The 56,256-nt window shown below is 72.3% G+C and carries 54 protein-coding genes (1 of these 54 only partly in view); 40 read left to right on the top strand and 14 right to left on the bottom strand.

The annotated features are described in order from the left end of the window. Positions 1-71, bottom strand: partial view of a DUF72 domain-containing protein gene (locus VF746_09405; protein ID HEX8692623.1) — the 5' end (the start) only. 874 nt of this gene lie to the left of the window's left edge; only the first 71 of its 945 coding nucleotides appear in the window; the start codon lies at positions 69-71; its stop codon lies off the left edge, out of view. A gap of 297 nt (positions 72-368) precedes the next feature. Between VF746_09405 and VF746_09400 the strand changes: the two genes are divergently transcribed. Both VF746_09400 and VF746_09395 read left to right on the top strand, forming a co-directional pair. Further along, a complete protein-coding gene (locus VF746_09400) occupies positions 369-962 on the top strand; it encodes a sigma-70 family RNA polymerase sigma factor (protein ID HEX8692622.1) in 594 nt (197 codons plus the stop codon). Then, a complete protein-coding gene (locus VF746_09395) occupies positions 959-1,240 on the top strand; it encodes a zf-HC2 domain-containing protein (GenBank protein HEX8692621.1) in 282 nt (93 codons plus the stop codon). The genes VF746_09400 and VF746_09395 overlap by 4 nt, the downstream gene beginning before the upstream one ends. 252 nt (positions 1,241-1,492) lie before the next feature. Here the strand turns inward: VF746_09395 and VF746_09390 are convergent, their stop codons facing one another. Next, entirely contained in the window at positions 1,493-1,855 is a 363-nt protein-coding gene (locus tag VF746_09390) for a zinc ribbon domain-containing protein (GenBank protein HEX8692620.1), read from the bottom strand. After that, the gene (locus VF746_09385; GenBank protein HEX8692619.1) at positions 1,852-2,343 is read right to left on the bottom strand and encodes a sodium-independent anion transporter; all 492 of its coding nucleotides are present in this window, start codon (positions 2,341-2,343) and stop codon (positions 1,852-1,854) included. The genes VF746_09390 and VF746_09385 overlap by 4 nt, the downstream gene beginning before the upstream one ends. 268 nt (positions 2,344-2,611) lie before the next feature. Here VF746_09385 and VF746_09380 point away from each other — a divergent pair, with 268 nt between their 5' ends. The 6 genes from VF746_09380 to VF746_09355 all read left to right on the top strand — a co-directional run bounded on the left by VF746_09380 (position 2,612) and on the right by VF746_09355 (position 9,768). After that, the gene (locus VF746_09380) at positions 2,612-3,400 is read left to right on the top strand and encodes a c-type cytochrome (GenBank protein HEX8692618.1); all 789 of its coding nucleotides are present in this window, start codon (positions 2,612-2,614) and stop codon (positions 3,398-3,400) included. Positions 3,401-3,863: 463 nt separating this feature from the next. After that, positions 3,864-4,967, top strand: coding sequence for an SPFH domain-containing protein (locus VF746_09375; GenBank protein HEX8692617.1), 1,104 nt, complete (start codon positions 3,864-3,866; stop codon positions 4,965-4,967). Between the two features lie 157 nt (positions 4,968-5,124). Further along, complete coding sequence (locus VF746_09370) at positions 5,125-5,493, top strand: helix-turn-helix domain-containing protein (protein HEX8692616.1); 369 nt, start codon at positions 5,125-5,127, stop codon at positions 5,491-5,493. Next, positions 5,493-5,852 (top strand): ATP-dependent Clp protease adaptor ClpS, encoded by a 360-nt coding sequence (locus tag VF746_09365; protein ID HEX8692615.1) that lies wholly within the window; start codon positions 5,493-5,495, stop codon positions 5,850-5,852. The genes VF746_09370 and VF746_09365 overlap by 1 nt, the downstream gene beginning before the upstream one ends. A 59-nt stretch (positions 5,853-5,911) precedes the next feature. Next, positions 5,912-8,305: an AAA family ATPase gene (locus tag VF746_09360; protein ID HEX8692614.1), complete on the top strand. Its 2,394-nt coding sequence runs from the start codon at positions 5,912-5,914 to the stop codon at positions 8,303-8,305. Between the two features lie 176 nt (positions 8,306-8,481). Beyond that, the gene (locus VF746_09355; GenBank protein HEX8692613.1) at positions 8,482-9,768 is read left to right on the top strand and encodes a tetratricopeptide repeat protein; all 1,287 of its coding nucleotides are present in this window, start codon (positions 8,482-8,484) and stop codon (positions 9,766-9,768) included. Positions 9,769-9,836: 68 nt separating this feature from the next. On the opposite strand, the gene VF746_09350 is transcribed toward VF746_09355, so the two are convergent. Continuing rightward, positions 9,837-10,097, bottom strand: a complete 261-nt coding sequence (locus VF746_09350; GenBank protein ID HEX8692612.1) for a hypothetical protein — start codon at positions 10,095-10,097, stop codon at positions 9,837-9,839. 135 nt (positions 10,098-10,232) lie between these two features. Between VF746_09350 and VF746_09345 the strand changes: the two genes are divergently transcribed. Then, positions 10,233-11,105 carry a helix-turn-helix domain-containing protein gene (locus VF746_09345; GenBank protein ID HEX8692611.1) on the top strand — a complete coding sequence of 291 codons (873 nt, stop codon included), beginning with the start codon at positions 10,233-10,235 and terminating at the stop codon, positions 11,103-11,105. Positions 11,106-11,184: 79 nt separating this feature from the next. On the opposite strand, the gene VF746_09340 is transcribed toward VF746_09345, so the two are convergent. From VF746_09340 to VF746_09310, 7 genes are all read right to left on the bottom strand, one after another. Then, positions 11,185-11,955 (bottom strand): 4'-phosphopantetheinyl transferase superfamily protein, encoded by a 771-nt coding sequence (locus VF746_09340; protein HEX8692610.1) that lies wholly within the window; start codon positions 11,953-11,955, stop codon positions 11,185-11,187. After that, on the bottom strand, positions 11,948-12,739 hold the full coding sequence (locus VF746_09335; protein HEX8692609.1) for an alpha/beta fold hydrolase: 792 nt from the start codon (positions 12,737-12,739) through the stop codon (positions 11,948-11,950). Before VF746_09335 ends, VF746_09340 begins: the two co-directional genes overlap by 8 nt. 16 nt (positions 12,740-12,755) lie before the next feature. After that, positions 12,756-12,995: an MbtH family protein gene (locus tag VF746_09330; protein ID HEX8692608.1), complete on the bottom strand. Its 240-nt coding sequence runs from the start codon at positions 12,993-12,995 to the stop codon at positions 12,756-12,758. 98 nt (positions 12,996-13,093) lie between these two features. Next, positions 13,094-14,311: an acyl-CoA dehydrogenase family protein gene (locus tag VF746_09325; GenBank protein ID HEX8692607.1), complete on the bottom strand. Its 1,218-nt coding sequence runs from the start codon at positions 14,309-14,311 to the stop codon at positions 13,094-13,096. Positions 14,312-14,315: 4 nt separating this feature from the next. After that, entirely contained in the window at positions 14,316-14,567 is a 252-nt protein-coding gene (locus tag VF746_09320; GenBank protein ID HEX8692606.1) for a phosphopantetheine-binding protein, read from the bottom strand. Between the two features lie 40 nt (positions 14,568-14,607). Further along, positions 14,608-15,492 (bottom strand): 3-hydroxyacyl-CoA dehydrogenase family protein, encoded by an 885-nt coding sequence (locus VF746_09315; protein HEX8692605.1) that lies wholly within the window; start codon positions 15,490-15,492, stop codon positions 14,608-14,610. Between the two features lie 372 nt (positions 15,493-15,864). Then, positions 15,865-17,262, bottom strand: coding sequence for an MFS transporter (locus tag VF746_09310; protein HEX8692604.1), 1,398 nt, complete (start codon positions 17,260-17,262; stop codon positions 15,865-15,867). A 288-nt stretch (positions 17,263-17,550) separates the two neighbouring features. Here VF746_09310 and VF746_09305 point away from each other — a divergent pair, with 288 nt between their 5' ends. From VF746_09305 to VF746_09200, 22 genes are all read left to right on the top strand, one after another. Beyond that, complete coding sequence (locus tag VF746_09305; protein ID HEX8692603.1) at positions 17,551-18,390, top strand: SDR family oxidoreductase; 840 nt, start codon at positions 17,551-17,553, stop codon at positions 18,388-18,390. A gap of 21 nt (positions 18,391-18,411) precedes the next feature. Beyond that, the gene (locus tag VF746_09300) at positions 18,412-18,684 is read left to right on the top strand and encodes a DUF3303 family protein (GenBank protein HEX8692602.1); all 273 of its coding nucleotides are present in this window, start codon (positions 18,412-18,414) and stop codon (positions 18,682-18,684) included. Between the two features lie 176 nt (positions 18,685-18,860). Next, on the top strand, positions 18,861-19,526 hold the full coding sequence (locus VF746_09295) for an antitoxin Xre/MbcA/ParS toxin-binding domain-containing protein (GenBank protein ID HEX8692601.1): 666 nt from the start codon (positions 18,861-18,863) through the stop codon (positions 19,524-19,526). Beyond that, complete coding sequence (locus VF746_09290) at positions 19,523-20,116, top strand: RES family NAD+ phosphorylase (GenBank protein HEX8692600.1); 594 nt, start codon at positions 19,523-19,525, stop codon at positions 20,114-20,116. The genes VF746_09295 and VF746_09290 overlap by 4 nt, the downstream gene beginning before the upstream one ends. Positions 20,117-20,467: 351 nt before the next feature. After that, on the top strand, positions 20,468-21,610 hold the full coding sequence (metK, locus tag VF746_09285) for a methionine adenosyltransferase (GenBank protein HEX8692599.1): 1,143 nt from the start codon (positions 20,468-20,470) through the stop codon (positions 21,608-21,610). 291 nt (positions 21,611-21,901) lie between these two features. Further along, a complete protein-coding gene (locus VF746_09280; protein ID HEX8692598.1) occupies positions 21,902-23,641 on the top strand; it encodes an acyl-CoA dehydrogenase family protein in 1,740 nt (579 codons plus the stop codon). A gap of 415 nt (positions 23,642-24,056) precedes the next feature. Further along, entirely contained in the window at positions 24,057-25,103 is a 1,047-nt protein-coding gene (locus tag VF746_09275; protein ID HEX8692597.1) for a sigma 54-interacting transcriptional regulator, read from the top strand. A gap of 216 nt (positions 25,104-25,319) precedes the next feature. Beyond that, positions 25,320-25,997 carry a hypothetical protein gene (locus tag VF746_09270; protein ID HEX8692596.1) on the top strand — a complete coding sequence of 226 codons (678 nt, stop codon included), beginning with the start codon at positions 25,320-25,322 and terminating at the stop codon, positions 25,995-25,997. 112 nt (positions 25,998-26,109) lie between these two features. After that, entirely contained in the window at positions 26,110-27,720 is a 1,611-nt protein-coding gene (locus VF746_09265; protein ID HEX8692595.1) for an HD domain-containing phosphohydrolase, read from the top strand. Positions 27,721-27,991: 271 nt separating this feature from the next. Then, positions 27,992-29,284, top strand: a complete 1,293-nt coding sequence (locus tag VF746_09260; protein HEX8692594.1) for a tetratricopeptide repeat protein — start codon at positions 27,992-27,994, stop codon at positions 29,282-29,284. Positions 29,285-29,775: 491 nt separating this feature from the next. After that, positions 29,776-30,390 carry a hypothetical protein gene (locus VF746_09255; GenBank protein HEX8692593.1) on the top strand — a complete coding sequence of 205 codons (615 nt, stop codon included), beginning with the start codon at positions 29,776-29,778 and terminating at the stop codon, positions 30,388-30,390. Between the two features lie 91 nt (positions 30,391-30,481). Beyond that, positions 30,482-31,117, top strand: coding sequence for a hypothetical protein (locus VF746_09250; GenBank protein HEX8692592.1), 636 nt, complete (start codon positions 30,482-30,484; stop codon positions 31,115-31,117). 42 nt (positions 31,118-31,159) lie between these two features. Continuing rightward, on the top strand, positions 31,160-31,813 hold the full coding sequence (locus tag VF746_09245; protein ID HEX8692591.1) for a hypothetical protein: 654 nt from the start codon (positions 31,160-31,162) through the stop codon (positions 31,811-31,813). 67 nt (positions 31,814-31,880) lie between these two features. After that, entirely contained in the window at positions 31,881-32,900 is a 1,020-nt protein-coding gene (locus VF746_09240) for a tetratricopeptide repeat protein (protein ID HEX8692590.1), read from the top strand. Between the two features lie 151 nt (positions 32,901-33,051). Further along, a complete protein-coding gene (locus VF746_09235) occupies positions 33,052-34,674 on the top strand; it encodes an HD domain-containing phosphohydrolase (protein ID HEX8692589.1) in 1,623 nt (540 codons plus the stop codon). A gap of 518 nt (positions 34,675-35,192) precedes the next feature. Then, a complete protein-coding gene (gene lipA, locus VF746_09230) occupies positions 35,193-36,323 on the top strand; it encodes a lipoyl synthase (protein HEX8692588.1) in 1,131 nt (376 codons plus the stop codon). A 23-nt stretch (positions 36,324-36,346) separates the two neighbouring features. After that, positions 36,347-37,027 (top strand): Uma2 family endonuclease, encoded by a 681-nt coding sequence (locus VF746_09225; protein ID HEX8692587.1) that lies wholly within the window; start codon positions 36,347-36,349, stop codon positions 37,025-37,027. Beyond that, positions 37,020-38,252: a pyruvate dehydrogenase (acetyl-transferring) E1 component subunit alpha gene (pdhA, locus tag VF746_09220; GenBank protein ID HEX8692586.1), complete on the top strand. Its 1,233-nt coding sequence runs from the start codon at positions 37,020-37,022 to the stop codon at positions 38,250-38,252. Before VF746_09225 ends, pdhA begins: the two co-directional genes overlap by 8 nt. Positions 38,253-38,288: 36 nt before the next feature. Further along, positions 38,289-38,648 carry a four helix bundle protein gene (locus VF746_09215; GenBank protein ID HEX8692585.1) on the top strand — a complete coding sequence of 120 codons (360 nt, stop codon included), beginning with the start codon at positions 38,289-38,291 and terminating at the stop codon, positions 38,646-38,648. A 57-nt stretch (positions 38,649-38,705) separates the two neighbouring features. Beyond that, positions 38,706-39,686 carry a pyruvate dehydrogenase complex E1 component subunit beta gene (locus VF746_09210; GenBank protein ID HEX8692584.1) on the top strand — a complete coding sequence of 327 codons (981 nt, stop codon included), beginning with the start codon at positions 38,706-38,708 and terminating at the stop codon, positions 39,684-39,686. A 127-nt stretch (positions 39,687-39,813) separates the two neighbouring features. Then, positions 39,814-41,280, top strand: a complete 1,467-nt coding sequence (locus tag VF746_09205; protein HEX8692583.1) for a pyruvate dehydrogenase complex dihydrolipoamide acetyltransferase — start codon at positions 39,814-39,816, stop codon at positions 41,278-41,280. A 128-nt stretch (positions 41,281-41,408) separates the two neighbouring features. Continuing rightward, entirely contained in the window at positions 41,409-41,951 is a 543-nt protein-coding gene (locus VF746_09200) for a hypothetical protein (protein HEX8692582.1), read from the top strand. A 259-nt stretch (positions 41,952-42,210) separates the two neighbouring features. On the opposite strand, the gene VF746_09195 is transcribed toward VF746_09200, so the two are convergent. Further along, the gene (locus VF746_09195; GenBank protein HEX8692581.1) at positions 42,211-43,257 is read right to left on the bottom strand and encodes a hypothetical protein; all 1,047 of its coding nucleotides are present in this window, start codon (positions 43,255-43,257) and stop codon (positions 42,211-42,213) included. 490 nt (positions 43,258-43,747) lie between these two features. On the opposite strand from VF746_09195, the gene VF746_09190 reads away from it, so the two are divergent. After that, positions 43,748-45,844 (top strand): AAA family ATPase, encoded by a 2,097-nt coding sequence (locus VF746_09190; GenBank protein HEX8692580.1) that lies wholly within the window; start codon positions 43,748-43,750, stop codon positions 45,842-45,844. Between the two features lie 260 nt (positions 45,845-46,104). Next, positions 46,105-46,791 carry a hypothetical protein gene (locus tag VF746_09185; GenBank protein HEX8692579.1) on the top strand — a complete coding sequence of 229 codons (687 nt, stop codon included), beginning with the start codon at positions 46,105-46,107 and terminating at the stop codon, positions 46,789-46,791. 88 nt (positions 46,792-46,879) lie between these two features. On the opposite strand, the gene VF746_09180 is transcribed toward VF746_09185, so the two are convergent. After that, positions 46,880-47,458, bottom strand: coding sequence for an RDD family protein (locus VF746_09180; protein HEX8692578.1), 579 nt, complete (start codon positions 47,456-47,458; stop codon positions 46,880-46,882). A 534-nt stretch (positions 47,459-47,992) separates the two neighbouring features. Here VF746_09180 and VF746_09175 point away from each other — a divergent pair. Continuing rightward, entirely contained in the window at positions 47,993-48,493 is a 501-nt protein-coding gene (locus VF746_09175; protein HEX8692577.1) for a hypothetical protein, read from the top strand. Between the two features lie 314 nt (positions 48,494-48,807). On the opposite strand, the gene VF746_09170 is transcribed toward VF746_09175, so the two are convergent. Continuing rightward, positions 48,808-49,659: a patatin-like phospholipase family protein gene (locus tag VF746_09170; GenBank protein ID HEX8692576.1), complete on the bottom strand. Its 852-nt coding sequence runs from the start codon at positions 49,657-49,659 to the stop codon at positions 48,808-48,810. 299 nt (positions 49,660-49,958) lie between these two features. Between VF746_09170 and sufC the strand changes: the two genes are divergently transcribed. The 6 genes from sufC (at position 49,959) to VF746_09140 (ending at position 56,005) form a co-directional block, all read left to right on the top strand. After that, positions 49,959-50,723, top strand: coding sequence for a Fe-S cluster assembly ATPase SufC (gene sufC / locus VF746_09165; protein ID HEX8692575.1), 765 nt, complete (start codon positions 49,959-49,961; stop codon positions 50,721-50,723). A gap of 115 nt (positions 50,724-50,838) precedes the next feature. After that, positions 50,839-52,248: a Fe-S cluster assembly protein SufB gene (gene sufB / locus VF746_09160; protein HEX8692574.1), complete on the top strand. Its 1,410-nt coding sequence runs from the start codon at positions 50,839-50,841 to the stop codon at positions 52,246-52,248. A gap of 104 nt (positions 52,249-52,352) precedes the next feature. Further along, positions 52,353-53,708, top strand: coding sequence for a Fe-S cluster assembly protein SufD (gene sufD / locus VF746_09155; protein HEX8692573.1), 1,356 nt, complete (start codon positions 52,353-52,355; stop codon positions 53,706-53,708). Between the two features lie 10 nt (positions 53,709-53,718). Next, positions 53,719-54,033, top strand: coding sequence for a non-heme iron oxygenase ferredoxin subunit (locus VF746_09150; protein ID HEX8692572.1), 315 nt, complete (start codon positions 53,719-53,721; stop codon positions 54,031-54,033). Between the two features lie 166 nt (positions 54,034-54,199). Continuing rightward, positions 54,200-55,459, top strand: coding sequence for a cysteine desulfurase (locus VF746_09145; GenBank protein HEX8692571.1), 1,260 nt, complete (start codon positions 54,200-54,202; stop codon positions 55,457-55,459). A gap of 96 nt (positions 55,460-55,555) precedes the next feature. Beyond that, the gene (locus VF746_09140) at positions 55,556-56,005 is read left to right on the top strand and encodes an SUF system NifU family Fe-S cluster assembly protein (GenBank protein ID HEX8692570.1); all 450 of its coding nucleotides are present in this window, start codon (positions 55,556-55,558) and stop codon (positions 56,003-56,005) included. The last annotated feature ends 251 nt before the right edge of the window (positions 56,006-56,256 follow it).

Raw genomic sequence — 56,256 nt, 5'->3', positions numbered from 1 at the left:
GGCTTGGGGACGGGGTAGACGACCCCCTCCCAATCCTTGTACTGGAATCCCGCCGGCCCGAAGCGAATCATCCAACCTCAAAGTGCGAAGTGCGAAGTGCGAGGTGCGAAGTGCGAAGTGGACTTCGCTCTGGCACCCACGGGCGCGCGCAAGCATCAGGCCCGCCGCGACGTCCGTGTCGTCACTGCAGTTGAAGTTGCATTTGAAGCCTCACGCAGTTTGTGAGGCTTTCTGTGGTTGTTGCCGCGGATTCATCCGCCCTGGACCGAAGCCGGTCGCGATGCACCGCCTCCGCTCTTGCGGGATCGCCGTGCGCAGCGCTGATTGTGGAGCACACGCACAGGGAATCGAGGAGTGGAGGCCGAGAGATGGATGGCGCGCTGGCGCAGGATCTCGCCAAGCCGGGGTTCCTGGAAGAAGCGGTGCCGCACCTGGAGGCGGTGCACCGCTTCGCGCTGCGCCTGACCGGCGGCAACGAGGACGAGGCGGGCGACCTGGTGCAGGAGACCTTCCTGCGCGCCTACCGCTCGTGGGAGAGCTTCCAGCGGGGAACCAATTCCCGCGCCTGGCTCTTTACCATCTGTAGGAACGTCTTCCTGCGCGCACGGGAGAAGCGGGGCCGCACCCCCGAGGTGCCCGCCGACGCCGAGCCCGAGGTGGAGGCGCTGGCCGTCACCGCCGGCGTGTGGGAGGCCATGAACGCGGACCCCGAGCGCGCCTTCTTCGACTCGTTCGTCGACGAAGACGTGCTGCGCGAGGTCGACAGGCTCCCGGAGCCGTACCGCGAGGCCGTGGTGCTGGTGGACCTGGAGGGCTTCAACTACGCCGAAGCGAGCGAGATGCTGAACCTGCCGGTGGGAACGGTGAAGAGCCGCCTGTACCGCGGCCGCCGCCTCCTGCAGCAGTCCCTGTACGAATACGCGCTGGAGATGGGCTACGTGCGGCCGGAGAAACGCAGATGAGCGCGGCGGAGACGATCCCCTGCGACCACGTGATCGCCCAGCTCTGGGAGTACATCGACGGCGAGATCTCCGAGGAGCGCGCCCGGCTGATCCGCGCGCACCTCGACGTCTGCGCGCACTGCTTCCCCCAGTGGGACTTCCAGCGCGCCTTCCTGGGCTTCCTGCGCCTGCACGCCAGGACCCCGATCCCCTCCGCCGTGCGCCAGCGCGTGTTCGAGAGCCTGCTGCGCGAGGACGCGAACCCCGGCTCTTCCCCGGAGAGCGTCGCCGACGCGTGATACCACGTTTCGGAGCATCGTTCTGGTTCCAAACAGAACAGCAACAGCTTGGGATCACGCAGAGGAACAGAGAAAACCGAAGTCCTCTGTTTCTCTGTTTCTCTGTGTGAGGCCTTTCAGGACCTATTCCCGAACGATGCTCTGTAAGGTGGTATGAATCACGTAATTACCCTTACAAAGAAGAAGTAAAGAGCGGAAGCCGCCGCCGGCCTCCGCTCTTTTCGCACTTCGCACCTCGCACCTCGCACTTTTCTACCTGATCCACACCCCCGCGCAGATCGGACACATCAGCGCGCGCTTCTGCTGGCCGGGCTTCAGCACCTCGCGGCGCCTGCCGTCGACCGGGTGGAAGAAGAGCGAGTGCGAGCTGAGGCCGGTGAAGATGAAGTCGATCATCTTCTGGTTCAGCTCCACCGTGCCGCGCTCCATGTGCGCGCCGCAGTTGGGGCAGCGCGGGCCCCGGCGCCGCGGCCGGTCCTCTCCTTCCGCGACGGGCTCGGCTGCCGGCGGGGGAGCGGCAACGGCCAGTCCCTCGCCGCACCGCTCGCAGCGCGCGGCGTCGGGGGCGTTCGACGTCCCGCAGTTCGGGCAGATGCGGGCGGCGCTCGTCTTCATGGCGTCAGACACCGGCAGGGCTCCCGGTCAGGAGATTCGACGTTCGGGGCGGCGGGAGGGAGCAGGCCCAGGTGCCGCCGCGCGCGGTCCAGCGCGTCCGGGAGGCGGCCGCAGAGGTTCTCGTCGCCCACCTCGTCCAGCAGCTCGGCCTTCCCCAGCGCCACCATCGGCTGCGCGTGCACGCCGGCCAGGATCACCAGCGTCCCTTCCTTCTTCGCACGCCGTACGACGGAGCGCAGCGCGCGGATTCCGGTGGAGTCGATCGCCGGGACGCGCTCCATCACGATCACCAGCATCCGCTGCTTCCCCTCCACCGACACGATCGTCTCGCGGAACTTCTCGGCCGCCCCGAAGAAGAACGGGCCGTCGATCTCGTAGACCTCCACCCCTTCGGCACCGCCCCACCGCCCAGCTCCCGCCTTGAGGTCGGGGACGAGCCGCCTCCGGTCATACTCCCGGAGGACGGTGAACAGCTTGGGGACGAGCACGGCTTTGTCGTATGCGAGCGGGCCGCCGGAAGCGCGGCGGCCCGGGGAAGGGCGTGGAGCGGAGTAGAAGGTGTCGAATTCCGGAAGTTTTTGCAACCGGCAGGTTTATCGGATCGCTCGTCCGGGGCGGACCCTGGAAGATCGTCCCCCGGCACCTCGATCCGTCCCTCCCCGCCGCCGTTCGCGTCGAAGGCACTGGCGCGGCGGCGGGGTGGGACCGCATCCTTGTGCGGAGTCCCCGTTCCAACAACCTTCGCCCCCCGGACCGATGCGCCCGATCCGAGCCCTTCTCCTGGCGGCGCTCCCCGCCGCCCTGGCCGCCGGCGCGGCCCCGCTCCGTGCCCAGGTTCCCGAGCAGCGTCCCCAGAACCTGAAGGTGCTGCCCAGGGACATCCCGCGCGACTCGCTGATCCAGATCATGCGCGGGATCTCGATGTCGCTGGGGGTGCGCTGCCAGTACTGCCACGTGCAGCGCCAGCCGGGCCCCGACGGGCGGGAGAGCTTCGACTTCGCGTCGGACGACAAGCCCGAGAAGGAGAAGGCGCGCTTCATGATGCGGATGACGCGCGACCTGAACACGCAGACGCTGGCGCAGCTCCCCGACCGCCGCAACCCGCCCGTGCCCGTGGGGTGCGTGACCTGCCACCGCGGGCTGCCGGTGCCCACCACGCTGGACCGCGTGCTGATGACGGCCCTGGACAGCGGCGGCGCGCCGGCGGCGGTCGCCCGCTACCGCCAGCTCCGCCAGGAGCAGGCGCTCAGCGGGCGCTACGACTTCGGCGAGTGGACGGTGAACGAGCTGGCGCGGCGGCTGGCGGCCACGGGGAAGGCGGCCGAGGCGGCGGCGCTGCTGGAGATGAACTCCGAGTTCTACCCCAACTCGGCCTCCATCGACGTGCAGCTCGCCGAGGCGTACCGCGCGCTCGGCCAGCGCGACAGGGCGATCGCGCGCTACCGCATGGCGCTGGAGAAGCAGCCGAACAACCAGCAGGCCCGCCGCCGCCTCGACGAGCTGACCGGCGCCGCGCCGGCACCCGCGCCCGCGCCGCGCCCGTAGGTCCGCGTCCCGCGCGCCGTCCGTCCGCGGAACACCTCGCGGACGGACGGTGCGACCCTCTTCCGAACCGCGGGAGAGGGTTTCGTTTGCCTGCAAAAATATCGGGTCGTGGCGTTCTCACTCGCGTGAGGGATGCGCGCCCGGAGGGCCGGGACGCCGCCGCGACACGGGGGATCGTCGTGGCGGTGGCCCGGCGCGGTTGGGCACGGTCGTATCGTGCCCTACCGCGCGCGCAGCCCGGCCCGGAGCGCAGCGGAGGGACACGCCCAAACCCGCAGTTGCCGTTTCTCGGTCCAGTTCGATCCTCCCCCCCGAACGCATCTTTCGAAACCGCAACGACCTCCGCCGCGTACTCCTCGCCCGCGCCGGAACCGGAAAGCCCGCCGGAGGCTTGCGGTCCCGCCGCCGCGGTGCGTACATAAAGGGCGCCGCACACCCGTCTCCCCCTGAACGAGAAGCTGCGATGGGCCTCTGGGACTTCATCAAGACCGAGCTGATCGACATCGTCGAGTGGCTGGACGACACCGGCAACACGATGGTGCACCGGTTCGAGCGGCACGAGAACGAGATCAAGAACGGCGCGCAGCTCATCGTGCGCCCCGGGCAGGCCGCCGTCTTCGTGGACCAGGGGCAGATCGCCGACGTGTTCAGCCCCGGCCGCTACGAGCTCAGGACCGAGAACCTGCCGATCCTCTCCACGCTGCGCGGCTGGAAGTACGGCTTCGACTCGCCGTTCAAGGCCGAGGTCTACTTCGTCTCCACCCGCCAGTTCACCGACCAGAAGTGGGGGACCAAGAACCCCATCATGCTGCGCGACCCCGAGTTCGGCCCCGTGCGGCTGAAGGCGTTCGGCTCGTACGTGATCCGCGTCTCCGAGCCGGCGAAGTTCATCGCGCAGATCGTGGGGACCAACGCCCGCTTCACCACCGAGGGGATCAGTGAGCAGGTGCGCTCGCTGGTGGCCTCACGCTTCACCGACGCGCTGGGCGAGAGCAAGATCGCCGCGCTGGACCTGGCGGCCAACTACGACGAGATGGGCGACGTGGTGCGCGCCCGCATGGCCGCCGACTTGGCCGAGTACGGGCTGGAGCTCACCCGCTTCGTCATCGAGAACATCTCGCTGCCGGACGAGGTGGTGAAGGCGCTCGACAAGCGCAGCAGCATGGGGGTGATCGGCGACCTGGGGGCGTACACGCGCTACCAGACCGCCGAGGCCATCCGCGACGCCGCGCAGAACCCGGGCGGCCTGGCCGGCGCCGGGATGGGCGCGGGGCTGGGCTTCGGGCTGGCGCAGCAGATGGCGGGCGCGCTGGGCGGCCAGCAGCCGCAGGGCGGCGGCGCGGCGCCGCCCCCGCTGCCGGGACAGGCCCCGTTCTTCGTCGCGGTGGACGGCCAGCAGACGGGCCCCCACGGGATCGACGCGCTGCGCCAGCAGGCCGCTGGCGGCACCCTCACCCGCGAGACGCTGGTGTGGCGGCAGGGGATGGCCCAGTGGACGCCCGCCGGCGAGGTGAGCGAGCTGGCCTCCGTCTTCGCCGCCGTCCCGCCCCCGCTCCCGCCCCAGTAGCTTCGGCGAAGACGATGGAAGCGGCCCCGCCCGGGTACCGGACGGGGCCGCTTCGCGTGGGCGCGAGAGGACCCTTTCCTCCCCGTGCCGCCGGAGCTTATACTGACGAAGCCGGCGGGTAAGCGCCCGGATCGTCCATACCCACCTTTCGGTGACCATGACGGAGCGGGGAGACGTCTGCAGCGAGCGCTGCGGCTCGCGCCAGGTGCTGGACCTGGTGGCCGACAAGTGGGCGGTGATCGTGATCTACGTGCTGGCCCGGGGCACGCGCCGCTTCGGCGAGCTGCAGCGCGCGGTGGGCGGCGTGTCGCAGAAGATGCTCACGCAGACGCTGCGCGGGCTGGAGCGCGACGGGCTGGTGGAGCGCAAGGTCTACCCCGTGGTCCCCCCGCGGGTGGAGTACTCGCTCTCGCCGCTGGGCGAGACGCTGGTGGAGCCGCTCTCCGCGCTCTGCCGCTGGGCCGAGGACCACTTCTGGGAGGTCGAGCGCGCCCGCGAGGGGTTCGCGGCGGCCTCGGCGGTGTGATGCTCGTCCCCACGAGCCACCGGGCCCCTCCCCGCGCGCGCGACGACCGCGACGCCGATCCCGACCGCGAAGAGGGGGTCGCCGTCCGCGAGCGCCCGAAGACGCGCCGTCCGTCGCTGTACCGGGTGCTGCTGCACAACGACGACTACACCACCATGGAGTTCGTGGTGGACACGCTGGTGCGCTACTTCGAGAAGACGGCCACCGAGGCCACGCGCATCATGCTGCAGGTGCACCACCTGGGCGTGGGCGTGGCGGGCACCTACACCCGTGACGAAGCCGAGACCCGCATCGAGCGCGTCACCACCGCCGCCCAGTCCGAAGGCTACCCGCTGATGCTGACGATGGAGCCGGAGTAGCGGGAAGAACCCCGTACTTTCGCACTCACGCACTCACGCACTTTCGCACTTGCCGTTCGATGTCGAGCCCCGCGCTGCGCCCCGAGCTGGAGATCACCCTGCACCTGGCCGTCCTGGAGGCCGCCCGCCGCGGCCACGCCTACGCCGGGCTGGAGCACCTGCTGTTCGCGCTCCTGCACGACGAGGCCACCGCCGCGGCCGTGGCGGCGGCCGGGGGCGGCGTGGAGCGGCTCAAGCGCCGCCTGGACCGCTTCCTCTCCGACGAGGTCAAGGCCGCCTCCACCGCGCCGCTCGAGCAGGCGACGCCCACGCTCGCCTTCCGGCGCGTGGTGCAGGAGGCCGCCCTGCAGGTGCTGCGCTCGGGCCGCGAGGAGGTCACCGGCGCGCACGTGCTGGTGGCGCTCTGGGGCGAGCAGGACTCCTTCGCCGTGCACTTCCTGGAGGAAGAGAGGGTGAGCCGCCTGGCGCTGATGCGCGCCGCCAGCGATCCGCCGGAGAAGCCCTCCACCGGCGTCGCCCGCCGCGTCGAGGAGGTGGGCGCCGACGCCGAGGCGACGGACGAGGACGAAGAAGCGGCCGAGCCGGGCGAGGCGCTCCGGCGCTTCACGGTGAGCCTCAACCGCCTGGCCGCCGAGGGGCGCGTGGACCCGCTGATCGGGCGCGACCGCGAGATCACCCGCGCCGTCCACGTGCTGGCCCGGCGGCGCAAGAACAACCCGCTCTTCGTGGGCGACCCCGGCGTGGGGAAGACCGCGCTCGCCGAGGGGCTGGCGCTCAAGGTCCACCGCGGCGAGGTGCCGGCGGCGCTCAAGGGCGCCGAGATCTTCGCCCTCGACATGGGCGCGCTGCTGGCCGGCACCCGCTACCGCGGCGACTTCGAAGAGCGGCTCAAGGGAGTGCTGAAGGAGCTGGAGGCCCGCCCCGGCGCCATCCTCTTCATCGACGAGATCCACACCCTGGTGGGCGCCGGGAGCACCTCCGGCGGGAGCATGGACGCCTCCAACCTGCTCAAGCCCGCCCTGCAGGCGGGGCTGCGCTGCATCGGCTCCACCACCTGGGAGGAGCTGCGCACGCATTTCGAAAAGGACCGCGCCCTCGCCCGCCGCTTCCAGAAGATCGACGTCGCCGAGCCCAGCGCCGAGGAGACGGTGCGGATCCTGGAGGGGCTGCGTCCGCGCTACGAGGAGTTCCACCGCGTCCGCTACACGGGCGACGCCGTGCGCGCCGCCGCCGAGCTCTCCGCGCGCTACCTCCACGACCGGCGCCTCCCCGACAAGGCCATCGACGTCCTCGACGAGGCCGGCGCCGACGTGCGCCTCTCCGCGGGCGATGCGGGCGAAGACGGCGAGTGGCCGGCGGTCGACACCGAAGTGGTCGAGCGCATCCTGGCCTCCATGGCGCAGGTGCCGCCCCGCACCGTCGCGGCTTCCGACCGCGAGCGGCTGCGCACCCTCGAGTCCGAGCTCAAGCGGCGCGTCTACGGGCAGGACCGCGCCATCGAGCAGCTCGCCTCTGCCATCAGGCTCTCGCGCGCGGGCCTGCGCGACCCGCAGAAGCCGGTCGGCAGCTACCTGTTCACCGGGCCCACCGGCGTGGGGAAGACCGAGGTCGCCCGCAGCCTGGCCGAGGTGCTGGGGATCGAGCTGATCCGCTTCGACATGAGCGAGTACATGGAGCGGCACACCGTCTCCCGCCTGATCGGCGCGCCCCCCGGCTACGTGGGCTTCGACCAGGCGGGGCTGCTCACCGACGCCGTGACCCGCACCCCCCACGCCGTGCTCCTCCTGGACGAGATCGAGAAGGCGCACCCCGACGTATTCAACCTGCTGCTGCAGGTGATGGATTACGGTCGGCTCACCGACAACAACGGGAAGAAGGCCGACTTTCGCAATGTCGTGCTGATCATGACCAGCAACGTGGGTGCCGAAGAGCTGTCGCGCCGCCGCGCCGGCTTCGCCCCCGGCGACGCCTCCGGCGAGGACGAGCGCGCCTTCGAGCGCACCTTCCCCCCCGAGTTCCGCAACCGCCTGGACGCGCGCATCTCCTTCACCCCCCTCTCGCTCGCGGTGATGGAGCGCATCGTGGACCGCATGGTCGGCGAGGCCGGCGCCCGGCTGGCCGCCCGCGGCGTGGCGCTGGAGCTCGATCCCGCGGCGCGCGCCTGGCTCGCCGAGCGCGGCCTCGACCCGCTGAACGGCGCCCGCCCGCTCGGCCGCCTGATCCAGGAGGAGATCCTGCGCCCGCTCGGCGACGAGCTCCTCTTCGGCCGCCTGGAGCACGGTGGCCGGGTGAGGGTCGGAGCCGAGGACGGACGCCTCGCCTTCACCTATTCGGACCAGCCGGCTGAAACAGCGGCGCGCTCCCTCGCGGAAGAAGGTGGACAAAGCGGCACGAAACCCGCAGGAGAGGAAGCGGGTATGGAAAGGCCGGTGAGTACCGGCGGCCAACCTTGAACCAAAACGGTGCAAATGGTGGGTCGTCGGCATGGTTGTGGCGGAATAGGCACCGATCCTGCTACAGATGACGGGAGCAGCGCGTGAGAAAATGTTGGCGTTTTGCCCGTGCACAGCGTATAGTATACAGAATTGGTATCAGAATCGTGCCCAAGTGATCCGCAAGGAGAGTATAGATGAAGTCCACCCGGGCCAAGACCGCGCAGGCGCGCCCGCCCCGCCGCTGGCGCACCCCGCCGCCGTTGACGCGGGGGTCCGCCGAGACGCTGGAAGGGATGGAGATCCTCCGCGAGGTGGCCGGAGAAGCCGGGCTCCTGCTCTGGCAGTCGTACCGGAACGTGATGTTCTGGGCCACGGCCGAGCCGGGCGAGCGCGGCGGCCTGTTCGCGCCCGAGGCGAGCCGCAAGCGCCTGGCCGACCTGCTCGACGCCAGCGTCCCCGCCGACCTGGTCGACTCGCTGGTGGCGATCGGCCGCATGCTGGGCGCCCCCGAGTCCACCACCGGCGAGGCGGTGGCCGACGCCTGCCGCGCCATCGCGCAGTGGGCCGAGCGCACCGGGCATGGCGCCACGGCGCTCGCCTTAACCCAGGCGGCCGCGCTCTCGGCGCCGCGCAACGCCGTGCTCTCGTTGGAGGTGGGGAGGATGGCGCGCAGCCGCGGCGAGCAGGCCCGCGCCGAGACGTGGTTCCGCCACACCATCATGATCGCCCGACAGGCGGGCGATTGGGACTCGTACGCGCGCGCCTACATGGCGCTAGGCAACATGCTGCTGATGCGCGGCAACCTGCCGGCCGCGCATCGGATGCACATCAAGGCCCTGCGCGCCGCGCGCCGGAAGGGTATGGTGGAGATTCAGGGCTTGGCTGCTCACGACTTGTTCGTGATTGCCACGGAAACGGGCCGCAACGCCCAAGCCGAGGAGTACGCCCGGATGGCCCTGCGCTGCTACGGCCCCGAGCACTCGTTCCTGCCGATCCTGGCGCACGACATCGCCTACTACTGGATGAACCAGGGCTACTTCGCGCAGGTGCTTCCCGTTCTCCAGTCTCTTGAGCGGCTTCCGAATCCGCAGTTCCTGCCGCTGTTGCTGCGGGCTCACATCGCGCGCGCCGCAGGAGGTGTGGGTGACCGGAATCTCTTCCGCCGGTACTTCACCGAGACCGTGCGGTTGACGAAGGAGCCGAGTTACGAGGCCCGTGCAGCCGACGCGTATCTGGAGCTTGCGCTCGGTGCCTCCAGTCTTGGTGAATGGGATCGGGCAGAGCAAGCTGCGGAACGCGCAGTGGAGATCGCGCGGGAAAATGGACACGCGAAGGTCGCTTTCGAAGCTGAAGCTGTCCTTGATGCGGTTCGGCATGGACGTCGGGCAGAAAAGACGGTCGCGGAGCGTACGTCCCCCGCGCGCTCGACCGCATCGTTCGCCGACCAGTTGGTCGAAGTACTTACGGCTGCGGCCGCCTAGAACCCAGGCGGCCGCGGGCGAAGCTTTGAACGCCGGCGCGGTCCGCAGACTGCGCCGGCGGGATCTTCTCAGGAGCCAGTACCATTTTGCTTTTCAGCCTGCACGCACTCCAGCGTGACGGAGCCGTCGGACTGGGTGACCAGCATCAGGCTGCCGGAGCACTCGCTCGAGCCGGGGAGGCCGCTGGTGTGTGAGGTGTCGCTCGGGGCCGTCGTTCCCGTGTCGAAGCGCGGGCCCTGAGGGGCGACGGGAGCGGTGATCGGGTCGGTGCCGCAGGCCGCGAGCACGGAAACGGCGGCGCAGGCCAGGAGGAGCCGGGCGGATCTCATAGGTCTGGTTGTTTAGGGGGATGCTGGGCAGCTGAAGACAACGCAGCCGTTGTCCGGTGCGACGTGAATTTGCGTCCACGGTGCACTTCGCGCCCATTCTCTGCCGTCCTGGGACCATATAGTACACGACACGTCATGCCTCCCCTGCCCCGTCCTGTGCTGGTGATGCACCCGAACAGTGCGTTCCGGGAGCGGGTGCGCCGCGTGGGCGGGAAGAGCTTCCGGTGCAGCTTCCTCCCGGACTGGGACGCGCTGCGGGCGGCGGTCTCGGAAGCGCCGCCCGCGGCCCTGCTGATCGTCGACCCGTACGCCACCATCTCGCGCGACGGCCTGCAGCTCGCGCCGGAGCTGCGGGCGCTGCTCTGGGAGTTTCCCTCGGCCACGGTGGTCGCGGCGATGGAGGTGCGGCCGGGCCGCTCGCACGACCTGCGCACGCTGGGCGAGTGGGGGGTCACCGACGTCATCTCGCTGGACGACGAGTCCACGCAGGAGGCGATCACGCGGCGGCTGCGCGCGGCGCAGGGGCGTCCGCTGCAGAACCTGCTGCAGCGCTGCCTGCCCACCACCATCTCCGGGCGCGCGCGGACGCTGCTGATGACCGCGGCGGAGATCGTCTCGATGGGCGGGCGGGGGCGCGACCTGGCCCGCGCGCTGCACCTGTCGGAGCGCACCGTGCTCCGCTGGTCGGAGCGCGCTGGGCTCCCGCCTCCCCGCCGGCTGATGGCCTGGATGCGCATCCTGCTGGCGGCGTCGCTCCTGGACGACCCCGGGCGCACGGTGCTGAGCGTGGCCTACGCCTGCGGCTACTCGTCGGACAGCAGCCTGCGGAGGGCGATGCAGGACTTCCTCGGCACCATCCCCACCACCCTGCGGCGCGAGGGGGCGTTCGCGCGGGCGGCGCACGTGTTCCTGGAGGAGCTGGCACGGGTGCGGGCGGAGGGGAAGGACCGCCCGCGGCCAGGAGGAGAGCGGCGCGAAAGCAGGCGGAAGGCCCGGACGCGAGGCTGAGCGGAAAGCTCGGCCTCGCTCTCTTTCGCGCCGTCGGGACGATCCTGGGCGGGTGCGGCAGATCTTCTTTCGCGCCCGATCACCCGGTGTGGGCGGGTGGGCCGGGGAAAGCGGCGTCCCGGTCGAACAGGCGGACGCTCCACCCACGGCCCTCGGCGGCGAGGGCGGCCACCCACCCGGGGCCGGGGTCCAGCTCGCGGAGCGTCCAGCGCTCCACCTCGGCGGGGTTGCCGCGGGTGCGGAGGAGGCGGGCGGGCTCGCCGGGGGTGAGCGTCACGTCGAAGCAGTCCAGCGGCATCGACAGCCCCTCCCCCACCGCCTTGATGAACGCCTCCTTGCGCGTCCAGCAGGTGAAGAAGGCCAGGTCGCGCCCTGCGGGGGGGATGGCGCCGAAGACTTCGTTCTCGGGCACGGAGAAGAAGCGGAGGGCGATGGCCTCGCCGTCGGGCATGGGGCGCAGCGGCTCCAGGTCCACGCCCACCTCGCGTCCGCGGGCGACGGCCACCAGCAGCCGGTCTTCCGCGTTGGAGACGTTGAAGCGGAGCCCGCTCGCGGCCTCGGGGCCGTCCAGCTCGGGCTTGCCGTGCGGGGCGTGGCGGTAGCGCAGGGCGGCCGGGCGGACGCCCAGGTAGCGGGCCAGCAACTCGCGCTGGATGCCGCGGCCGGCCACGAAGCGGTCTCGGTGCACGGGAAAGCGGAAGCGCCCGGCCCGCGCGCGCTCTTCGTCGTCCAGCAGCGCGAGCAGCCGCTCCAGCTCGCCGGGCGGCGGGGCGAGCGAGGCGCGCCAGACGTGCACCTCGTCGTCGGGCAGGACCAGCTCCGGCGGGGGCGGCCCCCAGGCGTCAGGCATGCGCGGCGCTGCCGGACAGCCGCGCCAGCGCACCGCGCAGCTCCCGCGAGAGCTCCTCGAGCACCAGCGCGCGGTCGGTGTTCAGGAAGAAGTGGCCGCCGGGGAACATCTTCAGGTGGAACTCGGCGCTGGTCTGCTCGCGCCAGGCCGCCGCCTGCTCCTCCGACACCTCGTCGTCCGTCCGCCCGCCGTACGACGAGATGGGGATGGCCAGCGGGCGCTCCTCGCGGTAGGCGTACGTCTCGCCCAGGGCGAAGTCGGCGCGCAGCATCGGGGAGATGAGCTGCATGATCTCCGCGTTCTGCAGCACCTCCTCGGGCGTGCCCTGGAAGCGGCGCAGCGCGTCGAGGAACTCCGGCTCGGGGAGCGAGTGGATCGGCGGCTCGTCGAGGGCGAGCTGGGGGGCGGGGCGGCCCGAGACGAAGAGGTGCACGGGGCCGCGCCGCCCCTCGCGCCGGAGCTTGCGCGCCAGCTCGAACGCCATCAGCCCGCCGTTGCTGTGCCCGAAGAAGGCGAACGGCCGGTCGAAGTACGGCAGGAGCGCATCGTAGAGCCGGTCGGTGAGCTCCGCCAGGTCGCCGATCGGCCGCTCGGAGAGGCGCGCCTCGCGCCCGGGGAGCTGCACGGCGCAGAGCTCCACCTCGGGCGGGAGGAGGCGCGCCCAGGGGTAGAAGATCGAGGCGCCGCCCCCCGCGTACGGGAAGCAGAAGAGCCGCAGCCGCGCCGAGGGCGCGGGCCGCGGGACCATCACCCAGGAGCCCAGGCCGCCCGGTCTGCCGGTCACCGTGCCACCGCCGGCGTCAGGAGCCCTGCCCCGCGGCGCGCGCGGCGTCTTCCTCCATCTTCTTGCGCAGCGACAGCGGCCGCATGTCGGTCCACACCTCTTCGATGTAGGCCAGGCACTCGGCCTTGGTCCCCTGCTTCCCCGCGTCGCTCCACCCCAGCGCGTTCTCGCGGTCGGCGGGCCAGATGGAGTACTGCTCCTCGTGGTTGACGACCACCTTGTAGATGGTGTTGTCTTCGCGGTCGCTGGTGCTCATCGGCGGCCTCCGTGTGATGGAAAGTGCGTGAGTGCGTGAGTGCGCAAGGACGGCCGTCCCCGCGCGCACTTCGTACCTCGTACCTCGTGGCTTTCGTGCTACTCCCCCCGCCCGCGCGCGAACGCCTGCAGCTCGTCGCGGGCGATGGTGACCTGCTGGATCTGCGTGCTGCCCTCGATGATCTCCATCACCCGCGAGTCGCGTAAGAAGCGCTCGACGGGGTACTCCTCGCTGCAGCCGTTGGCGCCGTGGATCTGCACGGCGTCGAGCGCGGCGCGGGTGGCGGCGGTGGAGGCGAAGTACTTCGCCACGAAGGTCTCCGGGCCGGCGGCCGGGTCGCCCGCGTCGCGCAGCCAGCCGGCGCGCAGGCACAGCCAGCGGGCCGCGCGCCAGTCGGCCGCCATGTTCGCCAGCATCCGCTGCACCAGCTGGTGCTCGCCGATCGGCGCGCCGTACTGCACGCGCTCGGAAGCATACGCCAGCGAGGCGTCCAGGCAAGCGCGGACGAGCCCCACACAGCCGCAGGCCACGCTGTAGCGGCCGACCTCCAGCACCGACATCGCCACCGCCAGCCCGAAGCCCGGGCCCGCCACGCGGCTCTCCCTCGGCACCCGGCAGCCGTCGAAGACCAGCTCCGCCAGCATCGAGGCGCGGGTGCCGGTGATCCCGTGCAGGGGCCGGACGTCGAGCCCCGGCGCGCCGCGCTCCACCAGGAAGGCGACCGGCTTCCCCTCCGCCTTCGCGAACACCAGGAAGACGTCGGCGAGCTGGCCGTACGTGGTCCACTTCTTCCGCCCGGCGAGGACGTAGGAGTCCCCGTCCGCCATCGCCACCGTCTCCACCGCGCCCGCGTCGCTGCCGACGTTCGGCTCGCTGAGCGCGAAGGCGCCGAGCGCGGAGCCCGAGGCCAGGCGCGGGAGCCAGTGCTCCTTCTGCGCGCGGCTCCCCCAGCGCAGCACGGCCCAGCACGCCATGCTGTGCACCGTCACCAGCGAGCGGACCGACGAGCAGGCGCGGCCCAGCTCCTCGTTCAGCAGGCCGAAGGCGACCCAGTCCATCCCGCTGCCGCCGTGCCCCTGCGGGACCACGGCGCCCAGGTACCCCTCGGCGGCCAAGCGGTCGATCACCTCGCGCGGGGTGGCGGCCGCGCGGTCCCAGGCGCCGGCGTGCGGCGCCACCTCGCGGCCGGCGAACGCGGCGAAGGCGGCGCGGGCGCGCTCCTGGGCGGGGCCCAACTCCAGGCGCAGCACGGGCTCCGGCGCGGACGTCGCGTCGGCCGGCGACTCGGGGGACTCGACGGCGCCGGGCCCGCTCATCGGCTCAGGCGGGGACGGCCTGCTTGCGCCGCACGAACGCGGTGAGCGCGTCGATGCTGCGGAAGTTGTCGAGCTCCAGGTCCTCGCTCTCGCAGGTGATGCCGAACGTCGTCTCGACGAACTGCACCAGCTGCATGGCGAACATCGAGTTCACGTAGCCGGTGGCGAAGATGTCTTCCCCGTCGGCCAGCTCGTGGCCGCGCACGAAGCGCCCGACGAACTCGCGCACCTTCGCGCGGATCTCCTGCTCGCTCATCACTCACTCCGCGTGGGCCGGTTGATTCGAATCCGATCGCTCAGGTGAGCGCGGGGACGGCGTAGTCGTAGAACCCGCGGCCGCTCTTCCGCCCGTGCAGCCCCGCGTCCACCATCTTCTTCAGCAGCGGGCAGGGGCGGTACTTGCTGTCGTTGTAGCTCTCGTACAGCACCTCGATGGAGTAGAGGATGGTGTCGACGCCGATCAGGTCGGCCGTCTCCAGCGGCCCCATCGGGTGCCCGAAGCACGTCTTGAAGATGCGGTCCACGTCCTCGACCGGCGCCACCCGGTCCTGGATCAGCCAGGCGGCCTCGTTGATGGTGAGCATCAGCACGCGGTTGGAGACGAAGCCGGGCATGTCGTCGACCACGATCCCCTCCTTCCCCATCGCCGCCAGCAGCGCCTGCGCGGTGTCGATCGTCTCCTGTGTGGTGTGGAAGGCGCGGACCACCTCCACCGTGGGCTTGAGCGGCACCGGGTTCATGAAGTGCATCCCCAGCACCTTTTCGGGCCGCCGGGTCAGCGAGCCGATGCGGGTGATGGAGTACGCCGAGGTGTTGGCCGCGAAGCAGGCGTGCGGCGGGCAGACCTCGTCCAGCACGGGGTAGATCGGCTGCTTGACCTCCCACTTCTCGGTCACGTTCTCGATCACGAAGTCGGCCCCGGCGAACGGCGCGTAGTCGGTGGTGAAGGTGATCTTCTCCAGCACTTCGGCCGCGGAAGGGCCGCCCTTCGTCTTCGTGAACATCCCGTGGAAGCGGACGCCCTTCTCGATCCCGGCCCGCGCGCGCGCCAGCACCTGGTCGGAGACGTCCAGCAGCAGCACGCGGTGGCCGGTCTGCGCCAGGTTCTGCGCCACGCCCACGCCCATCACCCCCGCGCCGACCACCCCCACCACCCGCGCGGCCGCCTCGTTGGTCGCCATCTCGCCTATCGCCGGGTCCAGGTTCGTCCACGCACTTCGCACTCGGGACTTCGCACTTCGCACTGCGGTTCGGGCGTGTCCCTCCGCTGCGCTCCGGGCCGGGCTGCGCGCGCAGTAGGGCAGCAAACGACGCTGCCCAACTGCGCCGGGCCACCGCCGCGACGATACCCCGTGTCGCGGCGGCGTCCCGGCCCTCCGGGCGCGCATCCCTCACGCAACCGCCCGTGGCGGCGCCACTTCGGCCATGAGCGCGGACGCGGGCGGCGGTCCTGGCGCGGGTCCCGGCACCGGCCCCCGAACTTACGCGTCTTCCCGTCCACGTGCGAGAGGGGCGGGCCGCGCCGTCCGAGGCGCGCCGCTCGTCGGGTCATATCAGACGGCGGCGACGGCCTCGCCGCGCTCGGCCTCGTCCGCGGGGGCGGGGGGCGGCGCAGGCTCGGGGTGCACCGGCGGCGCGTCGGGGACGTCGCGCTCCACGTGGCGGATGGCCGGCACCGCGTACACCACGGCCGCCGCGAGCACCGTCAGCAGCCCGACCAGCACGAACATCAGCGCGATCCCGCGCCCCTTCCCCACCCCCAGCACCGCGCCCACCGTCGGCGCGAGCGCGCCGCCCGGCATCAGCAGCGGCTCGAAGACGCGCTCGGCGAGCGGCCCGGCCAGGAGCACCGAGAGCGGCGCGCTGGAGATCACCACCATCCGCCGGATGGCGATCACGCGGCCCACCGCCTCGGCCGGCGTCTTCGCGAACCAGAGCGCGGAGTGGGTGCCCTGCAGCAGCGGCCACGCCAGCGCCGACGCGAACAGCCCCGCCGCGATCAGCGGCAGCCACGGCTTGAGCCCCACCACCACCGTGCAGAGGCCGCCCAGCGCGCAGAACGCCAGCACTCCGCGCACGCGCCGCTTCGGGCCGCCCCACACGCTCATCGCCATCGCGCCCAGCAGCCCGCCCACGCCCATCATCGAGACCAGCGTCCCCAGCACGGCGGGGGTGGTGATGGCGAGCACCATCGGCTGCATGAGCGGGCCCAGGAACCCGCCCAGGAAGTTGGTGAAGGCGAAGAAGAGCAGGAGCCCCAGCAGCCCGCGCCGCTCGCGCACGAAGCGCCACCCGTACGCCGCCTGGGCCGCGAGCGGGTCGTGCCGATGCTCCGGGCCCTGCGGCGGGCTGGGGATGCGCGCGAAGGCCAGCGTGCCGATCGCCACCAGGTAGGTGGCCAGGTCGATCAGCACCACCCAGCCGAGCCCCACCGTCACCACCAGCACCCCGGCCAGCACCGGGGTGAGGATCGCGCTCAGCGAGCCGGCGGTCTGCATCATCCCCACCGCCCGCCCGTAGTGGCGCCGGGGAACCAGCACGGAAATGGAGGCGGCGAACGCCGGGTCCTGGAACGGCCCGATCAAGGAGCCGAACACCCCGATCACGAACAGGTGCCAGACCTCGAACCTCCCCGTGAACACCAGCGCCGCGACGGCCAGGGTGACGAGCGCCGAGGCGGTGTCGCTGGCGATCAGCACCTTCCTGCGGTCCCAGCGGTCCACCAGCGCCCCGGCGAAGGGCGACACCAGCAGCGCCGGGACGATCTGGGCGAACATCAGCAGCCCGAACTGCTCGGCCGAGCCCGTCTGCTGGTAGACCCACACGGGAATGGCGAACCCGGTGAGGCCGGAGCCCAGCTCCGAGACGAGCTGGCCCACCCAGATCACCAGGAACGCGCGCATCTCGCGCACGGCGCCGCGCAGCGACGCCTTCTCGGCCGCCTCCTCCATCACTCTCCGGAGAAAGCCCGGCCCCGGGCGGGGCGGGCACGCTCGTCTTCGCCCGGTCGGGGCACCGCGCCCCCGGATCGGCGGCGGCCGGAGGAGCCGATCCGCCTCCGCGGCCGCCGTCTCGCCCGTCCGGCGCGGGAAGCGGCGAATCTAACACCTTTACCGCTTCTTTTGAATCACCGCAAGCAGGCCTCGCGCTGGGAATCTCCGCGTGACAGGCGCGAATCGGCGTTGCGGTCCCCGCCGCGCGGCATAGCTTCCGGTCCGGCACGCCGCCGGAGGAGAGAGATGAGCGAGGGACTGCAGGCGCAGCGGGACGCCACGGCCGTGGCGGCGGGCGAGCGCTGGAGCTACCGCGGGCGCTGGGCGCTGGTGACGGGCGCCTCGGCGGGGATCGGGGAGGCGTTCGCGCGCGAGCTCGCGCGGCGGGGGATGCACGTGGCGCTCGCCGCCCGCCGCGCAGACCGCCTGCGCGCGCTGGCGGGCGAGCTGGAGGCCGCGCACCGCGTCCGCACCGCCGTGCTCCCCGTGGACCTGGGGGAGCCGGGCGCCGCCCTGGCCCTGTGGCGGGAGGCGGGGGAGGGCCGCCAGGTCCACCTGCTGGTCAACAACGCCGGCTTCGGGCTCAAGGGCCGCTTCGACGAGCTGCCGCTGGAGCGGCTGTCGGAGATGGTGCGGGTGAACTGCATCGCGCCGATGGAGCTGGCGCACCTGGCGCTCAGCGAGATGCGCGCGCGGGGCGCGGGCGCCATCGTCAACGTGGCCTCCGTGGCCGGCTACCAGCCGATCCCCTTTCTCGCCGCGTACGCCGCCACCAAGGCGTTCGTCCTCTCCCTCTCCGAGGCGCTGGCCGAGGAGGCGCGCGAGGCCGGCGTGCGGGTGGTCACCCTCAACCCCGGCCCCGTCGCCACCGAGTTCCAGCAGGTCGCCGGCACGCAGGTGAGCGGGAAGACCGTGGGGATCAGGACGCCGGGGGAGGTGGTGGCCGACGCGCTGCGCGGGCTGGAGGCGGGGAAGCGGACCGTCACCCCCGGGCTGGCGAACCGGCTCTCCGCCTACGCCGCCCGTGTTTCTCCCCGCGGCCTGGTGGTGCGCACGGCGAAGGCGGTGATGACGAAGCTGCGATGAGATTCCTGCCAGGGAGGCGAGATGCTGTTCATGGTGATCGAGCGCTTCAAGGACCGCGACGCCGCGGCGGTGTACCGGCGCTCGCGCGAACAGGGCCGGATGATGCCCGAGGGGCTGGAGTACGTGGGGAGCTGGATCGAGGCCAGCTTCGAGCGCTGCTTCCAGGTGGTCGAGTGCGCCGACGCGCGCCTGCTGCAGCAGTGGGTGCTGAGCTGGCGAGACCTGATGGAGTTCGAGATCGTCCCCGTCGTCGCCTCGCCGGAGACGGTGGACGTGGTCGCGCCGCACCTGTGACGGCGGCGGAGGCGCGCCGAAGAGTTTGCCGTGCCTCTTGGGCCACGTCATGCGCGGACTGGTTCGCTCCTGGCGGAATGGCGACGAAGTGAACAAAACCCTTTCGGGCCGTGCGGAGCGTGATTACTATTTCGGGAGTCGTTCGGGGGGGTAGGTCACCCGGGGAGGGCATGCGAATGAGCTTTGCCGAAGAGCGGCTGGTGGCGCGGGCGCAACAGGGTGACGACACCGCCTTCGCGGAGCTGGTGCGGCGGCACTACCGCTTCGTGCACACGCTCCTGGCGCGGCGCATGGAGGCCGGCCAGGCGGCGGAGGCCGCGGCGCAGGTGTTCGCGTACGCGTCGCGGCACCTGGGCGAAGCCGACCCCAGCAAGTTCGCTGACTGGCTGCACGAGCTGGCGGCGCGGCACGTCCCGCCGGCGCGGGTCGGCATGGTGCGCGAGACCGGGCCGGCGTACGGCGCCGCCGAACCCCTCGACCCCGGGGCGCAGGCCGGCGCGGCCGCGCCCGAGCGAGCGATCCTCATGGGCGACTACTTCCAGGCACGCCGCGGCTTCCCGTCCGACGAGGCGCTCGCGGCCGCGTGCGGCATCGACCCGCGCGGGCTCCGGCAGCTGAAGCTGGGCGCGCGCGCCGACGCGGCCACGGCCCGGCTCCTGGGCAACCTGGCCCCGGTGGTGCGCCGCCTGCTCGACCACTACGAGCCCGAGGCCGTCCCCGACTGGCTCCAAGGAAGGAGCCCCGACCTGGGCGGCCGCCGCCCGATCGACGTGCTGCGCGAGGACGGGCTGGCCGACGTGCTGGCCGTGATCGAGGCCCAGGCGAGCGGCGCCTTCGCTTGACGGCGGCCGGCCTCGCCGGCGCGGCGACGGGCTGGCGCGTCTTCCCCTGGGACCGGACGGCTCCCCCCGGCGAGCCGTTCTCGCCCCAGTACGTGGTCCCCGCCGCGCGGCAGGGGAAGGGCCGCTTCGACCTGGGGACCACAGCGGTCCTCTACCTCGCCGAGTCGCCCGAGCACGCGGCGGCCGAGCTGCTCCGCCCTTTCGCCGGCCGCCGGCTCTCGCCCTCGCAGCTGATCGCGCTCCGCCGTCCGCTCGCACTCGTCCGCGTCGAGCTGGCCACGGCGCTGGTGGAGCGGATCGCGGACCTGACCGACCCCGCGGTGCTGCTCGAGCGCGGCATCCGTCCGGACGCGCTCGCCTCGCGCGAGCGGGGTGTGACGCAGGCCATCTCCCGCCGGCTCCACGCGGCCGGGCTCGCGGGCTTCCGCTGGTGGTCGGCGCTGCACGGCGACTGGCACGCGCTGCTGCTGTTCGTCGACCGGCTCGGAGCGTCGGAGCTGCGCTACGGCGCCCCGGAAGCGCTCACGGTCTCCCACCCGGCCGTGCGCGCGGCCGTGGACGTGCTCCGGATGCCGCGGCCCAGGCGCTGAGGCGCGCCGATCGAATGGGTCCACTTGCGAGGGGGCGGGCGCCCCGTTATCATCCCCCTGCGCTTCACGGCGCCGCGGCGATTTCTAGCGATTGCTCCGCGTTACAAATGTGCTAAACCGCTCGGGAGGGGTCCCGCGCGGAAATCGCGCGGGACCCCTTCGACATTTCCGGGATCCGGCCCGCCGAGCGGCGGGCGGGGCGAGCGCTTTGAAGCGACAGCTTGGCGGGCTCGCCCCCGAACGAGATCCACGCCTAAAGCGTCGTCCGGGCCCGCCGTCCGCGACCGACGGCGGGCCCGCTTTCATTCCCGGTGATCGCCGGGAGATCCGAATCACCCCCTGGAGACGAAGATGAGCACGGTTCTCGATCCCACGCGCGCCCCGGCCACGGTGGCCTACACCTTCACCTCGGAGTCGGTGTCGGAGGGGCACCCGGACAAGGTCTGCGACACCATCGCCGACGCCATCCTGGACGCGCACCTGGCCGGCGACCCCGGGAGCCGCGTGGCGTGCGAGGTCCTCTGCAAGGAGAACCGCGTGGTGCTGGCGGGCGAGATCACCTCCGGCGCGGCGGTGGACCACGAGGCGGTGGTGCGCCGGGTGGTGGGCGAGATCGGCTACACCGACCCCGGGCAGCCCTTCCGCCCCGAGAACCTGGAGATCTACTCGTTCCTCTCCCGGCAGGCGGCCGAGATCGCGTTGGGAGTGGACGCCGACACCAGCCTGTCGGGCGAGCAGGGCGCGGGCGACCAGGGGATCATGTTCGGCTACGCCACCGACGAGACGCCGGAGCTGATGCCGCTGCCGATCCTGCTGGCGCACCGCCTGGCCGAGGCGCTGGCCCGCCACCGCCGCCAGGGCACGGTGGAGTGGCTGCGCCCCGACGCCAAGACGCAGGTCTCGGTGCGCTACGAGGACGGCCGCCCGGCGGCCGTCACCGACGTGCTGGTCTCCACGCAGCACGCGGCGAGCGCCGACCGCGAGACGATCCGCCATTTCGTGGCGCTCACGCTCGTCCCCGAGGTGCTGGAGGGGTGGTTCCACGACGACATCCGCGTGCTGGTGAACCCCACGGGGAGCTTCGTGCAGGGCGGCCCCTCGGCCGACGCGGGGGTCACCGGGCGCAAGATCATCGTCGACACCTACGGCGGGATGGGGCGCCACGGCGGCGGCGCCTTCAGCGGCAAGGACCCCTCGAAGGTGGACAGGAGCGGCGCCTACTTCTGCCGCTACGTGGCCCGGCAGGTGGTGAAGGCGGGCCTCGCCCGGCGCGCCGAGGTGCAGGTGGCGTACGCCATCGGCGTGGCGCAGCCGGTGTCGGTGAAGGTGGAGACGTTCGGCACGGGCGACCCGCACGCGGCCGCCGAGTTCGTGCGGGGCTTCGACTTCCGCCCGGGCGCCATCATCCGCCAGCTCGACCTGCTGCGCCCGATCTACCGCCGCACCACCAACTACGGCCACTTCGGCAAGGCGGACCTCCCCTGGGAGGCGTGAGCCGCAACCGGCTTCTGCTCGATGCACGTCCCGGCCTTCTCCGACGAGAGGGCCGGGATTTTGTCTGGATTCAAGAATCAACTGCTATTTTCACGCAGAGTCAGCAGAGGAAGCAGAGAGCTCATCGCGCTGTTTTCCTCTGCTACTCTGCTACCTCTGCTTCCTCTGCTTCCTCTGCGTGAGGCCAGGCTGTTCATTATGAGCGCTACGGATGCTGCTCTGGCCTGAACAGCGCTCAACCACGAGGTTACGGGCACCGGCAGACCCGGATGTCCTTCAACCGCCGCCCCGATGTCCTTCACGCAGACGCCGCCCCGGCTCGGCAACCAGTACGACGAAGACCTCGCGCTGCGCTCGCTGCTCGCGCGGCTGCTGCCGCCGGAGATGCGGGCCGAGGTGGAGCCGTCGCTCCGGGAGATGGGCCGCCTCTCCGCGGAGCTGTACCCGGCGCAGCTCGCCGACCGGCCGAGCGAGCCGCGGCTGGTGCAGTGGGACGCGTGGGGGAACCGCGTGGACCGCATCGAGCTGACGCCGCTCTGGCGCCAGGCGGAGCGGATCGCGGCGGAGCACGGCGTGGTGGCCGCCGCGTACGAGCGCGCGCACGGGGCGCTCTCGCGCGTGCACCAGTTCGCGCTGGCGTACCTCTTCACGCCGTCCACCGACATCTACTCCTGCCCGCTGGCGATGACCGACGGCGCCGCCCGCGCGCTGCTCGAGGCCGGCAACGACGCGCTCGTCCGCCGGGCGGTGCCGCACCTCACCGCGCGCGACCCGGCCCGGTTCTGGACCAGCGGGCAGTGGATGACGGAGACCACGGGGGGCTCCGACGTCGGCCGCTCGGAGACGGTGGCGCGGCGGGACGAAGACGGGCAGTGGCGGCTGTACGGGCGCAAGTGGTTCACCTCGGCGGCCACCTCGCAGATGGCGCTCACGCTGGCGCGGCCGGAGGGGAACCCGCCGGGCGGGCGCGGGCTGGCGCTCTTCTACCTGGAGACGCGCGGCGAGGACGGGCGGCTCAGGGGGATCACCATCGACCGGCTGAAGGACAAGCTGGGGACGCGCAAGCTGCCCACCGCGGAACTGACGCTCGCCGGCGCCCCCGCCGAGCCGGTGCGGGACCTGAGCGACGGCGTGCGCGCCGTCGCGCCGATGCTGAACGTTACGCGCACCTGGAACGCGGTGAGCGCGTCGGCGCTGATGCGGCGGGGGATCGCCCTGGCGCGCGACTACGCACGGCGGCGCACGGCGTTCGGCGCTCCGCTGGCCGAGCAGCCGCTGCACGTGGACACGCTCGCCGGGCTCCAGGCGGAATTCGAGGGCGCGCTGCACCTCACCTTCCGGGTGGTGGAGCTGCTGGGACAGGACGAGTGCGGCGAGCTGGACGATGCCGGCCGCGCGCTCCTGCGCGTCCTCACCCCGATCGCCAAGCTGACGACGGGGCGCCAGTCCGTCGCCGTGGCCAGCGAGGCGCTGGAGGCGTTCGGCGGCGCGGGATACGTGGAAGACACCGGGCTCCCCGTGCTCCTGCGCGACTCGCAGGTGCTCACCATCTGGGAGGGGACCACCAACGTGCTCTCGCTCGACACGCTGCGCGCGCTGGAGGCGGCGGGCGGAGTCGACCCGGTGGTCGCGGAGGTGGCGCGCTGCGCGGCGGAGGTGCGCGACCCGGCGCTCGCCCGCCCGGTGCAGGCGGCGATCCGGGCCACCGAGCGCGCCGCGGAGTGGCTGCGGGCCGCGCGCCGCGAGGGGCGCCCGGCGCTGGAAGCCGGCGCCCGCCGCTTCGCGCTCACGCTGGGGCGCGCGCTGGAGGCGGCCCTGCTCTCGCATCACGCGCAGTGGGCGCTGGAGCGCGGCGACCCCCGCCCCGCCGCGGCGGCGCGCCGGCTGGCGGCGAACGGACTGGACGTGATGGCCGCGGTGGACGCGGAAGACTCGCGGCTCCTGGTCGCCCAGCCGGCGTCCGCCCGGCCGGGAGTCGCCGAGGAGCCGCGAGAAGCGCTGGAGGTCGAATCCACCCACCTCGCTTCATAGACCAGAACAGGATGGCGAAAGGGCCGCGGCTCTCCCAGCCGCGGCCCTTCGCGCGTCTTTCGTCGATCCGCCCGGCGGAGTCGGTCGTTCCGCTCAAGCGGGGTGCCGAGCACCACCCGGTAAGCCAGGCTGGGTCGGCAGGGCTCCCTGGACGACGGCAGGCGGAGAGGAGCCGAACGGGATGCGCAATACCACCGCGAGCCCATGATCCCATGCATCGTGAAGCCGGGGGAGGGAAGTCCCTGGCGAAACGCACAAACAGCTGGCGGCGCCCACCCGCGCGCGAGGCGAAAACGCAGGCACCGCGCGCCTTCCGGGGTCGCTGCTACGAAAAACGGAATCAGGGCGTGCTTCTTGCGCGGCGGCGCCCGGTTCGTGCGCCGATCCGCCGCGCCGAAGAACCACAAGAGAAACGATGTGCCCTGTCGATTCCGCGGGACCTGCCGTCCCGGCGGGCGCCTCCGTGCTGGGCAGCCAGGTCATCGTCGGGACCAGCCCGGCGCTCCTGGAGGCGGTCGCCATGGCGCGCCACCTGGCCGAGGCGGGCCCGCCCGGCGTGTTCCTGGTGGGCGAGCCGGGGACGGGGAAGGAGCTGCTGGCGCGCGGCCTCCACTACGCCGGCCCGGCCGCCCACGAGCCGTTCCTGAACGTGGGGTGCGGCGCCATCCCCGAGCGGCTGCTGGCCAGCGAGCTGTTCGGCACCCACCCCAGCTTCAGCGCGGGCGACCCGCCGCCGCGCCGCGGGCTCTTCGAGCTGGCCGGCGGCGGCACCGTCTTCATCGACGAGATCACCCGCCTCTCCCCCGCCCTGCAGGAAGGAGTGCTGCGCGCGGTGGAGGAGCGCAGCATCGTGCGCACGGGCGGGGGGGCCCCGGTGCGCATCGCCACCCGCGTGGTGGTGGCGACCACGGCGTCGCTGGCGGCCGCGCTCGCCCGCGGGGAGATCCACCCGGCGCTCTACGCCCGGCTGGCGGCCGCGCGCGTGGACCTGCCGCCGCTGCGCCAGCGGGGCGCCGACCTGGAGCTGCTGGCCGGGTACTTCGCGCAGCTCATGGCGCGCGAGCAGGGAACGGCTCCCCGCCGGCTGGACGCGGGGGCGGTGGAGGCGCTCGCCGCGCACACCTGGCCCGGCAACGTGCGCGAGCTGCGCCACGTGGTGGAGCGCGCCGTGATGCTCTCCGACGACCCGGTGGTCCGCGCCGAGCACCTGGTGGTGCAGCACCGCACCGCCCGCTCGGGCGCGTCGCAGGAGCTCCCCGCCGCGGCCGAGATCCGCATCCCGCGTGGGGGGAAGACGCTGGACGCCATCGAGGGCGAGGCGGTGGCGCTCACCCTCCAGCTCACCGGCGGCAACCGCAGCGCCGCCGCCCGTCTCCTGGGCATCTCCCGCCCCACCCTGGCCCGCATCCTCCAGCGCCAGGGCCACGCCGACTCCGCTTCTGCCGACGCCGGCGACGTGTAACGCGGCGATGCTCCCTGCACTCTCCGTCGTAACGCCGTTTTCCGTCACAACTCCGGAAAGCCGCGCCACCCTGTAAAAGATCGTTCCACTTCGCCACAGAAGTTTTCAACAACGCCCCCTCCGAGCGCTGGCATCCGCGTTGCTTTCCATCCGGCCGACACGCCCCGCATCCCATGCGGGATCGCTGCACCTCCCCCTGGACAAGACGAGACCACCATGCCGTCGCGGACCACTCGCGCGCTGGCCCTGCTCTGCGCGCTGTCGACGATGGTCGTCGCCACCAGCTGCTCGGAGCGGCCGGCACCCACGGAGTCTGCCCCGATCTCCACCGGCGACCCGCAGAACCTGCTGATTCTGGACCCGCTCCTGGACCAGCTCCTGATGGTGGACGTGCTCCAGCGCACAACGCCGCTGGCGTCCGACATCACCGTCTCGAAGTCGTTCGACTACCGGGGCGGCACCCTCTCCATCCCGCAGGCGGGCCTCTCCGTGCGCTTCCCGCAGTACGCGCTGCCGGTGAGCGGGACGCAGAAGATCACCATCACCGTGACGGCCCTGAAGGGCAGGGGCGTGGCGTACGACTTCGCGCCGCACGGGATCCGCTTCCGCACCCCGGCCGTGATGACGCAGGAGCTGGCGAACACTGCGGCCGTGGGGGGCGGCATCGACCCGCTGCGGCTGGAGGGCGCCTACTTCCCCACCCTCTCTTCGCTGCTCTCCGACGTGCTCGCCCTGGTCTCCGAGACGCGGCCCACCGCCTACGACGCCAGGAAGCAGACGACGACCTGGACCGCCGAGCACTTCTCCGGCTACGCGGTGTCGAGCGGCCGCCGCGGCTACCTGACCGCCTCCGACACCCGCCTTCCCACCGACCTGGGCTCCGTCCAGCGGTGACCCGGACCGGCCGCGGGGCAATCGCACGGGCAGCCGTCCCCTCGCGGGACGGCCGCCCCGCTCACGGGCACCGCGCCGGATCCGGCGACGCACGGGACCGCACCTTCGCACCATGACCGCTTCTTCTCCGCCCGCACCTACCGCCGCCGTCGCGGTTCAGATCGCCGACGCCCAGGCCGCCGAGCGCGACGGCCGGCGCGCGGAGGCGCGCGCGCTGTACGAGCGCGCGCTCCACGCCCTCCCCCCGGGCGAGGGGCCGCTCGCCTGCACGCTCCTGCGCTGGATCGCCCGCTGCCACCTGGAGGAGGGCGACGCCGACGCCGCCCAGGACGCGGCGGAGGCCGCGCTCGCCGTGGGCGAGGCGTGCGGCGACGCGCGCGGGGTGGCGCACGCGCTGAACGTGCAGGGCAACGTCGCGCGCGACCGGGGCGAGCCGGAGCGGGCGGAGGCGCTCTACCTGCGTGCGTACGCGCGGGCCGAGGCCGCGGGCGAGACCCGGCTGCTGGCCATGCTGGAGCAGAACCTGGGGATCCTGGCCAACATCCGCGGCGACTACCGGGCGGCGCTCAAGCGCTACCGGGCCAGCCTGGCCGGCTACCGGGCGCTGGGCCAGGACCTCTTCGCCGCTTACGTGCTCAACAACCTGGGGATGCTCTACACCGACCTCAGGCGCTGGCGGGCGGCCGAGCGCGCCTACCGGGAGGCGGTGGGGGTGTGCGTGGCGCTGGGCGACGCCACCACGCAGGCGCGGGTGGAGGGGAACCGCATCGAGCTCCTCATCGCGCAGCGGCGCTGGGACGAGGCGCGCCTGGCCTGTGAGGCGGCGTACGCGCTGGCCCGCGCGGTGGGCGACCTGTTCGCGCTGGGCGAGGCGCACAAGTACTCGGGCATCGTCACGCGCGAGACGGGCGACTGGACCGCGGCCGAGCGCCACCTGCGCGCCGCCGCGCAGATCGCGGAGGAGCGTGGCAGCCTGCTGCTCGGGGCCGAGACGTCGCGCGAGCTGGCCACGCTGCACTGGCGCCGGCACGAGCACCGCGAGACGCTGCAGCAGCTCAACCGCGCCCACACGCTCTTCTCGCGGCTGCAGGCGCTCCCCGACCTGGCCGACGTGGACGCGCGCGTGGCGGAGCTGGAGGAGACGTTCCTCCACATCGTCACCCAGTGGGGGCAGTCGATCGAGTCGGCCGACCGCTACACGCAGGGCCACTGCGAGCGGGTGGCCGATCGTGCCTGCGCCCTGGCGCGGGCGGTGGGGATGGACGAAAAGACGCTCTTCTGGTTCCGCATGGGCGCGCTGCTGCACGACGTGGGGAAGATCGCGGTGCCGCCGGAGGTCCTGAACAAGCCCGGCCCGCTCACCCCCGAGGAGCGCGCGGTCATGCAGCGCCACCCCGACGCCGGCGTGGAGCTGATCGCCGGGATCGAGTTCCCCTGGGACATCCGGCCGATGGTGCGCCACCACCACGAGGCGTGGGACGGCGGCGGCTACCCCGCGGGGCTCGCGGGCGAGGAGATCCCGCTCTCGGCGCGCATCCTGTGCGTGGCCGACATCTACGACGCGCTCTCGACGGACCGGCCGTACCGGCGCGGCTTCTCGCACCGGCGCACGCTGGAGATCATGGCCGCCGAGGCGGGGCGCACCGTGGACCCGGAGCTGTTCGCCGTCTTCTGCACGCTGGACTTCGGCCGCGACGACGAGGAGCTGCCGGCGGCGGCGTGAGGGGGCCGCGGAGCGAACGGCTCACTTCCAGTCGAGATAACGGGCCGCGGAACCTTCCGCGGCCCTGTTTCTTTCACAGGGGTCGCGCAGCGGAGGACCGGAAGGGCGCCGCGTGACACCGTCCGAACTGCGCGTCGCCTTACGATCAGTTCTCGCCTTACCTGGAATCAGGGATGTTGACGCGGCGCCGTCGGCGCCGCAACGTTCGGGGAGCGTGGTTCCCGCAGGGACACGTCGGCCCCTCCGGCAGGTCAACGGAGCGTTCCCCCCGATGATGCTGACCCAGTGCCCCGTGTGCGCGGGCGACCTCAGTCCCGCGGCCTTCGAGTGCCCGTTATGCGGGCACCCGCTGCGCGCGCGCCGGGCTCCGGATGCCGTCCAGATCGCCCTCGGCGTGGCCTCGGGCCTCCTCCTGTGGAGCATCGCGGCCGGGGCCGCCTTCGTCGTCCGCGCGCGTCTCCGCCCCGGGGCCGGCCATCACGCGGAGCCTCGCCGTCCCGGCCGGCGCCCGGCCACAGCGCCCGTTCGTCCCGGCGGGACGGCGACGGGCGAGGCGGTCGGCGAAGCGAGGCGCCTGGCGGAGGAGGGCCGGGCGGCCCAGCAGCGGGGCGAGCCGGACGACGCCCTCCGGCTCTACGAAGGGGCCCGGGCCCTGCTGACGGGCGAGCCGCCCCCGCCCCTGCTGGCCGACGTGCTGCGCCGGACGGGCACCGTCCACTGCGAGCGGGGGTGCCTGGATGAAGCGGAACGGTGGTACCAGCGGAGCATGGAAGCGGCCGAGCGCGCGGGGCACGTAGTCGCGCGGGCGCACGGATGCAACTGTCTCGGGATCGTGGCCCAGCGGCGGGGGAAGCTGGAGGAGGCCGAGGATCTCTTTCGCGAGGCCGCGCGGCTGGCCGAAGAGACGGGCGAGACGCGGCTGCTGGCGATGGTGCAGCTCAACCGCGGGATCGTGGCCGACATCCGCGGCGAGCACGAGGATGCCCTGTGTTGCTGGCGGGAGAGCCTGGAGGCGTTCGAGGCGGCGGGGGACGAGTACTGCGTCTGCGAGGCGCTCAACAACATGGGCATCTTGCACTGCCGGCTGGGCGAGCACGATCGCGCCGAGGAGGTCTACGCCCGGGGAATCGCCCTGGCGCGGGCGCGGCAGGCGAGCGCGGTAGAGGGGATCCTCGAGGCCAACCGGGCGGAGGCGCGGATCGGCGCGGGTCGGCTGGAAGACGCCGAGGCGGGGTGCGCGTGGGCGTACACGCTGGCGCAGCGGCGCGGCGACCCCGTGCGCATGGCCGAGGCGCTGCGGATCCGCGCGCTGATGGACGAGCGGCAGGGCAGGCTGGGCGACGCGCTCGCGGCGCTGGACCGGGCTCGCGAGCTGGCCGAGCCGGTGGGCGACCCGCTGCTCCTGGCCGAGGTGCTGCGCGAGACGGGGGAGGTGTGGCGCCGCTACGGCGAGGCCCACCTCGCCCGCGAGGCGTGGCATGGGGCGCTCAGCCGCTTCCGCGAACTGGGGGCCCGCGCCGACGCCGCCGACGTGGAGACCCGCTTGGCCGCCCTGGCGGCATAGGTCGCATGCGCGAGCCCTCTCCCGGCTGACGCTGCGGCTGCCGCATCGACGACGCGCTCCACACCGACCGATCGGATTCGACCGGCGGGGCCGCGGAACCTTCCGCGGCCCTGTTTCTCTTTGGCAGAGACCCGCGTGAGGGATGCGCGCCCGACAGCGCAGCCCGGCCCGGAGCGCAGCGGAGGGACACGCCCAAAACCTCAGTGCGATGTGCGAGGTGCGAAGCGCGGGTGCCATGGCGTGGAGGACGTGTAACGCGGCGATGCGCGGATGCACGGGCGGGTGTAACGGTCTGTTTGCGGCCCCGCTGTAAAATTCAGAATTCCGCTGGAAAACAATTTTCCACCTGCGATCATCATTTTACAGTGGTAATCCGCGATTTTACTGGATTTTCGACGGCATAGGCATTGCCTTCCCACCCCCTCCGCCAGGCCGGTTTCGTTCGGATTTCCCGCCCAAACGAGACAAGGGACCCAATGTCCGCCAGGAAGATGCGCCCGCTCGTCCTGCTCTGCGCGCTCGCCGCGCTTGCCGGCTGCACGGGCGGCGGTCCCACCGACGGCAGCGAGTTCACCCCCACGGGCGGTCCGAACCCGGAGGTCTTCGACTCGGCGGTCGCGGTGAGCGTGCTCCAGCGCCTCGCTCCGCTGGCGCGCGACTACACGGCGTCGGCCGTGATCGACCGGCGCGGCGGGACCATCGCCATCCCCGAGGCGGGCTTCACCATCGACTTCCCCGCCGGCTCGATCCCGGGCGAGGAAGCGCGGATCACCGTCACCGCCCTGGCCGGGAGCAACGTGGCGTACGTGTTCGGGCCCGAGGGGCTGGTGTTCCAGGGCGACGCCAGGATCACGCAGGACCTGAAGAACACGCAGGTCTTCAGGAATCATGCGCTGCGCGACTCGCTGGAGGGCGCCTACTTCCCCGACCCCACCTACCTGGGCAACGGCACCGCCGGCGTCAAGGAGACGCGGCCCACGACGGTGGACGTGAACGGGTGGAAGATGAGGTTCGGCATCCACCACTTCTCGGGCTACCTGGCCTCGACCGGCAGGCAGGGCGGCTACATCAGCTCGTCGGGGACGCGGGCGCCCCTCGGTCCGTAACGCCCGGGCAGTGAAAGCCGCGCGCCCACCCGCGCGGGAACGGTCGTTCGTCCGGCAACAAGTGCACGGCAACCCTTTCAGCGAGGACCTAATGCGACGCGGACTGCTCTTCACCGGCTCGGCGCTGATCGTGGCGGCGGCAGGGATGCTGGGCTGCACCGACGGCCCCACCGGCGGCGGCCAGCTCGTCCCCACCGGCGGCCCGAACCTGGAGGTCTTCGACCCGCCCGTCGAGGTCAACGTGCTCCAGCGCCTCACCCCGCTGGCGCGCGACTACACCGCCTCGGCCACCATCGACCGCGGGGGCGGGACCATTTCCATCCCCGAGGCGGGCTTCAGCATCGACTTCCCGGCCAACTCCATCGCGGGCGGAAGGAAGACGCTGATCACCGTCACCGCCCTGGCGGGGAGCAACGTGGCGTACGTGTTCGGGCCCGAGGGGCTGGTGTTCCACAACAACCCGATGATCACGCAGGACCTGAAGGGCACCGAGGTCTTCCAGAACCCGGCGCTGCGCGACGCGCTGGAGGGCGCCTACTTCCCCGACGTCACCTACCTGGGCAACGGCACCGCGCGGATCAAGGAGACCCGCCCCACCGTGGTGGACGTGAACGGGTGGAGGATGAAGTTCAACATCCACCACTTCTCGGGCTACCTGTCCTCCACCGGGTTCCGCGGCGGCTACATCAGCTCCTCCGGCAACCGCGTCCCCACGTTCGACCGCTGAACCGGCTCAACGCGGCAACCGACTCACAGCACGGAGGACGGCATGAGAAGGGGATTGATCTGCACCGGTTCGGCGCTGGCGTTCATGGTGGCGGGCGCGTTCGGCTGCGGCGACCTCGCGGCGCCGACCGGCGCGGCGCTCGACGGGCCCGCGGGGCCGCGGCTCGAGACCTACGACCCGCCGGCCGAGGTGAACGTCCTGCAGCGCCGCAACCCGCTGGACGGCTATCAGGTGCTCAGCGGGGTGATCGGCCCCGCGGGCGGCGAGCTGAAGTTCGCCGACCACAAGGTGGGCTTCAAGATCAAGTTCTGGCCGGGCGCGCTGGCGCAGCCCACGCAGATCTGGGTGGTGGCGCTGCCGGGGCCCGACGTGGCGTACCTGTTCTACCCGCACGGGCTGGTGTTCCAGGACTCGGTGGAGATGCAGCAGGACCTCTTCTGGACCGAGGCGTACCGGAACCCGGGGCTCATGCAGTCGATGCAGGGCGCCTACTACCCGGACTGGACGTACCTGAACTTCAACGGCACCGCGCGCATCGAGGAGACGATGCCCAGCGCGGTGGACGTCAACGCACGGAAGATGAAGTGGTCGGTGCAGCACTTCTCGGGATACCTGGTCACCACCGGGTTCCGGGGAGGCTACATCAGCTCGTCCGGGAACCGCGTTCCCATCGAACCGCCCCCGCCCGGCCGCTAGAGCCGGGGCATGGGGCCGGCGCGCGGGGTGCGCGCCGGGAAACGGAAACCTTGGAACGCGACGAACGATGAGCGAGCCGATCACCGAAGCGAGGCGCCTGGCGGAGGAGGGCCGGGCGGCCGAGCAGCGGGGTGAGCCGGACGACGCCCTCCGGCTCTACGAGGAGGCCCGGGGCCTCCTGGCGGGCGAGCCGCCCCCGCCCCTGCTGGCCGACGTGCTGCGCTGGACGGGCACCGTCCACCGCGAGCGGGGCAGCCTGGGCGAGGCGGAGCGGTGGTACCAGCGGAGCATGGACGCGGCCGAGCGCGCGGGGCACGTGACCGCGCGGGCGCACGGATACAACTGCCTGGCGATTCTTGCCCAGCGGCGCGGGAGCCTGGACGGGGCCGAGGAGTTCTTCCGAGAGGCGGCGCGGCTGGCCGCGCAGGAGGGCGAGAACCGGCTGCTGGCGATGGTGCAGCACAACCGCGGGATCGTGGCCGACATCCGCGGCGACCACGAGGATGCGCTCCGCTGCTGGCGGGAGAGCCTGAAGGCGTTCGAGGCCGCGGAGGACGAGTGCGGCTGCTGCGAGGTGCTCAACAGCATGGGCATCCTGCACGGCCGGCTGGGCGAGCACGACCGCGCCGAGGAGGTCTACGCCCGGGGGATCGCCCTGGCGCGCTCGCGCAAGGCGAGCGCCGTGGAGGGGATCCTGGAGGCCAACCGGGCCCAGGCGCGCATCGGGGCGGGGCGGCTGGAAGACGCCGAGGTGGGGTGCGTGTGGGCGTACGCCCTGGCGCAGCGCCGCGGCGACCCCGTGCGCATGGCCGAGGCGCTGCGCATCCGCGCCGTGGTCGACGAGCGGCGGGGGAGGCTGGGAGACGCGCTCTCGGCGCTGGACCGGGCGCGCGAGCTGGCCGAGCCGGTGGGCGACCCGCTGCTCCTGGCCGAGGTGCTGCGCGAGACGGGGGAGGTGTGGCGCCGCTACGGCGAGGCCCACCGCGCCCGCGAGGCGTGGGACGGAGCGCTCAGCCGCTTCCGCCAGCTGGGGGCCCGCGCCGACGCCGCCGACGTGGAGACGCGCCTGGCCGCCCTGGCGGCGTAGGCTTCGAGCGCGGGGCCCTCTCCCGGAGACGCGGCGGCACGCCGCGCCGGCCGGAACGAGGGCTCCGCGCGCGCCGGCCGCCCGCGGTCCGACGGCGCGACGAACAACGCCGAGGACGCACTCGTCTGACCCAACGCAAGACCGACACACCATGCGAAAGACCCACCCCGCATCCCGCCCGACTACCGCCGCCGCGGTCACCGTGCTGGTCGCCGACGGCCAGGCCGCCGAGCGCGACGGCCGCCGCGCCGAGGCGTGCGAGCTGTACGAGCGCGCGCTGCACGCGCTGGGGCCCGGGGGCGACCGCGCGCTCGCCTGCGGGCTGCTGCGCTGGATCGCCCGCTGCCACCTGGACGACGGCGACGCGGGCGCGGCCGCCGACTCCGCGGCCGCCGCGCTGGCGATGGCCGAGGCGTGCGGCGACCAGGCCGGCGTGGCGCACGCGCTGAACCTGCAGGGCAACATCGCGCGCGAGAAGGGCGAGCTGGAGGCGGCCGAGGCGCTCTACCTGCGCGCGCTCGGGCCCGCCGCGGCCGCCGGCGAGGCGCGGCTCCTGGCGATGCTGGAGCAGAACATCGGCATCGTGGCCAACATCCGGGGCGACTACCGGGCGGCGCTCAAGCGCTACCGGGCCTCCCTGGCCGGGCACCGGGCGCTGGGGCAGGACCTCTACGCCGCCCACGTGCTCAACAACCTGGGGATGCTCTACACCGATCTGCGCCGCTGGCGGGCGGCGGAGCGCGCCTACCGCGATGCGGTGGGGCTGTGCGTGGCGCTGGGCGACGCGGCCACGCAGGCCCGGGTGGAGGGCAACCGCACCGAGCTGCTGATCGCGCAGCGGCGCTGGGACGAGGCGCGGCACGCGTGCGAGGCGGCGTACGCGCTGGCCCGCGCGGTGGGCGACCCGTCGGCGCTGGGCGAGACGCACAAGCACTTCGGCATGGTGGCGCGCGAGACGGGCGACTGGGCGGCGGCCGAGCGCCACCTGCGCTCGGCGGCGCAGATCGCGGACGAGCGCGGCGACCTGCTGCTGGGTGCCGAGGCGGCGCGCGAGCTGGCCGCGCTGCACTGGTGCCGGCACGAGCACCGCGAGACGCTGCAGGAGCTCAACCGCTCGCACCGCCTCTTCTCGCGCCTGCAGGCGCGGCGCGACCTGGCCGACGTGGACGCCCGCCTGGCGGAGCTGGAGGAGACCTTCCTGCACATCGTCACCCTCTGGGGCCAGTCGATCGAGTCGGCCGACCGCTACACGCAGGGCCACTGCGAGCGGGTGGCCGACCGCGCCTGCGCCCTGGCGCGGGCGGTGGGGATGGACGAGAAGACGCTCTTCTGGTTCCGCATGGGCGCGCTGCTGCACGACGTGGGGAAGATCGTGGTGCCGCCCGAGATCCTGAACAAGGCGGGCCCGCTCACCGACGAGGAGCGCGAGGTGATGCAGCGCCACCCCGAGGCGGGCGTGGCGCTGATCGAGGAGATCGAGTTTCCCTGGGACATCCGGCCTATGGTGCGCCACCACCACGAGGCGTGGGACGGCGGCGGCTACCCGGCGGGGCTCGCGGGCGAGGAGATCCCGCTTTCGGCGCGCATCCTGTGCGTGGCCGACATCTACGACGCGCTCTCGACGGACCGGCCGTACCGGCGCGGCTTCTCGCACCGGCACACGCTGGAGGTCATGGCGTCGGAGGCGGGGCGCACCATCGACCCGGAGCTGTTCGCCGTCTTCCGCTCGCTCGACTTCGGCTGCGACGACGAGGAGCTGCCGGCGGCGGCGTGAGGTCCGCGGGGCGAACGATCCGCTCCGACCAGACGACGGGGCCGCGGAACCTTCCGCGGCCCCGTCGTCTTTTCGCTGGAGAGGACCCGCGTGAGGGATGCGCGCCCGACAGGGCCGGGACCGTGGCGGCCGGGCAGTTTCGGCCGACGCGGGCCCGGCGCCGTTGGGCACAGTGGTATCGTGCCCTACGGCGCGCGCAGCCCGGCCCGGAGCGTAGCGGAGGGACACGCCCAAACCGCGGTGCGAAGTGCGAAGTGCGGAGCGCCGGGGGGACGAGGTGCGCGAACGGGTTCGCTCGGGCTCGGTATCAAGCCGGACCGGAGCGCCACGCGCCTCCCTCGCACCGCCGCGAAGTTGCTTCACGGGTGAACGGGGGGTAACTTCCCGCGCTCGGCAGACACGGGCGCGGAACGCGATGTGCGGGTCCGGATTCGACTTGCGCTCCCGCGTCCGCGGCCGAAACGGACGAGGGACCATCCGCGGGCGGGACGAGCCGCCCGGACGGGGAGACGGCAGATATGAGCACGCAGGCACCCGAGGCTCCCTCCCCCGCCGGCTACGCGCCGCAGGGGAAGGACACGGGGATCGTGAAGAGCAAGGGGACGGTGAACCTCCCCCGGCCCGAGGGCTGGGAGGGGGTGTCGCACCGCGCGCGCAAGCCCGAGTGGCTGAAGGTGCGCGCCCCCGGCGGACCCAACTACCTGCGGCTGCAGCAGCTCATGCGCTCGCAGGGCCTCCACACCGTGTGCGAGGAGGCCCACTGCCCCAACATCGGCGAGTGCTGGGAGAGCGGCACGGCCACCTTCATGATCCTGGGCGACGTGTGCACCCGCGCGTGCAAGTACTGCGCGGTGGCGCACGGGATGCCCACGGAGCTGGACCGGGACGAGCCCCGCCGCGTGGCCGACTCGGTGGCCGCCATGGGGCTGGAGCACGCGGTGATCACCTCGGTGAACCGCGACGAGCTCGCCGACGGCGGCGCGGCGATCTACGCCGAGACGATCCGCCAGGTGCACGAGCGCGTGCCGGGGTGCACCGTGGAGGTGCTGATCCCCGACTTCAAGGGGGACGAGGCGGCGCTGGCCAGGGTGGTGGAGTCGCGCCCCGAGATCCTGGCGCACAACATCGACACCGTGGAGCGGCTCTCGAGGTGGATCCGCCCGGGCGGGCGCTACTGGCGCAGCATCTCGCTGCTGGGGGCGGTCAAGCGGCTGAACCCGGCGCAGCTCACCAAGAGCGCCATCATCCTGGGGATGGGCGAGACCGAGGACGAGATCTTCCAGTCGATGCGCGACCTGCGCGAGGCGTCGGTGGACATCCTCACGCTCGGCCAGTACCTGCGCCCCTCGGAGCACCACGTGCCGCTGGATCGCTGGGTGACGCCCGACGAGTTCCGCCGCTGGAAGGAGATCGGCGAGCGGGAGCTGGGCTTCGGGCACGTGGAGAGCGGGCCGCTGGTGCGCTCGTCGTACCACGCCCGGGAGCAGGCGCGCACGGTGGACCCCGACGGCCCCGGCCGCATCACCGAGATCCTGGAGGCCGACCCGGACTCGCCCGTGGTGATCGACGACGCCGAGGCCGCCGCCCGCGCCGCCTTCGCCGGCGCGCCGCCCGCGCGGCCGAAGCTGGTGCAGATCGGGAGCCTGTGACCCCGTCCGGAGGCGAACCGCCCGTGTCGACCACGACCGACGAGCCGACGACCCCTGAGCCGAAGCCGTACCGCCTCTCGCCGCAGGCGTACCTCGTGCGCGAGCGCGCGGCCGAGTACAAGCGCGAGTACAACGACGGCGAGATCGAGGCGATGGGCGGCGCTTCGCGTCCCCACAGCCTGATCTGCACCGCCCTGATGCGGCTGCTCGGGAACCAGCTCGCCGGGCGCGGATGCGAGCTGCACGCGCACGACATGCGGGTGCAGCTCGACGCGGGGCGCAGGTACGTGTATCCCGACGTGGTGGTCGTATGCGGCAGGGCGATCTATCAGGACGCGGAAGTCGACGTCCTGGTGAACCCGACCGCAGTCGTCGAGGTGCTCTCCCGCACGACGGAGAAGAAGGACCGCGGCTGGAAGTTCGCGGCGTACCGCCGCGTGGAGTCGCTGCAGGAAATCGTGTTCGTGTCGCAGTCTTCCCCCGTCGTCGAGGTGCACCGCCGCGGTCCGGACGGCGAGTGGCATTCCTTGCTCCCGCTGCAGGGCACGGAGGCGGTCCTGCGGCTGGATTCCATCGGATGCGCCGTCCCGCTCGCCGACATCTACGCGGGCGTTCTGCAGGAACCGAAGCCGGCCGGAACCCGCGCCCGGCCGTCCCCCCGAACCCGAGCAGTCCCCGGTTCGAGAGATAGAGAACATGGCTGAAGAGCGGACCCATACCGTCGAGACCGAAGCGCCCGAGGACCAGGCTCAGGCGGGGGCGCAGACCGCCGGGACCGAGGCGCCCGAAGACCAGGCCCAGGCCGAGGCGCGCGCCGAAGCGCACGGGCCGCGCGAGGACGAGAGCAAGGGCGAGTCCCCCGCGCCCGACCGCGCCTGGCAGCAGGAGGAGAAGCCGGAGCTCTCCGACGAGGAGCGCCTGCAGGGGCTGCCCAGGGAGCAGCTCCGGCAGATGATGTGGGACATGCTGCTGGCGCGGCGTTTCGAGGAGAAGGCGGCCGAGAGCTACGCGCTGGGGAAGATCGGCGGGTTCTGCCACCTGTACATCGGGCAGGAGGCGGTGGCCACCGGCGCCATCCACGCGCTGCGCAAGGACGACTACGTGATGACCGCCTACCGCGAGCACGCGCACGCGCTGCAGGTGGGCATCAGCCCCGGCGCGGTGATGGCCGAGCTGTACGGCCGCGCCGACGGGTGCAGCAAGGGGAAGGGCGGCTCGATGCACATGTTCAGCGCCGAGCACAACTACCTGGGCGGGCACGGCATCGTGGGCGGCCAGATCCCGCTGGCGCTGGGCGTGGCGTGGAAGATCAAGTACCGCCAGGAAGACCGCGTGATGCAGGTGTACTGCGGCGAGGCCGCGGTGAACCAGGGCGCCTTCCACGAGTCGCTGAACATGGCGGCGCTCTGGAAGCTGCCGCTGGTGCTGATCGTGGAGAACAACCGCTTCGGGATGGGCACCGCCTGGGAGCGCGCGGCCAGCCTCTACGACATCTGGCAGAAGGCCAGCGCCTACGCCATGCCGAGCGCGGTGGCCGACGGGATGGACGTGCTCGACATGTACCGCGTGGCGAAGGAGGCGCACGACCGCGCCCGCCGCGGCGAGGGTCCCACGCTGATCGAGGCGCGCACCTACCGCTTCGTGGGCCACTCGATGTCGGACCCCGTCTCGGGCGTCTACCGCACCAAGGAGGACGTGGAGGCCGAGAAGGCGAAGGACCCGATCCGCATCTACGCCGACCTGCTCGCCCGCGCCGGTATCCTGCAGCAGGACGAGCTGGAGAAGATGGACGAGGAGGTGAAGAAGATCTCCGAGGAGGCCGCCGAGTTCGCCGAGAAGAGCCCCGAGCCCGACGTCGCCGAGCTCTACACGGAGATCTACGCCAACGAGAACGTCAACGGCCGCCTGTACTTCGACGGGAGGCGCTGAGCGGCAGTGCCCAGTGCCCAGTGCCCAGGAGGCTTGGTGGCGGTTGCTCGGTTTGAGGAGCTTCTGGCCTGGCAAAAGGCCAAGCGGTTATGCGTGGAGATCTACCGGGTGACAGGGTCGGGACCGTTCGCGAGAGACTTCGGCCTGCGCGATCAGATCCAGCGAGCCGCTGTCTCCGTGATGTCGAACATCGCCGAAGGGTTCGAGCGGAACAGCCGGGCGGAGTTCGCGCGGTTCGTGAGCATCGCGCGAGGCTCGGCAGGCGAAGTCCGGAGCCAGGTGCACCTGGCACGGGAGCTGGGATACGTCAACGAGAGAGATTGCATTGCCTTGCTGGAGTCCTGCACCGAGATCACCCGGATGCTCATCGCGCTGCGGAAATCGCTGGGCGGTTGAAGTTCCTGGGCACTGGGCACTGGGCACTGGGCACTTGAACCTGCGCACCGACGCACTATGGCCGTAATCACGTATCGCGAGGCGCTGAACGCGGCGCTGGCGGAGGAGATGGAGCGCGACCCCGACGTCTTCCTGATGGGCGAGGAGGTCGGCGTCTACAACGGCGCCTACAAGGTGTCGAAGGGGCTGCTGGACCGCTTCGGGGAGATGCGGGTGGTCGACACGCCGATCACCGAGCTGGGGTTCGCGGGGCTCGGGGTGGGCGCGGCGATGACGGGCCTCAGGCCGGTGATCGAGTTCATGACCTGGAACTTCGCCATCCTGGCGTACGACCAGATCTTCAACTCGGCCGCCAAGATGCTCTCCATGAGCGGCGGGCAGTTCAAGATCCCGATCACCTTCCGCGGCCCCACGGGCGCGGCGCTCCAGCTGGCCGCGCAGCACTCGCAGGCGCTGGAGGCCAGCAACGCGCACTTCCCCGGGCTCAAGGTGGTGGTCCCCGGCACCCCGGCCGACGCCAAGGGGCTGCTCAAGGCCGCCATCCGCGACGACGACCCGGTGTGCGTCTTCGAGGGCGAGATGCTCTACAACCTCAAGGGCGAGGTCCCCGACGGCGACGACTTCGTGATCCCGCTGGGCGTGGCCGAGGTGAAGCGCCAGGGAAGCGACGTCTCCATCATCACCCACGGGAAGATGATCCACGTGGCGCTGCAGGCCGCGGCGAAGCTGGAGAAGGACGGCGTGGACGCCGAGGTGCTGGACCTGCGCAGCTTACGCCCGCTGGACGTGGACGCGATCCTGGCCACGGTGGCGAAGACCAACCGCGTGGTGCTGCTGGAGGAGGGGTGGCCCTTCGCCGGGGTGACCGCCACGGTGGCCGCGCTGATCCAGGAGGAGGCCTTCGACCACCTGGACGCCCCCGTGCTCCGCGTCACCCAGGCCGACGTCCCCATGCCCTACGCCAAGGGGCTGGAGCGGGCGGCCAAGCCCAGCGCGGAGCTGGTGGTGGAGAAGGTGAACCGGGTGCTGTACAGATAGTCCTAAGTCCTAAGTCCTGAGTCCTTAGTGCGTTAGGGCTCACTCGCACTCGGCGCCTGGCGCTCAGGACTAAGGACTTAAGGACTAAAGCACTAAGGACTAAACGACTCCCGCAGCGGAACGGGAAATGGCGACCAAAGTCTACATGGAAGCGCTCTCGCCCACGATGGAGGAGGGGCGCCTGGCGTCGTGGCTCAAGAACGAGGGCGACGAGGTCAAGGAGGGCGACGTCCTGGCCGAGGTGGAGACCGACAAGGCCACCATGGAGCTGGTGGCGCGCGGCTCGGGCGTGCTGCGCAAGCGCCTGCTGGGCGAGGGCGACACGGCGAACGTGGGCACCGTGATCGCCGTGATCGCCGGGGCCGACGAGGACGTCTCCGACGTGGCGGGCGGGGGCGAGGCCGTCGCGTCGCAGGCGCCTTCCACCGCCGAGGCGCCGCAGCAGCAGAAGGCCGAGGCCGTGGCGTCGGGCGGCGAGGTGGGGAAGGGGGCCGCCGCGGTGGCCGCCGCCGGGCAGACGGAGCAGGACCAGGCCGAGCGCGGCACCCCGGCCGAGGCCACGCCCGCCGGCGCGGCGCCGACACCCACCCCCGACGCGAAGACGCAGGCGGGGACGAAGGAGGGCCAGCCGTCGGTCGTCCAGGCCGGACAGGGCGCCGAGGCGGGCGCGGGCGGCGGCAACGGGCGGGTGAAGGCCTCGCCCCTGGCGCGGCGGCTGGCGGCCGAGGCGGGGATGCAGATCGGCGACGTGCAGGGCTCCGGCCCCGGCGGGCGCATCATCAAGCGCGACATCGAGGCGGCGGTGAAGGCGGGCGGCGCGCCGGTGCAGCCGTCCGCTCCGGCGGCCGAGGCGGGTGCTCCCCCCGCGGCCGCGGCGCCGGCGGCCCCGCCCGCGGCGGGGGCCCAGTACCACGACCAGCCGCTCTCGCCGATGCGCAAGACCATCGCGAAGCGGCTGGTGCAGTCGCTCGGTCCCGTGCCGCACTTCTTCCTCACCATCGAGGTCGACATGGGCGAGGCGATGCGGCTGCGCGGCCGGATCAACGAGCGCTTCGCCGACCAGGGGGTGAAGGTCTCGCCCAACGACCTGATCATCAAGGCGGCGGCCGCGGCGCTCCGGAGGCACCCCTGGGTGAACGCGTCGTGGCAGGAGAGCCAGGTGCGCATGTACGACGCGGTGCACGTGGGCGTGGCGGTGGCGGTGGAGGAGGGGCTGATCACCCCCGTGGTGCGCGACGCCGACCGCAAGGGCGTCACCGAGATCGCCCGCGAGGTGAAGGAGCTGGCGGGCCTGGCGCGGGAGAAGAAGCTCAAGCCCGAGCAGTACACGGGCTCCACCTTCTCCATCTCGAACCTGGGGATGTACGGGATCGAGGAGTTCACCGGCGTGATCAACCCGCCCGAGGCGGCGATCCTGGCGGTGGGCGCCATCGGCCCCAAGGTGGTGGTGGACGAGGAGGGGAACATGGCCGTCCGCCAGCGGATGCGCGTGACCATGAGCTGCGACCACCGGGTGATCGACGGGGCCACGGGCGCGCAGTTCCTCCAGACGCTCAAGGGCTACCTGGAAGAGCCGATGCTGATGATCGCCTGACGCGCCGAGGCGGGCGCGGTCCTGGTGCGGACCGCGCCCGCCCCGCTTCCGCCGCCCGCACCGCCGGTCCCCACCGCGCACCACTCCCGAAATCCAGCCCGTCCACCCATCTCCTCCGGAGCTCCCCCGTGTCCGACCGCTACGGCGCCGTCGCCGTCCGCACGCCCCGCGAGCTCGACTCCCGCGCGCTCCTCCACCAGGTGGGGGGCGTTCCCGCCTCGGCGGAGCTCGCGCCCTCCTCCGTGCAGCCGTTCATGCGCAAGGGAAGCGAGGGCACGGTAGCCGTGCTCTCGCTCGCCAACGGCTGGCGCGTGCTGTGGGGGTGGATCACGCTGGAGTGGCCGGACTTCGACGCGCTGCGCCAGGGGGTGGAGCGCGCATCGCAGGGCGGCGAGGCGGTCTTCTGGTTCGCTGAGGGGACCACCGGCGCCTGCGGCTTCATGGTGTTCGCGGACGGCCGGTGCGTGCGGAGCTGGTGGGAGGTGGAGGGCGAGGTGGAGGAGAACGGGGGCGATCCGCTCCACGGCGAGCCGCCCGGGCTCTTCGGCGGCGAGCCGGACTTCGAGCGCGACGAGTGGACGGTGGTGGAGACGATCGTGGAGCCGCGGGTGGCGCCCTGGGACGACATCGCGCAGGCGCCGTACGAGAGCTTCGAGGTCCGGGGCGCCTGACGATCCGGATGGTGGGTGCCGTCGGCCGAAGGTGGTGGGTGGACGAGGAGGGAACATGGCCGTCCGCCCGCGGATGCGCGTCACCACGAGCTGCGACCACCGGGTGATCGACGGGGCCACGGGCGCGCAGTTCCTCCAGACGCTCGAGGGCTGCCGGGAAGGGCCGATGCCGAGGATCGCCCGACCCGCGGGCGGCCTCTCGAAGCGTCGACGCCAAGCGCCCCGGGCCGCGGTCGCCCAGGGCGCTTCGTCGTTCCGGTCAGCGCAGCGACGCCCGGGCCGGAGGGGGCGGCGCGGGCGGCGGGGCGGGAACCGCACGGCCGACGGCGTCGAGCAGCTCGTCCATGAAGGCGCGGAGCGCCGCGGTGCGCTCGGGGGTGCCGGGGAAGGTGCTGCGCACCTTCAGCATGTAGCCGGGATAGGCGGCGAGGTAGATGTGCGAGTCGAGCACCTGATTGTTCAGCACTTGGCTGCGGACGGCCCAGGTCTGGTGCCGGCCGGCCACCCAGCGGTCGGCGGAGTCGGGGCGGAGGACCTCGGTCTCGCGCAGGTTCAGGATGCTCTGCTCCCCGTGCCGCGCCCGCGTGAGCGCGGGGAGCGCCAGCATGAAGTCGGCGAGCTCCTTCAGCACCTGCGCTTCGCCGCACGACGGGGTGCAGCGCGCGAAGGCGGGCGGGCCGGGGTAGACGTAGACGTCGGCGTCCACGCGGTCGGGGCCGCGGTAGCGGAGCTGCGTGCCGAGCGACGGGTCCGGGTACTCGTGCGCCCCCGCCAGCGCCAGGGCGCCCAGCTGCGGCGGCATGTCCAGGCGCAGCCGCACCAGCCGCCGGTCCGGGCCGGCGCGCCGCACGAGCGCCGTCAGCAGCTCCAGCGCCGACATCCGCTCGGTCATGCTCTCGGCGCTGGTGGGGAGGCGCGCGTCTTCGGGCCTCAGATCGCAGAGCGTGCGTGCGGCGAGCGTCACCTCGCTGGAGTCGCCCCGGGGCCGGATCTCGCCCGAGACCTGCACGCCCGGGTGCTGCTCGCGGTGCCACGGCGCGGTCTCCATCCCCCGGGGCCAGGTGTGCCGCGGCGCGGCCGCCCACGTCCCGGCACCGCGCGGGGGCTCGGGCACGCGGTACTCCTGGTCGCGCAGCGCCCGCGCGACCAGCTCGGCCGCGCGCTCGGGCGGCCCCGGCAGGGTGAGCGCGATCCGCATCGGCACCGTGTCCGCCGGCGCGACGGAGCAGCCCTCCTGCGCGCCGAGCGGGAATGTCGCGAGGATTGTCAGCATCGGCGCGAGCATGGCCGCGTGGCGGGTGTTCATCGGCTTCTCCGTGGGCGGGGTGATGGGCGTGGCGCCGGTCCGCTGCCCCGGCGGACGCGTGGAAGGCCGCGATGGATGAACGTCTCCGCCCCACGCATTTTGACAGGCGGGTGTGGCGTTCTCCGCGGGCCGATAGGGTGGTGCACGGATCGCCCGCGTGAGGGATGCGCGCCCGGAGGGCCGGGACGCCGCCGCCACAGGGGGTATCGTGGCGGCGGTGGCCCGGCGCGGTTGGGCACAGTCGTATCGTGCCCTACCGCGCGCGCAGCCCGGCCCCCTTCAGGGGGACACGCCCAAACACGCAGTGAAATTGAATTCGCAGTTCCTCGTCGCGCAAATCCACCCGCCGTCACGAGGCGTACCTGTACGTCCGGAGCGCCGGGGCTCCGCCCTGCTACGCTCGCACGTCTCAGTTGCGCTTCGCGCGGGCGGACAGCATCATCCGTGGTCGGCAGGCTCCTCCATGCCTCCCGCAGGAGCAACCCCCCAGATGTCCTCGCGACTGGCGGACCGGCTGAGCGCGCTGCGGCGCCGGCGGTTCGTGGGGCGGGAAGACGAGCGGACCCTCTTCCGCGCCGCCCTCTCGGCCCCCCAGCCCCCCTTCAACGTGCTGCACGTGTGCGGCCCCGGCGGCGTGGGGAAGACCACGCTGCTGCGCGAGTTCCTGGCCGCGTGCGAGCAGGAGCGCATCCCCGCCTGGTACCTGGACGCGCGCAACGTGGAGCCCGCCCCCGACGCCTTCCTGGGCGCGCTGGGGCAGGCGATGGGCGCCCCCGCCGAGGTGCCGCCCGTGGACGCCGTGGCCGCGCGGCCGGGGAAGCAGGTGATCCTGGTCGACACCTACGAGCTGCTGCGCCCGCTGGACCAGTGGCTGCGCGAGGAGCTCCTCCCGCAGCTCCCCGAGCAGGTGATCACCGTCTTCGCCGGGCGCGAGGCCCCGGCGCCGGCGTGGCGCACCGAGTGGCAGTCGCTGGTGCGCACGGTGAACCTGCGCAACCTGGGCCCGGGCGAGGTGCGCGCGTACCTGGAGCGGCGCGAGGTGCCGCCCGAGCAGCACCAGGCGGTGCTCGACTTCACCCACGGGCACCCGCTGGCGCTGACCCTGGTGGCCGACGTGCTGGAGCAGCGCCCCGGGCAGGCGTTCCAGCCCGGCGAGGCGCCCGACGTGATCCGCGTCCTCCTCGAGCGCTTCGTGCAGAAGGTGCCGAGCCCCGAGCACCGCACCGCGCTGGAGGCGTGCGCGCTGCTCAAGGCGGTGGCCGAGCCGCTCCTGGCCGAGGTGCTGGGCGTGGACGACGCGCACGAGCACTTCGAGTGGCTGCGCTCGCTCTCGTTCGTGGACTCGGGGCCGCTGGGGCTCTTCCCGCACGACCTGGCGCGCGACGCCCTCTCGGCCGACCTGCGCTGGCGCAACCCCGAGCGCTTCGCCGAGCTGCACGCCCGGGCGCGCGCCTACTACGCCCGCCGCCTGGCCGAGACGCGCGGCGGCGAGCAGCAGCGGGTGCTGGCCGACTACATGTACCTCCACCGCGACAACCCCGTCGTCAAGCCGTTCATCGACTGGGCCGAGACGGGCACCACGGTGCCGTACCCCCCGCGGCGCGAGGACTGGGCGGCGCTCGGCGAGATGGTGGCGCGCCACGAGGGCGAGGAGTCGGCGCGGCTGGCGGAGCACTGGTTCGCCCGCCAGCCCGAGGGGGTGCTGGTGTTCCGCGGCACGCACCAGGAGGCGGCGGGCTTCATGAGCATGCTGCGGCTGGAGGAGGTGACGGACGAGGACGCGGCGCCCGACCCCGCCGTCCGCGCGGCGCTCGGCCACCTGCGCCGGGCGGCGCCGCTGCGCCGCGGCGAGCGGGCCACCTACTTCCGCTTCTGGATGGCGGCCGACGGGTACCAGTCGGTCTCCGCCATCCAGAGCCTGGTGTTCCTGAAGGCCGCGCAGCACTACCTGACCACGCCGGGGCTGGCCTATTCCTTCTTCCCCCTGGCCGACGCGGAGTTCTGGACGCCGTTCTTCGCCTACGTGGACCTCTTCACCGTCCCCGGCGGCGACTTCGAGGTGGGCGGGCGCCGCTACACCGTCTTCTGCCACGACTGGCGCGCCGTGCCGCCGATGATCTGGCTGGACATCCTGGCGAAGCGCGAGACCGGCCTGGCGCCGCCCGAGGGCGAGGCCGCGCCGGCCGCGCCCTCGCCCCGGGAGCGCGTGGCGGTGCTGGGCGAGCGCGAGTTCGCCGACGCGGTGCACGAGGCGCTCAAGTGCTACGCGAAGCCGCGCGAGCTGCGCTCCAGCCCGCTGCTGCGCTCGCGGATCGTGGTGGAGCGCGCGGGCGCGGAGTCGTCCGAGGCCGAGCGGGTGGGCGCGCTGCAGGCGCTCCTGCGCGAGGCCGCCGAGCCGCTGCGCGAGGCGCCGAAGCTCCGGAAGTTCTACGACGCGCTGCACCACGCCTGCTTCGAGCCCGCCCCCAGCCAGGAGCGCGCCGCCCAGCGCCTGTACATCTCCTTCAGCTCCTTCCGCCGCCACCTGAAGGAGGGCGTGGACCACGTCGCCGACGCCCTCTGGCGCCGCGAGGTCGGCGGCGCCTGATCTTCCCTCCCGACGCACTTCCGACGAAAAGCCTCACACGGAGTCAACGGAGTCAACGGAGTCAACGGAGTCAACGGAGTCAGCAGAGAACCCCCGTAGTTCTCCGTTAACTCCGTTTCCTCCGTGTGAGACGTTCAGTTATGGATCTTGATCCCGAACGACCCTAAGCGAGTTGGTAGAAGAGGCTTCCCGGACACCGGATCTTCCGATTACCATCTCTCGTACGTCGGTGACGGCGATCCCTTTTCCGGAGGCGAGCCATGGACGCGCCCCACCCCACCCCGCCGCCGGGCGGCGAGACGGCGCCGCGGGCGACCCCCGCGCCGTCCGAGGCCGAGCAGACGCTCGTCCGCGCCGCCTGCCGGCTCCCCGAGGCCGACCGCCGGGCGCTTGCCGCATGGGCCGAGGCGCTGATCAGCATCCGCCGGACGGAGGCGTCCGCGCTGCGCAAGGCGATCCTGGCCGTGCGGCTGGAGGAGACGGGGCGCGTCCTGGCGCCGATGGTCCGCGTCACCGGGCGGCTGCTGTACGACCTGGCCTGGCGGGACCGCACCTGGGCCGCGCGGCTGGGGATCGGCGCCGCGGGGCTCGCGGCGGCGGCGGTCGGCGGGCAGGGGGCGGGGATCGCGGCGCTCGGCGGGGCGGTGGGCGTGCCGCTCTGGGTGGTGCTGGGCGCGGGCGGCACCTTCGCCGGCACGCTGGTGGACGAGCTGCGCCGCTCGCTGGAGCGGGGCGGGGCGGACTGCGGGGCGCGGGAGATCGACGGGCCCGTGGTCGACGCCGAGTACCGCATCGTCCCCGGCAGCGACGACATGCCGCTGGTGGAGGTGCTCCCCGAGGGCGACGAGCCGGCGCCGCCGCGCGAGCCGCTCTGGCGGGTGTTCCGCCGCGCCTACCGCGAGGCCCGCGCCCGCCAGCGCGCGCTGGGCGGGGAGGAGGTCGGGTAGGACAGGGGCGATGCGGAAAGAAGAGCGGGGCCGCTCCCGGCGTGGGCGCGGCCCCGCTGCGCTTCCGCAGACCGTCTTCGGAGAGCGATCAGAGGGCGATGGCCGGCTGGCCCTGGAAGACCACCTGCGTGCCGGCGAGCTGGTCGCCCAGGCGCTGCTGGTTGTTCGCGATCAGGTAGATCTCGTACACGAAGAGCCCGAGCTGCGCCAGGCTGGCCGCGAACCCGACGAACGCCCCCAGGATCGGGACGAAGCCCAGCGCGCCGCCCGCAAAGCCGACGGCGAGGGGCAGGTTGCGCTTGATCGACTCGGTGGCCGTGATCGGGCCGCCGCTGCTGGTCACCACGGCCAGCCCCAGCACCTTCTTGCCCGGCGAGCGGCCCTGCAGCGCGACGTCGCGCAGGAGGATGACGGCGGCGGCGGCCGCTGCACCCACCGAGACGATCAGGCTGCTCACGAATCCCGAGGCGAACGCCGCGATGATCCCGACGAAGACGAAGGCGCCGTATGCCACGCCTGCGATCACGCAGTCGATGAACAGCGCGATCCCGCGCTTCACCAGGTCGGGCTGGCCGGTGACGGGAGCGGGCACGTACTGTACGGGGGAAGGTCCGCCGGGCTGCTGCGCGCCGGGGTTAGCCTGCGTGCGAGGGGTCTCCTGGTCCATGAGGTACCTCCTGCGGGTAGGGAGAAGTGGCGGGAGCCACCCGCCGCGTCCGGCGGACGCCGGAGGGCCGGCCCGCCACGGGAACGCTGGGGATCGCGGGGCCGCGCGCGGAGGCGAGCCGGGCCCACGGGGGAGTGCGGTGCGCGAGAGCACCGGCGGCGGCGCGCGGCCAGGCGGGAGCGCCCGGGTCGAGACCCGGCGCGGGGCGGAGACCGTTGTCCTCGGGAGAGGGGGACGTCCGCAGCGCTTCCAAGGGCGCGCCTCTGCGGTGCTGGGGCGGCGGAAGCCGGACGGCGCCGCCGGCCCCGTTCACGCGGGGATACTGGATGGTAAACGTAGTTTTCGGCAGTGTCAAGCCGCGACGCGCCACGGACTTAGCCGTAGAGCGGCCGAAGCGGGGAATTGGCGCCGTCGGGCCCGTCCCTTCCGGGTGCGCCGGGGCGGCCCGAACGCCGGGCTTGCGGCCCCACTCCGCCGCGCGCCATCATCCAGCGCCGACCGAAGTTTCTTGCGCTCCCGCCACCCCGATCCTCCATGGACATCGACCGTCCCAAGCTCATCGGCCTCGCCGTGCTGGCGGCGCTCGTGGTCTTCCTCCTCGGCTTCCTCCCGCAGTGGTCGCGCGCCAACCGGCGGGGCGAGGAGCTGCGCGACACACGGCACGAGCTGCGCATGGCGCGGTTGGAGGGGCGCCTGGGCGCCGCGCTCACCGAGAGCCTGCGCAGCAACTACGAGCGCTCCCGCCAACTCATGGCCGACTTCTTCGGCGAGCTGCAGGGGAGCGTGGGCGAGGTGGAGGACGCGAGTCGGCGCCAGGCGCTCCAGGGCGTCCTCGCGCAGCGCGACGAGATCATCACCCTGCTCTCCCGCGCCCAGCCCGAGAGCACCCAGCGCCTGATGCTCCTCTACACGGCCTACCACGCGGCGATGAACCCGGCCGACCGCCCGGCGATCACCCCGCCGGCCCCGCCGCCCGCGCCCACGCCGGCCCCCGCCCCGGCGCCGCCCGCCAAGAACCCGCCGGGGAAGCGCTAGGCCCCGGCCCGGCCGATCCAGCGGTAAAAGAACTGGATCACGCAGAGCAGCAGAGCCAGCAGAGAACAACGCTTTCCTCTGCCGACTCTGCTCTGCGTGAGACATTCCGGAGTTGAACACGGCGTGGCGGCAGGCGTCTGCGCGAATCGCCAGCCACCAGCACCGGCCGGGTAGATCCCTCGGGTCGCTACCGCGCCCCTCGGGATGACATCATCGTGGGAAACGACGGCCCATCGAAGGGCGAATACGAGACGCCGCCCGACGAGACTCCCGCCGGGCGGCGCTTCGCACTTCGCACTTCGCACTTCGCACTTTCAGGCTGCCTCCGCCGCGCTCCGGAGCGCCTCGCGGGCGGCGCGGTAGCCCTCCTCCAGGAAGAACTGTGTGCGGTCGAAGTCCCACCCGCCCAGGTGGCCGATGCGGGGGCGGATGTAGACCACCGGCGGGCCCTCGTCCAGGCGCTCCAGGCAGCGGTTGCGCTGCTCGTTCAGGTTCAGCGTGAGCACCCGGTCGTGGATGGCGATCATCCCCCGCTCGAAGTACCCGTCGTCGGGCGGCACCATCTCCGAGCCCACGTCCACGGCCACGATCCGCTCCGCCCCCCATTCCGCGGCCGCCCGCACCGGGAGCACGTCCAGCACGCCGCCGTCCACCAGCACGTCGCCACCCAGGCGCGCGGGGGGGAAGTAGATGGGGATGGCGCAGCTCGCGTAGACCGCGTCCACCGGCGGCACGTCGTCGCGGGCGCCGGTGCCGAACCACACCTCCTTGCCGGAGACCAGCGAGACCGCGTTCACCCGCACCGGCAGGCGCGCCTCGGCGAAGCTCTTCAGCGGCAGGGTCCGGCGGATCCACTCGCGGTAATGGTCGCCGTCGAAGACCGCCTCCTCGCGCACCCCGCCCATCCACACCGCGCGCCGGTTGATGGAGACGATGTCGTCCTTGGTGAGGGCGCGCGCCACCTTGGCCAACTCGCGCCACCCCGAGCCGCCGGCCAGCGACGCGCCGATCAGGGCGCCGATGCTGCACCCCATCACGGCGTCCACGCGCACGCCGGCCTCCTCCAGCGCCTTCCAGACGCCGATGTGCGCCACGCCCTTCATTCCCCCGCCCCCCAGCACCAGCACCGTGCCGCGGGGCTCGGAGGCTGCCCGGATGCGGTCCATCGCCATTACGCCCCCATCGGTTCGGACTGCCGTCCACGTGCCGTGTAAACGCATGTACCGAGCCAGCTTGCGTGCGCTCTCCCCCGCACGCTTCTTGCGACCCCGCCGCCGCGCGCCGGCCGTGCTTGACGTACGCTCCCACGGCCAGTAGGTTGCCGGTTGATATGGAGAATCATTCTTGAAAAGTCCCTTCCGGGGGAGCGGAAGCGCTCCGCCGGGGTAGAAACGGGGCTCCACCACGCACGAACCCAGCGCGGCCGGCCCGGAGCCGGCCCGAGACGAAGACGGAGAGACAGTCGATGGCCGAACCGCTGCTCAAGATCACCGACCTCCACGCGGAGATCGCCGAAGAGGGGACGGAGATCCTGAAGGGAGTGGACCTGGAGCTGAACGAGGGGGAGATCCACGCCATCATGGGGCCGAACGGCTCCGGGAAGAGCACGCTGTCGAAGGTGGTCTCGGGACACCCGGCCTACGAGGTGACCGACGGCGACATCCTCTTCCGGGGCGAGAGCGTGCTGGACATGGAGCCCGACGAGCGCGCCCGCGCGGGGATCTTCCTGGCGTTCCAGTACCCGGTGGAGATCCCGGGCGTGTCGGTCGCCAACTTCATGCGCACGGCGCTGTCGGCCAAACGCGGCGAAGAGGTCGACGTGTTCGACTTCCAGGAGGAGCTCGAGGCGCGGATGGAGATGCTGGACATGGACCCGGCGTTCGCGCTCCGCTCGGTGAACGAGGGCTTCTCGGGCGGCGAGAAGAAGCGCAACGAGATCCTGCAGCTCGCCATGCTCGAGCCGGTGCTGGCGGTGATGGACGAGACCGACTCGGGGCTCGACATCGACGCCCTGAAGATCGTAACCGCGGGGATCAACAAGATCAAGGCCGAACGGCCCGAAATGGCCGTCCTGCTGATCACGCACTACCAGCGGATGCTCAACTACATCGTCCCCGACCGGGTGCACGTGATGGTGGACGGGCGCATCATCCGCTCCGGCGGCGCCGACCTGGCGCTGGAGCTGGAGGAGCGCGGGTACGACTGGCTGCGGGAGACGGCGGAGGTATAGTCCTGAGTGCTTAGTCCTTAGTGTCTTAGTACCTTCAGTCAAGCACCAAGGACTAACCCACTAAGGACTAAGCACTACCGGCTCCGCCCTACGAGGATTCAAAGGAGAAGGCACCATGCCTTACAACCCGGACGTCGCCGAGCTCGGCCTCGACCAGTACAAGTACGGCTTCCGCGACGAGGAAGACTACGTCTTCAAGAGCCGCAAGGGGCTCGACGAGGAGATCGTGCGGCAGATCTCCGAGCACAAGGGCGAGCCGCAGTGGATGCTCGACCTGCGGCTGAAGGCGCTCAAGCACGCGCAGAAGCGCCCGTGGCCCACCTGGGGCGGCGACATCTCGGGGCTCGACTTCGACGAGATCTACTTCTACATCCGCCCCTCGGAGCGGGTGGGCCGCACCTGGGACGAGGTCCCCGAGACCATCAAGAACACCTTCGAGCGCCTGGGCATCCCCGAGCAGGAGCGGCGCATCCTGGCCGGCGCGGGGGCGCAGTACGAGAGCGAGGTGGTCTACCACTCGCTGCGCAAGGAGTGGGAGGAGCAGGGCGTCATCTTCAAGGGGATGGACGACGGGCTCAAGGAGCACGAGGACCTGGTCCGCCAGCACTTCGGCACGGTGGTCCCCTTCCGCGACAACCTGTTCGCGGCGGTGAACACGGCCGTGTGGTCGGGCGGCTCCTTCGTCTACGTGCCCAAGGGGGTCAAGCTCGACATGCCGCTGCAGGCGTACTTCCGCATCAACGCGGAGAGCATGGGGCAGTTCGAGCGCACGCTGATCATCGTGGAGGAGGGCGCCCAGGTGCAGTACATCGAGGGGTGCACCGCTCCCTCGTACTCCAAGGACTCGTTCCACTCCGGCGTCATCGAGATCATCGTCAAGGACGGCGGCCGGATGCGCTACACCACCATCCAGAACTGGTCGCACAACGTCTACAACCTGGTCACCCAGCGCGCGGTGGTCGGGAAGGACGCCACCATGGAGTGGGTGGACGGCAACCTGGGGTCGAAGTTGACCATGAAGTACCCCTCGTGCTACCTGAACGGCGAGGGCGCGCGCGGCGAGGTGCTCTCGATCGCGTACGCCGGCCCGGGGCAGCACCAGGACGCGGGCGGGAAGGTGATCCACAACGCGCCGCACACCTCGTCGCGCATCGTCAGCAAGTCGATCTCGCGGGGCTCGGGGCGCAGCTCGTACCGGGGGCTGCTGCAGGTGAACCCGGGGGCCAAGTTCGCCAAGAGCAACGTGGAGTGCGACGCGCTGCTGCTGGACGAGGAGGCGCGCACCGACACCTACCCGTACATCGAGATCCAGGACGAGCACGCGCAGATCGGCCACGAGGCCACGGTCAGCAAGATCGGAGACGAGCAGCTCTTCTACCTGATGAGCCGCGGCCTCTCCGAGGACGAGGCGGCCACCATGGTGGTGCGCGGCTTCATCGAGCCGATCGCCAAGGAGCTGCCGCTGGAGTACGCGGTGGAGCTGAACCGCCTGATCGAGCTGGAGATGGAAGGCAGCGTAGGGTGAACGGCAGTGCCCGGTGCCCAGTCCCAAGTGCCCAGTAACACATCGCGGTTCCTGGGCACTGGGCACTAGGCACTGGGCACTTTCTCGATTCGGAACGAAAGACCGTGAGCGATACGACGACTGCGGCCGCGCCGGCGACGGGGGTCTTCACCCGCGACCAGGTGGAGATCCTGGCCACGCGCAAGGTGGAGGCGGACTGGCTGCGCGAGGCGCGCCTGGCCGCGCACGACGCCTTCGCCGCCGCGCCGATGCCCGCGAGGAGCGACGAGGACTGGCGCTACTCCTGGCAGAAGCTGGGGAAGGCGCTGCGCTTCGATGCCTATTCGTTCGCCGAGGAGCGGGCGCCGGTCGACTCCGGCGACGCGCTCCCCGCCGGGCTCGCCGCGCTGATCCGGGACGCGGGCGAGGCCTCGGCGCGGCTGGCGCAGGTGGACGCGTCGGTGGTCTGGCGCGAGGTGCCGGAGGAGCTGGCGGCGCAGGGCGTCGTCTTCACCTCGCTGGAGAGCGCGGCGCGCGAGCGCCCCGAGCTGGTGCGGCGCTTCCTGGGGACGGCGCTCACCCCCGACGCCGGGAAGTTCGCCGCCATGGCCGAGGCGTACTGGACGGGCGGCGTCTTCGTGTACGTGCCCAGGGACGTGCGCGTGGAGCTGCCGCTCCGCGCCTGGCGCTGGATCGGCGAGGGGGGCAGCGCCGTGTTCGGGCGCACGCTGGTGGTGGCCGAGAGCGGCGCGCAGGTCTCCTTCGTCGACGAGCTGGCCTCGGACGACTTCGGGCGCGGGGCGCTGCACGTCTCCGGCGCCGAGATCTTCGCCGACGAGGGCGCGCAGGTGACCTACGTGGCCGTGCAGCGCTTCGGCCGCGGCGTGGTGCACCTGCAGACCGACCGGCTCCAGGCGGGGCGCGACGCCCGGATCACCACGCTGTACACCACGCTGGGCGGCGACTTCTCGCGCGCCGACGTGCGCTGCGCGCTCCGGCAGCCGGGCTCGCACGTGGACATGCTGGGGCTCTACATCGCCCACGGCGACCAGCACTTCGACCACGAGACGCTGCAGGACCACGTGGCCCCGCACGCCTCCAGCAACCTGCTCTTCAAGGGCGCGCTGGACGACGAGGCGCGCTCGGTGTTCAGGGGGCTCATCCGCGTGCACCCGAAGGCGCAGCGCACCGACGCGTACCAGACCAACCGCAACCTGGTGCTCTCGGCGCAGGCGCGCGCCGACTCGCTCCCCAATCTGGAGATCCAGGCCGACGACGTGCGCTGCTCGCACGCGGCCACGGTGGGGCAGCTGGACGAGGAGGAGGTCTTCTACCTGCGCAGCCGCGGCATCCCCAAGGGCGAGGCGGTGCGGCTGGTGGTGTTCGGCTTCTTCGGCGAGGTGCTGGAGCAGCTCCCGCTGGAGGGGGCGCGCCAGGAGCTGCTCAGCGCCGTCGAGCGGAAGCTGGCGCGCCAGGGCTAGCGGCGCTCGGGTGGCGTTCGTGCGCGTGGCCCGGCTCGCGGAGCTTCCGGAGGGCGGGGCGCTGGGAGTGGAGGCGGCGGGGCGGCGCATCGCGGTGGCGCGCGTGGACGGCCAGGTGTACGCCTTCGCCGACAACTGCAGCCACCGCGACTTCCCCCTCTCGCTCGGCGAGGTGGACGCCGCCTCGTGCACCGTCACCTGCGAGTGGCACGGCGCCGCCTTCGACCTGCGCACCGGCGAGCCCCTCTGCCCCCCGGCCACGCGCTCGGTCCCCGTCTACCCGGCCAGGGTGATCGGCCCCGACGTGTGGGTGGACCTGCCGTGAAGGATCGGCAAGGCCGGGTGCACGCCGGGAGCCCGGTGCGCGCACCGTCCCCCGCGTCCGAGCCGAAGCCGGCAGTCCGCGCAGGCGGACTTCGTGTCGTCGTTGCAGCGAATTCATTCGCCCCGGCCAATCCCGCCACGGCGGGGCGATTCGCGAAAGAGGTTGCATGAGCGTCTCGACCCTTCCCGCCGCCGCCACCCCGCTCGACGTGGAGCGCATCCGCGCCGACTTCCCGATCCTCGACCAGGAGGTGAACGGGAAGCGGCTGGTCTATCTCGACAACGCCGCCTCCACGCAGAAGCCGCGTCAGGTGATCGAGGCCGTCGACCGCTTCTACCGGCGCGACAACGCCAACGTCCACCGCGGCGTGCACGAGCTGTCGCACCGCGCCACCGAGGCGTACGAACAGGCGCGCGGCAAGGTGGCCCGCCTCATGGGCATCGCCGACGAGGGCGAGCTGGTGTGGACGCGGGGGACCACCGAGGCGCTGAACCTCATCGCCTACTCCTGGGGGCTGGAGAACGTCCGCGCGGGCGACGAGATCCTCCTCTCCGTGCTGGAGCACCACTCAAACCTGGTCCCCTGGCAGATCCTGGCCCAGCGCACGGGCGCCAGGCTGCGCTTCCTGGACATCGACGGGCAGGGGCGCCTGGACCTGGCGCAGGTGGACGACCTGCTGACCGAGCGCACGAAGCTGGTCTCCGTCTCCCACGTCTCCAACGCGCTGGGGACGGTGAACCCCGTCTCCGAGATCGCCGCGCGGGCGCACGCCGCGGGGGCGCTCATGGTGGTCGACGGGGCCCAGTCCGCGCCGCACCTGCCGGTGGACGTGCCCAGCCTGGGAGCCGACTTCTACGCGTTCAGCGGCCACAAGATGTGCGGGCCCACGGGAATCGGCGGGCTGTGGGGGCGGCGCGCGCTGCTGGAGGCGATGCCGCCCTTCCACGGCGGCGGCGACATGATCGACGTGGTGGAGCTGGAGCGCTCCACCTACGCGCCCCTGCCGATGAAGTTCGAGGCGGGCACCCCGCACATCGCGGGCGCCGTGGGCCTGGGCGCGGCGGCCGACTACCTGGGCGCCGTCGGCCGCGACGCCGTCATGGCGCACGAGCGGCACCTGATGGCGTACGCCCTGGAGCGCCTGGCCGAGGTGCCGGACCTGGCCGTGCACGGCCCGCGCGACGTCGCCGAGCGCTCCGGGGTGGTGAGCTTCTCGCTGGCCGACGTGCACCCGCACGACATCGCCACCATCCTGGACCAGGAGGGGGTGGCGGTGCGCGCCGGCCACCACTGCTGCCAGCCGCTGATGCGCCGCATGTGCCTGCCGGCCACCGCGCGCGCCTCGTTCTACCTCTACACCGGCGCCGACGACGTCGACCGCCTGGTGGAGGGGCTGCACCGGGCGCGCGCCCTCTTCGGCTACTGACCCGGGCGCGGCGTCCGGGGACTGGCGCCGGACTCCCGGGCGGTGCCATTCTGAGGGAGGTCCCGCGCCGACCCTCGCCCGCGACGTGAGCACCGCATGAGCCTCCCGCTCGAAGCGCTGTACCAGGAAGTGATCCTCAAGCACTACCGCCACGCGCCGCGCCGGGGCGACCTGGACGCGCCCGACGCGGTGGTCACCATGCGCAACCCCACCTGCGGCGACGACATCGTCCTGCAGCTCCGGGTGAAGGACGGGGTGATCGAGGACGCGCGCTTCCAGGGCCAGGGGTGCGCCATCTCGCAGGCCTCGGCGTCGATGATGACGCAGATGATCGTGGGGAAGAGCTTCGGCGAGGCGGAGCCGCTCCTGGCCCGCTTCCGCGACATGATCCACGGCGACGCCGACGCCGCGCGCGACAGGGTGCTGGGCGACCTGCGCGCCCTCTCCGGCGTCGCCAAGCTCCCGCGCCGCGTCAAGTGCGCCATGCTCCCCTGGGACGCGCTGGAGGAGGCGCGGAAGCAGGTCTCCCCCGCCCCGGAGCCGTAGGACCGGCCGCCGCTTCCGGAAGCGGCGCCCGCGCGGTTATCTTCCGTCTCCCTTCGGCGGTTCCGCACGACCTCTCGCCACCCCCGCAGCCGCTCCGCAGTTCAGGAGACTTCGATGCACGCCAACACGAACACCCGCAGGTGGATCCTGGGCCTCGGCGCGGCCGCGGCGATGGGGATGCTCGGCCTGCTGACCCTGCTCATGATCGGCGCCTTCAACACCGGCTTCGCGGGGCTGGTGGTGGGGATGGT

The sequence above is a fragment of the Longimicrobium sp. genome, from assembly GCA_036389795.1.
GTDB lineage: Bacteria > Gemmatimonadota > Gemmatimonadetes > Longimicrobiales > Longimicrobiaceae > Longimicrobium.
Note: the sequence above shows the minus strand (reverse complement) of the source record. Positions and strands in the feature narration are given on the sequence as shown.

Bases quoted from the DNA above. Each gene is read 5' to 3' on its own strand.
- VF746_09400 (HEX8692622.1), top strand. From the start codon at position 369: ATGGATGGCGCGCTGGCGCAGGATCTCGCCAAGCCGGGGTTCCTGGAA.
- VF746_09395 (HEX8692621.1), top strand. From the start codon at position 959: ATGAGCGCGGCGGAGACGATCCCCTGCGACCACGTGATCGCCCAGCTC.
- VF746_09390 (HEX8692620.1), bottom strand. From the start codon at position 1,855: ATGAAGACGAGCGCCGCCCGCATCTGCCCGAACTGCGGGACGTCGAAC.
- VF746_09380 (HEX8692618.1), top strand. From the start codon at position 2,612: ATGCGCCCGATCCGAGCCCTTCTCCTGGCGGCGCTCCCCGCCGCCCTG.
- VF746_09375 (HEX8692617.1), top strand. From the start codon at position 3,864: ATGGGCCTCTGGGACTTCATCAAGACCGAGCTGATCGACATCGTCGAG.
- VF746_09370 (HEX8692616.1), top strand. From the start codon at position 5,125: ATGACGGAGCGGGGAGACGTCTGCAGCGAGCGCTGCGGCTCGCGCCAG.
- VF746_09365 (HEX8692615.1), top strand. From the start codon at position 5,493: ATGCTCGTCCCCACGAGCCACCGGGCCCCTCCCCGCGCGCGCGACGAC.
- VF746_09360 (HEX8692614.1), top strand. From the start codon at position 5,912: ATGTCGAGCCCCGCGCTGCGCCCCGAGCTGGAGATCACCCTGCACCTG.
- VF746_09355 (HEX8692613.1), top strand. From the start codon at position 8,482: ATGAAGTCCACCCGGGCCAAGACCGCGCAGGCGCGCCCGCCCCGCCGC.
- VF746_09350 (HEX8692612.1), bottom strand. From the start codon at position 10,097: ATGAGATCCGCCCGGCTCCTCCTGGCCTGCGCCGCCGTTTCCGTGCTC.
- VF746_09345 (HEX8692611.1), top strand. From the start codon at position 10,233: ATGCCTCCCCTGCCCCGTCCTGTGCTGGTGATGCACCCGAACAGTGCG.
- VF746_09340 (HEX8692610.1), bottom strand. From the start codon at position 11,955: ATGCCTGACGCCTGGGGGCCGCCCCCGCCGGAGCTGGTCCTGCCCGAC.
- VF746_09330 (HEX8692608.1), bottom strand. From the start codon at position 12,995: ATGAGCACCAGCGACCGCGAAGACAACACCATCTACAAGGTGGTCGTC.
- VF746_09325 (HEX8692607.1), bottom strand. From the start codon at position 14,311: ATGAGCGGGCCCGGCGCCGTCGAGTCCCCCGAGTCGCCGGCCGACGCG.
- VF746_09320 (HEX8692606.1), bottom strand. From the start codon at position 14,567: ATGAGCGAGCAGGAGATCCGCGCGAAGGTGCGCGAGTTCGTCGGGCGC.
- VF746_09315 (HEX8692605.1), bottom strand. From the start codon at position 15,492: ATGGCGACCAACGAGGCGGCCGCGCGGGTGGTGGGGGTGGTCGGCGCG.
- VF746_09310 (HEX8692604.1), bottom strand. From the start codon at position 17,262: ATGGAGGAGGCGGCCGAGAAGGCGTCGCTGCGCGGCGCCGTGCGCGAG.
- VF746_09305 (HEX8692603.1), top strand. From the start codon at position 17,551: ATGAGCGAGGGACTGCAGGCGCAGCGGGACGCCACGGCCGTGGCGGCG.
- VF746_09300 (HEX8692602.1), top strand. From the start codon at position 18,412: ATGCTGTTCATGGTGATCGAGCGCTTCAAGGACCGCGACGCCGCGGCG.
- VF746_09295 (HEX8692601.1), top strand. From the start codon at position 18,861: ATGAGCTTTGCCGAAGAGCGGCTGGTGGCGCGGGCGCAACAGGGTGAC.
- metK (HEX8692599.1), top strand. From the start codon at position 20,468: ATGAGCACGGTTCTCGATCCCACGCGCGCCCCGGCCACGGTGGCCTAC.
- VF746_09280 (HEX8692598.1), top strand. From the start codon at position 21,902: ATGTCCTTCACGCAGACGCCGCCCCGGCTCGGCAACCAGTACGACGAA.
- VF746_09275 (HEX8692597.1), top strand. From the start codon at position 24,057: ATGTGCCCTGTCGATTCCGCGGGACCTGCCGTCCCGGCGGGCGCCTCC.
- VF746_09270 (HEX8692596.1), top strand. From the start codon at position 25,320: ATGCCGTCGCGGACCACTCGCGCGCTGGCCCTGCTCTGCGCGCTGTCG.
- VF746_09265 (HEX8692595.1), top strand. From the start codon at position 26,110: ATGACCGCTTCTTCTCCGCCCGCACCTACCGCCGCCGTCGCGGTTCAG.
- VF746_09260 (HEX8692594.1), top strand. From the start codon at position 27,992: ATGATGCTGACCCAGTGCCCCGTGTGCGCGGGCGACCTCAGTCCCGCG.
- VF746_09255 (HEX8692593.1), top strand. From the start codon at position 29,776: ATGCGCCCGCTCGTCCTGCTCTGCGCGCTCGCCGCGCTTGCCGGCTGC.
- VF746_09250 (HEX8692592.1), top strand. From the start codon at position 30,482: ATGCGACGCGGACTGCTCTTCACCGGCTCGGCGCTGATCGTGGCGGCG.
- VF746_09245 (HEX8692591.1), top strand. From the start codon at position 31,160: ATGAGAAGGGGATTGATCTGCACCGGTTCGGCGCTGGCGTTCATGGTG.
- VF746_09240 (HEX8692590.1), top strand. From the start codon at position 31,881: ATGAGCGAGCCGATCACCGAAGCGAGGCGCCTGGCGGAGGAGGGCCGG.
- VF746_09235 (HEX8692589.1), top strand. From the start codon at position 33,052: ATGCGAAAGACCCACCCCGCATCCCGCCCGACTACCGCCGCCGCGGTC.
- lipA (HEX8692588.1), top strand. From the start codon at position 35,193: ATGAGCACGCAGGCACCCGAGGCTCCCTCCCCCGCCGGCTACGCGCCG.
- pdhA (HEX8692586.1), top strand. From the start codon at position 37,020: ATGGCTGAAGAGCGGACCCATACCGTCGAGACCGAAGCGCCCGAGGAC.
- VF746_09210 (HEX8692584.1), top strand. From the start codon at position 38,706: ATGGCCGTAATCACGTATCGCGAGGCGCTGAACGCGGCGCTGGCGGAG.
- VF746_09205 (HEX8692583.1), top strand. From the start codon at position 39,814: ATGGCGACCAAAGTCTACATGGAAGCGCTCTCGCCCACGATGGAGGAG.
- VF746_09195 (HEX8692581.1), bottom strand. From the start codon at position 43,257: ATGAACACCCGCCACGCGGCCATGCTCGCGCCGATGCTGACAATCCTC.
- VF746_09190 (HEX8692580.1), top strand. From the start codon at position 43,748: ATGTCCTCGCGACTGGCGGACCGGCTGAGCGCGCTGCGGCGCCGGCGG.
- VF746_09185 (HEX8692579.1), top strand. From the start codon at position 46,105: ATGGACGCGCCCCACCCCACCCCGCCGCCGGGCGGCGAGACGGCGCCG.
- VF746_09180 (HEX8692578.1), bottom strand. From the start codon at position 47,458: ATGGACCAGGAGACCCCTCGCACGCAGGCTAACCCCGGCGCGCAGCAG.
- VF746_09175 (HEX8692577.1), top strand. From the start codon at position 47,993: ATGGACATCGACCGTCCCAAGCTCATCGGCCTCGCCGTGCTGGCGGCG.
- VF746_09170 (HEX8692576.1), bottom strand. From the start codon at position 49,659: ATGGACCGCATCCGGGCAGCCTCCGAGCCCCGCGGCACGGTGCTGGTG.
- sufC (HEX8692575.1), top strand. From the start codon at position 49,959: ATGGCCGAACCGCTGCTCAAGATCACCGACCTCCACGCGGAGATCGCC.
- sufB (HEX8692574.1), top strand. From the start codon at position 50,839: ATGCCTTACAACCCGGACGTCGCCGAGCTCGGCCTCGACCAGTACAAG.
- VF746_09145 (HEX8692571.1), top strand. From the start codon at position 54,200: ATGAGCGTCTCGACCCTTCCCGCCGCCGCCACCCCGCTCGACGTGGAG.
- VF746_09140 (HEX8692570.1), top strand. From the start codon at position 55,556: ATGAGCCTCCCGCTCGAAGCGCTGTACCAGGAAGTGATCCTCAAGCAC.